Annotated in this window: 58 protein-coding genes (2 of these 58 cut by a window edge); 22 read left to right on the top strand and 36 right to left on the bottom strand. The window is 64.2% G+C overall.

Annotation, left to right across the window (positions count from 1 at the left end):
- The 5 genes from hisF to hisB form a co-directional block, all read right to left on the bottom strand.
- Nucleotides 1-527, bottom strand: partial view of an imidazole glycerol phosphate synthase subunit HisF gene (hisF, locus tag CT676_RS04245; RefSeq protein ID WP_135213975.1) — the 5' portion only. It extends 247 nt beyond the left edge of the window; only the first 527 of its 774 coding nucleotides appear in the window; the start codon lies at nt 525-527; its stop codon lies beyond the left edge, outside the window.
- 10 nt (nt 528-537) lie between these two features.
- Nucleotides 538-1275 (bottom strand): 1-(5-phosphoribosyl)-5-[(5-phosphoribosylamino)methylideneamino]imidazole-4-carboxamide isomerase, encoded by a 738-nt coding sequence (gene hisA, locus CT676_RS04240; protein WP_135214101.1) that lies wholly within the window; start codon nt 1273-1275, stop codon nt 538-540.
- Complete coding sequence (gene hisH, locus CT676_RS04235; RefSeq protein WP_028150156.1) at nt 1272-1922, bottom strand: imidazole glycerol phosphate synthase subunit HisH; 651 nt, start codon at nt 1920-1922, stop codon at nt 1272-1274. Before hisH ends, hisA begins: the two co-directional genes overlap by 4 nt.
- Nucleotides 1919-2449, bottom strand: a complete 531-nt coding sequence (locus tag CT676_RS04230) for a DUF2628 domain-containing protein (protein WP_028150157.1) — start codon at nt 2447-2449, stop codon at nt 1919-1921. The genes hisH and CT676_RS04230 overlap by 4 nt, the downstream gene beginning before the upstream one ends.
- A gap of 65 nt (nt 2450-2514) precedes the next feature.
- Nucleotides 2515-3108 carry an imidazoleglycerol-phosphate dehydratase HisB gene (gene hisB / locus CT676_RS04225; RefSeq protein WP_028150158.1) on the bottom strand — a complete coding sequence of 198 codons (594 nt, stop codon included), beginning with the start codon at nt 3106-3108 and terminating at the stop codon, nt 2515-2517.
- Nucleotides 3109-3298: 190 nt separating this feature from the next.
- Here hisB and hslV point away from each other — a divergent pair, with 190 nt between their 5' ends.
- The 5 genes from hslV to CT676_RS04200 are packed head-to-tail and all read left to right on the top strand — an operon-like array spanning nt 3299 to nt 7483.
- Nucleotides 3299-3859 (top strand): ATP-dependent protease subunit HslV, encoded by a 561-nt coding sequence (hslV, locus tag CT676_RS04220; RefSeq protein ID WP_028150159.1) that lies wholly within the window; start codon nt 3299-3301, stop codon nt 3857-3859.
- 17 nt (nt 3860-3876) lie between these two features.
- The gene (locus tag CT676_RS04215; RefSeq protein ID WP_135213974.1) at nt 3877-4362 is read left to right on the top strand and encodes a GNAT family N-acetyltransferase; all 486 of its coding nucleotides are present in this window, start codon (nt 3877-3879) and stop codon (nt 4360-4362) included.
- The gene (locus CT676_RS04210; protein WP_135213973.1) at nt 4359-4976 is read left to right on the top strand and encodes a DUF2585 domain-containing protein; all 618 of its coding nucleotides are present in this window, start codon (nt 4359-4361) and stop codon (nt 4974-4976) included. The genes CT676_RS04215 and CT676_RS04210 overlap by 4 nt, the downstream gene beginning before the upstream one ends.
- Before the next feature lie 49 nt (nt 4977-5025).
- Entirely contained in the window at nt 5026-6330 is a 1305-nt protein-coding gene (gene hslU, locus CT676_RS04205) for an ATP-dependent protease ATPase subunit HslU (protein WP_063980271.1), read from the top strand.
- A 28-nt stretch (nt 6331-6358) separates the two neighbouring features.
- A complete protein-coding gene (locus CT676_RS04200) occupies nt 6359-7483 on the top strand; it encodes a hypothetical protein (RefSeq protein ID WP_135213972.1) in 1125 nt (374 codons plus the stop codon).
- Here CT676_RS04200 and CT676_RS04195 read toward each other — a convergent pair.
- From CT676_RS04195 to CT676_RS04185, 3 genes are read right to left on the bottom strand one after another with little or no spacing between them, the layout of a single operon-like run.
- Nucleotides 7480-8070 (bottom strand): Smr/MutS family protein, encoded by a 591-nt coding sequence (locus CT676_RS04195; RefSeq protein ID WP_135213971.1) that lies wholly within the window; start codon nt 8068-8070, stop codon nt 7480-7482. The two genes, CT676_RS04200 and CT676_RS04195, sit on opposite strands and share 4 nt — an antisense overlap.
- A complete protein-coding gene (locus CT676_RS04190; RefSeq protein WP_166347141.1) occupies nt 8067-9620 on the bottom strand; it encodes an MltA domain-containing protein in 1554 nt (517 codons plus the stop codon). Before CT676_RS04190 ends, CT676_RS04195 begins: the two co-directional genes overlap by 4 nt.
- Nucleotides 9598-10305: a Tim44/TimA family putative adaptor protein gene (locus tag CT676_RS04185; protein WP_063980275.1), complete on the bottom strand. Its 708-nt coding sequence runs from the start codon at nt 10303-10305 to the stop codon at nt 9598-9600. The genes CT676_RS04190 and CT676_RS04185 overlap by 23 nt, the downstream gene beginning before the upstream one ends.
- A 413-nt stretch (nt 10306-10718) precedes the next feature.
- Between CT676_RS04185 and secB the strand changes: the two genes are divergently transcribed.
- Nucleotides 10719-11204, top strand: a complete 486-nt coding sequence (gene secB, locus CT676_RS04180) for a protein-export chaperone SecB (RefSeq protein ID WP_028150166.1) — start codon at nt 10719-10721, stop codon at nt 11202-11204.
- Here the strand turns inward: secB and dnaQ are convergent.
- From dnaQ to CT676_RS04160, 4 genes are read right to left on the bottom strand one after another with little or no spacing between them, the layout of a single operon-like run.
- On the bottom strand, nt 11201-11917 hold the full coding sequence (dnaQ, locus tag CT676_RS04175) for a DNA polymerase III subunit epsilon (protein WP_063985973.1): 717 nt from the start codon (nt 11915-11917) through the stop codon (nt 11201-11203). The genes secB and dnaQ overlap by 4 nt on opposite strands.
- A 27-nt stretch (nt 11918-11944) precedes the next feature.
- Nucleotides 11945-12544: a dephospho-CoA kinase gene (gene coaE / locus CT676_RS04170; protein WP_028150168.1), complete on the bottom strand. Its 600-nt coding sequence runs from the start codon at nt 12542-12544 to the stop codon at nt 11945-11947.
- A 23-nt stretch (nt 12545-12567) separates the two neighbouring features.
- Nucleotides 12568-13176, bottom strand: coding sequence for a Maf family protein (locus tag CT676_RS04165; protein ID WP_135213970.1), 609 nt, complete (start codon nt 13174-13176; stop codon nt 12568-12570).
- Nucleotides 13177-13184: 8 nt separating this feature from the next.
- Entirely contained in the window at nt 13185-14024 is an 840-nt protein-coding gene (locus CT676_RS04160) for a pyruvate, water dikinase regulatory protein (RefSeq protein ID WP_028150170.1), read from the bottom strand.
- Between the two features lie 459 nt (nt 14025-14483).
- Between CT676_RS04160 and hemJ the strand changes: the two genes are divergently transcribed.
- From hemJ to CT676_RS04120, 7 genes are all read left to right on the top strand, one after another.
- Complete coding sequence (hemJ, locus tag CT676_RS04150; RefSeq protein WP_028150172.1) at nt 14484-14918, top strand: protoporphyrinogen oxidase HemJ; 435 nt, start codon at nt 14484-14486, stop codon at nt 14916-14918.
- A 247-nt stretch (nt 14919-15165) separates the two neighbouring features.
- On the top strand, nt 15166-16431 hold the full coding sequence (gene rho, locus CT676_RS04145; RefSeq protein WP_045004625.1) for a transcription termination factor Rho: 1266 nt from the start codon (nt 15166-15168) through the stop codon (nt 16429-16431).
- 317 nt (nt 16432-16748) lie between these two features.
- On the top strand, nt 16749-18107 hold the full coding sequence (gene mnmE / locus CT676_RS04140) for a tRNA uridine-5-carboxymethylaminomethyl(34) synthesis GTPase MnmE (RefSeq protein ID WP_135213968.1): 1359 nt from the start codon (nt 16749-16751) through the stop codon (nt 18105-18107).
- Nucleotides 18108-18913: 806 nt separating this feature from the next.
- Nucleotides 18914-20794 carry a tRNA uridine-5-carboxymethylaminomethyl(34) synthesis enzyme MnmG gene (gene mnmG / locus CT676_RS04135; protein WP_135213967.1) on the top strand — a complete coding sequence of 627 codons (1881 nt, stop codon included), beginning with the start codon at nt 18914-18916 and terminating at the stop codon, nt 20792-20794.
- 9 nt (nt 20795-20803) lie between these two features.
- Nucleotides 20804-21574: a 16S rRNA (guanine(527)-N(7))-methyltransferase RsmG gene (rsmG, locus tag CT676_RS04130; RefSeq protein WP_135213966.1), complete on the top strand. Its 771-nt coding sequence runs from the start codon at nt 20804-20806 to the stop codon at nt 21572-21574.
- A 30-nt stretch (nt 21575-21604) separates the two neighbouring features.
- The gene (locus CT676_RS04125) at nt 21605-22459 is read left to right on the top strand and encodes a ParA family protein (protein WP_063980282.1); all 855 of its coding nucleotides are present in this window, start codon (nt 21605-21607) and stop codon (nt 22457-22459) included.
- A gap of 137 nt (nt 22460-22596) precedes the next feature.
- Nucleotides 22597-23484: a ParB/RepB/Spo0J family partition protein gene (locus CT676_RS04120; protein ID WP_167767939.1), complete on the top strand. Its 888-nt coding sequence runs from the start codon at nt 22597-22599 to the stop codon at nt 23482-23484.
- A 175-nt stretch (nt 23485-23659) separates the two neighbouring features.
- Here CT676_RS04120 and holA read toward each other — a convergent pair whose 3' ends face one another.
- The 3 genes from holA to leuS form a co-directional block, all read right to left on the bottom strand.
- Nucleotides 23660-24688 carry a DNA polymerase III subunit delta gene (holA, locus tag CT676_RS04115; protein WP_135214099.1) on the bottom strand — a complete coding sequence of 343 codons (1029 nt, stop codon included), beginning with the start codon at nt 24686-24688 and terminating at the stop codon, nt 23660-23662.
- Nucleotides 24689-24798: 110 nt separating this feature from the next.
- Nucleotides 24799-25350, bottom strand: coding sequence for an LPS assembly lipoprotein LptE (gene lptE / locus CT676_RS04110; protein ID WP_135213964.1), 552 nt, complete (start codon nt 25348-25350; stop codon nt 24799-24801).
- The gene (gene leuS, locus CT676_RS04105) at nt 25337-27961 is read right to left on the bottom strand and encodes a leucine--tRNA ligase (protein WP_135213963.1); all 2625 of its coding nucleotides are present in this window, start codon (nt 27959-27961) and stop codon (nt 25337-25339) included. The genes lptE and leuS overlap by 14 nt, the downstream gene beginning before the upstream one ends.
- A 191-nt stretch (nt 27962-28152) precedes the next feature.
- On the opposite strand from leuS, the gene CT676_RS04100 reads away from it, so the two are divergent.
- A complete protein-coding gene (locus CT676_RS04100) occupies nt 28153-29199 on the top strand; it encodes a GGDEF domain-containing protein (protein ID WP_193560870.1) in 1047 nt (348 codons plus the stop codon).
- On the opposite strand, the gene CT676_RS04095 is transcribed toward CT676_RS04100, so the two are convergent.
- Entirely contained in the window at nt 29196-30899 is a 1704-nt protein-coding gene (locus CT676_RS04095) for a diguanylate cyclase (protein ID WP_167767938.1), read from the bottom strand. The genes CT676_RS04100 and CT676_RS04095 overlap by 4 nt on opposite strands.
- 109 nt (nt 30900-31008) lie before the next feature.
- Between CT676_RS04095 and CT676_RS04090 the strand changes: the two genes are divergently transcribed.
- On the top strand, nt 31009-31698 hold the full coding sequence (locus CT676_RS04090; protein ID WP_135213961.1) for a YggS family pyridoxal phosphate-dependent enzyme: 690 nt from the start codon (nt 31009-31011) through the stop codon (nt 31696-31698).
- Nucleotides 31699-31728: 30 nt separating this feature from the next.
- Here CT676_RS04090 and CT676_RS04085 read toward each other — a convergent pair whose 3' ends face one another.
- Complete coding sequence (locus CT676_RS04085; protein ID WP_135213960.1) at nt 31729-32514, bottom strand: hydratase; 786 nt, start codon at nt 32512-32514, stop codon at nt 31729-31731.
- Between the two features lie 6 nt (nt 32515-32520).
- On the bottom strand, nt 32521-33090 hold the full coding sequence (locus tag CT676_RS04080) for a L,D-transpeptidase family protein (protein WP_167767937.1): 570 nt from the start codon (nt 33088-33090) through the stop codon (nt 32521-32523).
- A 204-nt stretch (nt 33091-33294) separates the two neighbouring features.
- Between CT676_RS04080 and CT676_RS04075 the strand changes: the two genes are divergently transcribed.
- Both CT676_RS04075 and CT676_RS04070 read left to right on the top strand, forming a co-directional pair.
- A complete protein-coding gene (locus tag CT676_RS04075) occupies nt 33295-33981 on the top strand; it encodes a response regulator transcription factor (protein WP_007598630.1) in 687 nt (228 codons plus the stop codon).
- A 59-nt stretch (nt 33982-34040) separates the two neighbouring features.
- Complete coding sequence (locus CT676_RS04070) at nt 34041-34487, top strand: cyclic nucleotide-binding domain-containing protein (protein WP_135213958.1); 447 nt, start codon at nt 34041-34043, stop codon at nt 34485-34487.
- A gap of 14 nt (nt 34488-34501) precedes the next feature.
- Here CT676_RS04070 and xth read toward each other — a convergent pair whose 3' ends face one another.
- From xth to CT676_RS04005, 13 genes are all read right to left on the bottom strand, one after another.
- Nucleotides 34502-35317 carry an exodeoxyribonuclease III gene (xth, locus tag CT676_RS04065; RefSeq protein WP_135213957.1) on the bottom strand — a complete coding sequence of 272 codons (816 nt, stop codon included), beginning with the start codon at nt 35315-35317 and terminating at the stop codon, nt 34502-34504.
- Between the two features lie 201 nt (nt 35318-35518).
- Nucleotides 35519-36262 (bottom strand): outer membrane lipoprotein carrier protein LolA, encoded by a 744-nt coding sequence (locus CT676_RS04060; RefSeq protein ID WP_028150187.1) that lies wholly within the window; start codon nt 36260-36262, stop codon nt 35519-35521.
- A gap of 150 nt (nt 36263-36412) precedes the next feature.
- Nucleotides 36413-38896, bottom strand: a complete 2484-nt coding sequence (locus CT676_RS04055) for a DNA translocase FtsK (protein ID WP_085403073.1) — start codon at nt 38894-38896, stop codon at nt 36413-36415.
- Nucleotides 38897-38905: 9 nt separating this feature from the next.
- Nucleotides 38906-40120 carry an aminotransferase class I/II-fold pyridoxal phosphate-dependent enzyme gene (locus CT676_RS04050; protein ID WP_167767936.1) on the bottom strand — a complete coding sequence of 405 codons (1215 nt, stop codon included), beginning with the start codon at nt 40118-40120 and terminating at the stop codon, nt 38906-38908.
- Nucleotides 40121-40441: 321 nt separating this feature from the next.
- Entirely contained in the window at nt 40442-40846 is a 405-nt protein-coding gene (locus tag CT676_RS04045) for a GFA family protein (RefSeq protein ID WP_135213955.1), read from the bottom strand.
- 137 nt (nt 40847-40983) lie between these two features.
- Nucleotides 40984-42582, bottom strand: coding sequence for a caspase family protein (locus tag CT676_RS04040; protein WP_135213954.1), 1599 nt, complete (start codon nt 42580-42582; stop codon nt 40984-40986).
- 217 nt (nt 42583-42799) lie between these two features.
- Entirely contained in the window at nt 42800-44248 is a 1449-nt protein-coding gene (locus tag CT676_RS04035; RefSeq protein WP_085403070.1) for an ammonium transporter, read from the bottom strand.
- A 37-nt stretch (nt 44249-44285) separates the two neighbouring features.
- On the bottom strand, nt 44286-44624 hold the full coding sequence (locus tag CT676_RS04030; protein WP_008142813.1) for a P-II family nitrogen regulator: 339 nt from the start codon (nt 44622-44624) through the stop codon (nt 44286-44288).
- A 392-nt stretch (nt 44625-45016) separates the two neighbouring features.
- Entirely contained in the window at nt 45017-45619 is a 603-nt protein-coding gene (locus tag CT676_RS04025; protein ID WP_135213953.1) for an ATP-dependent Clp protease proteolytic subunit, read from the bottom strand.
- 42 nt (nt 45620-45661) lie between these two features.
- Nucleotides 45662-46018, bottom strand: coding sequence for an SRPBCC domain-containing protein (locus tag CT676_RS04020; RefSeq protein WP_135213952.1), 357 nt, complete (start codon nt 46016-46018; stop codon nt 45662-45664).
- A gap of 12 nt (nt 46019-46030) precedes the next feature.
- Nucleotides 46031-46345 carry a metalloregulator ArsR/SmtB family transcription factor gene (locus CT676_RS04015; RefSeq protein ID WP_014490770.1) on the bottom strand — a complete coding sequence of 105 codons (315 nt, stop codon included), beginning with the start codon at nt 46343-46345 and terminating at the stop codon, nt 46031-46033.
- A 43-nt stretch (nt 46346-46388) separates the two neighbouring features.
- Nucleotides 46389-47690, bottom strand: coding sequence for an ammonium transporter (locus tag CT676_RS04010; protein ID WP_135213951.1), 1302 nt, complete (start codon nt 47688-47690; stop codon nt 46389-46391).
- Nucleotides 47691-47823: 133 nt separating this feature from the next.
- On the bottom strand, nt 47824-48162 hold the full coding sequence (locus CT676_RS04005; protein WP_008142802.1) for a P-II family nitrogen regulator: 339 nt from the start codon (nt 48160-48162) through the stop codon (nt 47824-47826).
- A 239-nt stretch (nt 48163-48401) separates the two neighbouring features.
- Between CT676_RS04005 and CT676_RS04000 the strand changes: the two genes are divergently transcribed.
- Entirely contained in the window at nt 48402-49313 is a 912-nt protein-coding gene (locus CT676_RS04000) for a DUF4339 domain-containing protein (RefSeq protein ID WP_135213950.1), read from the top strand.
- A gap of 37 nt (nt 49314-49350) precedes the next feature.
- Here the strand turns inward: CT676_RS04000 and tesB are convergent, their stop codons facing one another.
- Complete coding sequence (gene tesB, locus CT676_RS03995; protein WP_135213949.1) at nt 49351-50214, bottom strand: acyl-CoA thioesterase II; 864 nt, start codon at nt 50212-50214, stop codon at nt 49351-49353.
- 216 nt (nt 50215-50430) lie between these two features.
- Between tesB and CT676_RS03990 the strand changes: the two genes are divergently transcribed.
- Nucleotides 50431-51651 (top strand): ubiquinone biosynthesis hydroxylase, encoded by a 1221-nt coding sequence (locus CT676_RS03990; RefSeq protein ID WP_063980298.1) that lies wholly within the window; start codon nt 50431-50433, stop codon nt 51649-51651.
- Nucleotides 51652-51682: 31 nt separating this feature from the next.
- Here CT676_RS03990 and CT676_RS03985 read toward each other — a convergent pair whose 3' ends face one another.
- On the bottom strand, nt 51683-51880 hold the full coding sequence (locus CT676_RS03985) for a Trm112 family protein (protein WP_011083431.1): 198 nt from the start codon (nt 51878-51880) through the stop codon (nt 51683-51685).
- Nucleotides 51881-52002: 122 nt separating this feature from the next.
- Complete coding sequence (locus tag CT676_RS03980; protein WP_135213948.1) at nt 52003-52533, bottom strand: TetR/AcrR family transcriptional regulator; 531 nt, start codon at nt 52531-52533, stop codon at nt 52003-52005.
- A gap of 105 nt (nt 52534-52638) precedes the next feature.
- Here CT676_RS03980 and CT676_RS03975 point away from each other — a divergent pair, with 105 nt between their 5' ends.
- The 3 genes from CT676_RS03975 (at nt 52639) to CT676_RS03965 (ending at nt 54126) form a co-directional block, all read left to right on the top strand.
- The gene (locus CT676_RS03975) at nt 52639-52989 is read left to right on the top strand and encodes a hypothetical protein (RefSeq protein WP_135213947.1); all 351 of its coding nucleotides are present in this window, start codon (nt 52639-52641) and stop codon (nt 52987-52989) included.
- A 220-nt stretch (nt 52990-53209) separates the two neighbouring features.
- The gene (locus CT676_RS03970) at nt 53210-53488 is read left to right on the top strand and encodes a PepSY domain-containing protein (protein ID WP_135213946.1); all 279 of its coding nucleotides are present in this window, start codon (nt 53210-53212) and stop codon (nt 53486-53488) included.
- Nucleotides 53489-53532: 44 nt separating this feature from the next.
- Complete coding sequence (locus tag CT676_RS03965; protein WP_193560868.1) at nt 53533-54126, top strand: cytochrome b/b6 domain-containing protein; 594 nt, start codon at nt 53533-53535, stop codon at nt 54124-54126.
- 189 nt (nt 54127-54315) lie between these two features.
- On the opposite strand, the gene CT676_RS03960 is transcribed toward CT676_RS03965, so the two are convergent.
- Nucleotides 54316-54993: an LON peptidase substrate-binding domain-containing protein gene (locus tag CT676_RS03960; RefSeq protein ID WP_135213945.1), complete on the bottom strand. Its 678-nt coding sequence runs from the start codon at nt 54991-54993 to the stop codon at nt 54316-54318.
- A 104-nt stretch (nt 54994-55097) separates the two neighbouring features.
- Nucleotides 55098-55363, bottom strand: partial view of a thioredoxin gene (trxA, locus tag CT676_RS03955; RefSeq protein ID WP_167767935.1) — the 3' end only. It continues 658 nt past the right edge of the window; only the last 266 of its 924 coding nucleotides appear in the window; its start codon lies off the right edge, out of view; the stop codon is at nt 55098-55100.

The raw sequence follows: 55363 nt of genomic DNA, 5'->3' as shown, positions 1-55363 counted from the left end.
GAGGTGAGCAGGATTTCACCAGCACCGAGCGAGACCACTTCCTGGGCATATTCGATGGCATCGATGCCGGTCGAGTTGCGCCCGCCATGGGTGAAGATCTCCCAGCGATCGCCGCCCGGACGCTTGACCCGCTTGGCGTCGATCGCGACCACCACGCATTGTTCGCCGAATTTCTCGGCAGCTTCCTTGACGAACTCGCGCCGCGACACCGCGGCGCTGTTGATCGAGACCTTGTCGGCGCCGGCGCGCAGGAGCGTCTTGATGTCGTCAACCTTGCGCACGCCGCCACCGACGGTCACGGGCATGAAGCAGGCCTCCGCCGTACGCCGGACCACGTTCAGCATGATGCCGCGGTTCTCGTGGGTCGCGGTGATGTCGAGGAAGGTGAGCTCGTCGGCGCCGGCGGCGTCATAGGCGATCGCGGCTTCGACGGGATCGCCGGCATCGCGCAGGTCGACGAAGTTGACGCCCTTGACGACCCGGCCGTCCTTGACGTCGAGGCAGGGGATCACGCGCACCTTGAACATGTGTCAGCTCCTAGGCGGTGCGCGCGTTGCGGATCAAGGTGAGGGCGGCGGCGGGATCGAGCCGGCCGTCGTAAAGCGCGCGGCCGGCGATCGCGCCGGCGAGCTTCCTGGCGCGCGGCGTCAGCATCGCCTTGACGTCCTCGATCGAGGCGAGGCCACCGGAGGCGATCACGGGGATGGAGATGCTGTCTGCCAGCGCAATGGTCGCATCGAGATTCAGGCCCTTCAGAAGACCATCGCGCGCGATGTCGGTGAAGATGATGGCGGCGACGCCGGCGTCCTCGAAACGCTGCGCGATCTCCAGCACCGTCACCTGCGAGGTCTCGGCCCAGCCTTCGACCGCGACCTTGCCGTCACGGGCATCAAGCCCGACCGCGACGCGGCCGGGGAATTTTTTTGCAGCCGCCTTCACCAGTTCAGGGTCGCGCACCGCGGCGGTGCCGATGATGACGCGGGTGATGCCCTTGTCGAGCCAGGCTTCGACGGTCGCGAGATCGCGAATGCCGCCGCCGAGCTGTACCGGGATCTTGATCGTCTTGAGCATCCCCTCGATCGCCTGCGCATTCACCGGCTTGCCGGCAAAGGCGCCGTCGAGATCGACGACGTGGAGATACTCGAAGCCTTGTTCGACAAAGCTCTGCGCCTGGGCTGCGGGATTGAGGTTGAATACGGTCGCGCGCGCCATGTCGCCTTGCTCGAGGCGCACGCACTGGCCGTTCTTGAGGTCAACAGCGGGAAAGAGAATCACGGTTTCCATCGCAAAAAGTTCGAGATCAGGGCCAAGCCGAAACGCTGGCTCTTCTCGGGGTGGAATTGGGTGCCGATGGCGGTGTCCTTCGCGACGATCGCGGTGACGGGTCCACCGTAATCGGCGCGCGCGAGCACGTCCGCCTCGTTGGCGGCGTTGAGGTGGTAGGAGTGCACGAAATAGGCGTGCTGGCCCTTGGGGCCGAGCGGCAGCCTGTCCAGCACCGGATGCTCGCGCAGCAGGTCGAGCGTGTTCCAGCCCATGTGCGGGATCTTCAGGCTCTCGTCGCGCGGCATGATCTTCTCGACGTCGCCGCCGACCCAGTTCAGGCCCTCGGTGATGACGTGTTCCTTGCCGCGGCTCGCCATCAGCTGCATGCCGACGCAAATACCAAAGAAGGGCCGCGCCTTGACACGCACCGCTTCAGTGATCGCCTCGACCATGCCGTTGACGGCATCGAGCCCGCGCCGGCAATCGGCGAAGGCGCCGACGCCCGGCAGCACCAGACGGTCGGCGCCGTAGGCCTGATCCGGATCGCTGGTGACGAAGACCTTTTGCGGAATCTCCAGGCTGCGCGCGGCGCGCTCGAACGCCTTGGCGGCGGAATGCAGATTGCCTGAACCGTAATCGATGATCGCGACGCTCATCTTGACCCTCCCGGTTCTGGAAACAATCCAATGATGCCGCCCGACGGCAGCGGTGGCGGATTCGAGAATTGCTGACCCGGCACATTGCGGGTTGGCGGCGGGCCGCCGCGATCGACGGCCCATTGATCGTTGACGATGCCGCGCTGCTTCTGGCTCCAGCGCTCGAAGAACCGCCGCTCGGCGGTGTCCTCGTCGTCGGAGATGACGACGTCGAGCTGGCGCCACTTGCCGCGCGACAGCGTCCAGCGGCGCAGGCTCGAGGCCTCGAAACCCATCAGCACCGCGATGATCATATTGGCCAAGAAGATCGAGCTGCGGCCAACGCCGAGGCTATGCAGCCCTGCATCGAATGCAGCCAGGAAAATCACCCAGCCGATCAGCGCCAGCCAGAGCCTGTTCCAGAGCAGCCAGAACGGGCCGAGAACCATCGCCCAGAAATGAAAACCGTCGCGCACGAAGACGAACTTGTCAGTCGCGCGCAGATCGGCTCCGGCAGGGGAGGGAGCATGAACTGTGTAGACAGGCATGGTGATGCCCCGTTCCTAGGAATTCAGTGATACCGCAAGCGGCGCGTGCCGCGGGCCGAAAGACGTCAACCGCCGAGCGAGCCCTTGGTGGACGGGATTTCGCCCACAGCCTTCGGATCGATCGCGACGGCAGTGCGCAGCGCCCGCGCCAGGCCCTTGAAGCAGGACTCGGCGATATGGTGGCTGTTATCGCCATATAGGGTCTCGACGTGGAGAGTCACGCCGGCGTTCATGGCGAAGGCCTGGAACCACTCGCGCACCAGCTCGGTATCGAACTCGCCGATCTTGTCGCGGGGGAAGTCGGCCTTGAACACCAGGAACGGACGGCCCGAGATGTCGATGACCACGCGCGACAGCGTCTCGTCCATGGGCATGTGCACGCCGGCATAGCGGGTGATGCCCGCCATGTTGCCGAGCGCCTGCTTGACCGCCTGGCCGAGCGCGATGCCGGTGTCTTCGGTGGTATGGTGATGATCAATGTGCAAATCGCCGACCGCCTTGACCGTGAGGTCGATGCGGGAATGGCGGGCGAGGAGATCGAGCATATGGTCGAAAAAGCCGATGCCGGTCGCGATATTGGACACGCCGGTGCCATCGAGGTTCACGGTGACCTCGATGTCGGTTTCCTTGGTCTTGCGCTTGATCGTCGCGGTGCGCATTGAAAAGCGGTTTCCATTCTGGTTTTGGACCGAAAACGGCGGTCTTTTAACAGTCAAATGACGCCTTCGCTACTGCGGGAACGGCTGGCCGGGCCTCTACTTCTGCCTATGGTGAGCGAAATGGGCCCGGAGCGGCCCGTTGTACGGTCGGTCCCGACCGCCTAAATCAGGTCCGACAACGAGGTATTTGATGCAGGACTCCCAGAACAGCGCGCCGGGCTGGCACGGCACCACGATTTTGACGGTCCGCAAGGGCGGCAAGGTGGTGATCGGCGGCGACGGCCAGGTCTCGATCGGCCAGACCGTGATCAAGTCCAACGCCAAGAAGGTGCGAAAACTCGGCAAGGGCGACGTCATCGGCGGCTTTGCCGGCGCCACGGCTGACGCCTTCACGCTCTTTGAGCGGCTCGAATCCAAGCTCGAGCAGTATCCGGGGCAGCTGACCCGGGCCGCGGTGGAGCTCGCCAAGGACTGGCGGACCGACCGCTATCTGCGCCGCCTGGAGGCCATGATGATCGTGGCCGACAAGGACGTCTCCCTGGTGCTGACAGGCACCGGCGACGTGCTGGAGCCCGAGGCCGGGGTCATGGCGATCGGCTCCGGCGGCAATTACGCCCTGGCCGCCGCGCGGGCCCTGATCGACACCGACAAGGATGCCGAGACCATCGTCCGCCGCTCCCTCGATATCGCCGCCGACATCTGCGTCTACACCAACCGCAATCTGACCATCGAAAGCCTGGCGACCGGCTAGGCCAGACCGAACAGGACATGGCGCCCGCCTACACCTTCCGCCCGATGAGCACGGCCGATTTGCCGCTGATCCGGCGGTGGCTGGGCGAGGCGCATGTGCGGGAATGGTGGGGCGATCCGGACGAGCAGTTTGCGCTCGTGGGCGGCGATCTCGATGAGCCGGCGATGGACCAGTTCATCGTGTTGGCCGGCACCCACCCGTTCGGCTATCTTCAATGCTATCGCCTGACAGCCTGGAATACCGGCTTTGGGCCGCAACCGGAGGGCACCCGTGGGATCGACCAGTTCATCGGCGAAAGCGACATGATCGCGCGCGGCCACGGCTCCGCGTTCATCCGCCAGTTCGTCGACGGCCAGTTGCGGCAGGGCCTGCCACGCATCGTCACCGATCCCGATCCGCTCAACGCACGTGCCGTGCGCGCCTATGAGAAGGCCGGCTTCGTCCGCGACCGCATGGTTGAGACGCCGGACGGGACGGCGCTGCTGATGGTGCGCGAGCCGTGACGCTGATGAGCACGCACGAGAGCAAGGTCGCCGTACCGCCGTTCGCCTGGGTCGGCATCGCACTGCTGCTGCTGGCGCTGCAGGCCTCGATCCTGTTCGCGATGGGACGGGTGCCGATCTGCACCTGCGGCTATGTAAAGCTCTGGCATGGCGTGGTGAACAGCTCCGAAAATTCGCAGCACATCACGGACTGGTACACCTTCTCTCACATCCTGCATGGCTTCCTGTTCTACGGCTTGACCTGGCTGCTGTTCGCGCGCCTGCCCTTCCTACAACTGTCCTGGCCGGCACGGCTGATCGTCGCCATGCTGATCGAAGGCACCTGGGAGATCGTCGAGAACTCGCCCTTCATCATCGAACGCTACCGTGCCGGCACGATCTCGCTGGATTATTTCGGCGACAGCATCGTCAATTCGATTTCTGACAATCTGGCCATGATGATGGGGTTCCTCGCCGCGCGCGTGCTGCCAGTCTCGGTGACCGTCCTGCTCGGGCTCGCCTTCGAGATCATGCTCGCGCTTCACATTCGCGACAATCTGACGCTCAATATCCTGATGCTGATCCATCCGATCGACGCCGTGAAACAGTGGCAATCGGGCCCGCCCATCATCTGACGTAAAATGCGGCTTGTCCCGACCCGCATCTGATCCTAGCTAAGGTCCCATGACAGACTTCTCTCCCCGCGAAATCGTCTCCGAACTCGACCGTTTCATCGTCGGCCAGGCCGATGCCAAGCGCGCGGTCTCGATCGCGCTGCGCAACCGCTGGCGGCGGCAGCAGCTCTCCGGCTCCTTGCGCGAAGAGGTACTCCCGAAGAACATCTTGATGATCGGCCCCACCGGCGTCGGCAAGACGGAGATCGCGCGACGGCTCGCCAAGCTCGCGAACGCGCCGTTCCTGAAGGTGGAAGCGACGAAATTCACCGAGGTCGGCTATGTCGGCCGCGACGTCGAGCAGATCGTGCGCGATCTCGTCGAGGTCGCGATCGCCCAGGTGCGTGAGCGCAAGCGCAAGGACGTGCAGGCACGCGCGCAGCTCGCCGCCGAGGAGCGCGTGCTCGACGCGCTGGTCGGCGCCAATTCCAGCCAGGCAACGCGCGAATCGTTCCGCAAGAAGCTGCGCGCCGGCGAGCTCAACGACAAGGAAATCGAGATCGAGACGCAGTCCTCGGGCGGCGGCATGCCGATGTTCGAGATCCCGGGCATGCCTGGCGCGCAGATGGGCGCGGTGTCGCTCGGCGACATCTTCGGCAAGCTGGGTGGCCGCAGCAAGACGCGGCGCCTGACGGTGGAGAACTCGCACGAGATCCTCGTCAATGAGGAATCCGACAAGCTGCTGGATACCGACCAGCTCACGCTGGAGGCGATCAGCGCGGTCGAGAACAACGGCATCGTGTTCCTGGACGAGATCGACAAGATCTGCGCGCGCGACGGCCGGGTCGGCGGCGACGTCTCGCGCGAGGGCGTGCAGCGTGACCTGTTGCCGCTGATCGAAGGCACCACGGTCTCGACCAAGCACGGCGCGGTGAAGACCGATCACATCCTGTTCATCGCGTCCGGCGCCTTCCACGTCGCGAAGCCGTCCGACCTGTTGCCCGAATTGCAGGGCCGCCTGCCGATCCGCGTCGAACTGCAGGCACTGACCCGCGACGACATGCGGCGCATCCTGACCGAGCCCGAGGCCTCGCTGATCAAGCAATATATCGCGTTGCTGCAGACCGAGGGCGTGACGCTCGACATCACCGCCGACGCCATCGACGCGCTGGCCGACGTCGCGGTCGCCGTCAATTCCACCGTCGAGAACATCGGCGCGCGGCGGCTCCAGACCGTGATGGAACGGGTGCTGGACGAAATCTCCTTCACCGCCCCCGACCGCAGCGGCGAGACCGTCAAGGTCGATGCGGATTTCGTGCAGAAGCACGTCGGCGACCTCGCCAAGAACGCCGATCTGAGCCGGTTCATTTTGTAATTCCGCGCGGCCACGCTATGGATGCGGCGTGACCGCAAATATCCTGCAAAATCCCTGGCGTCTCCTGCTCGCGATCAACGCCGCGGTCATCGTCGGCGTGTTCGTCCACAAGATCCAGCTGCCGCCTTACGTCCCCTACATCCACCTCCTCGTCGACTATCATTTCGGCTTCATCAAGCGCGCACTGATCGGCGCCATCGTCGCGCTGTTCACGGACAAGGTGCCGGTTTGGCTGGTGTTCGCGCTCGGCGGAGCGACGTGGCTGGTGACGCTGGGGCTGTACGCAAGGCTATTCCAGAAAACGTTCGGCTTCACCGCGAGAACGCTGCCGCTGTTCGTCTTCATCGCGGGCTCGCCGTTCTTTCTCAAGAACTTCATGCACACGCTCGGCCATTTCGACATCTATGGCTGCGCACTGGCGATCATCCTGCTGCTGATGCCGGCAGGCTCGTTGCTGTTCGTCGCAACGGCCGCGCTGTTCGCGATCGTCCTCGTGCTGATCCACCACATTCATCTGCTGATGTATGTGCCGACGATCGTCACCATCGTCGTGATCAGGCACTACCTCGCTTACAGCGCCACCAGAGCGAATGTCGCGTTCGGTTTGGTCGCGCTGCTTGGCGTGAGCGCGCTGTTCTTCGCCGCGCAATTCCTGGGAACGATGCCGATCCCGGAAGCGGATTTCGTTGCGTATCTGAAGACCCGGATGGCCGATCCGGCGCGGACCGACCTGCTGCAATTCGCCTACATCTGGTACCAGCCGCTGGCGAAGGAGGTTTCGGATACCTGGGGCCGCCTGCCGCACAACATCCTCGGCGTGCCGGTGTTCGCCCTGCTGATCTGGCTGCACACGCCACTCTGGCGCTATTTCGCCGGCCTGATCGGCGCGCTCGCGGATGACATGCACCGGCGCCTCGTCGTCGCGGCGCTGATCGGCATCAGCCTCGCCTATCTCGTGATGTTCGCGATGGTGTTCGACTATTCGCGCTGGATCTCGAACTGGGCGGTCTGCCTGTTCCTGATCCTGCATGCGGTGAAGATGCTGCCGGCCAAATACAATGCACCGCTGATCGCGTCGGAGGATCAGAAGACAAATATCTTCGGCCTGATCCTCACGCTGATCCCGCGCGTCGGAATCGTCCGGCCGTTCTAATACCTCGCCCGGCGTATCCGCACATAGAGCGCGCCCTCGCCGCCGTGGCCGATATGCGCCTCCTCGAAGCCGACGACGAAGGCGCGGAATTCCGGCAGGCTCAGCCATTCCGGCACCTGGCGGCGGAGCACGCCGCTTTCGCCGCCGCTCCGTCCCTTGCCGGTGATGACGAGCACGAAGGTCAGGCCGTCGTGATGGGCGCGGTGCAGGAAGCCGGTCAGGGCCCGGTGGGCGCGTATCTGGGTCATGCCGTGCAGATCGAGCCGCGCCTCGATCTCACTACGGCCGCGCGACAATTTTGTGCGCTCGCGCTTGCCCAGCGGTGCCAGCGGCGGCATGGCCGGCTTTGCCACCCGCACAGCCGTCGCGGCAGCGATCGGCCGTGGCGATGGCGCAGATCGCGTGGCCGGCGCTGCCGGTGAAGGCTCAGTGCGCGGCGGGGCATGCGCCTTTGCCACGCGATGCTTCCGCAGCGGCTTGACCTGTTTTGCGACCGCATCCCACAGCGCGCGCTCCTCCTCGCTCAGCGCACGGCGGCGCGGCGAGGGACGAGGCTCCAGCACGGGCGGACGGGACGATCGCTTCATTGCTGCCGATGGGGACGATTCTTGACTGGCCGCCGCGGCTCCTGAACGGGCTCTATCACGGGACGCGGCACCGGCAACGGGACCGGATTGGCAACGGCGACGGTCTCACCCTTACCTTGCGCCACGGCTGCGGACGGAGCCGCCGGCTTGGTCTGATCCTTGGCCGAATCCTTGGCAGGATCGGTCTGCGGAAACAGCTTTGCGATCTTCTCCGAGGGACGCGGGTCCGGCACCGGCAACTTCGCGGCGCGCACCGTGGGATCGAGGCCCTTCGGCACCAACATGACGAAGTGCATGGGATGGCGCAGCCGTCCCGAGACGCGGCCGGCATCCGCGCCGGCGCCGAAATAGAGATCGGCGCGCGCGGGACCGATGATGGCCGAGCCGGTGTCCTGCGCGATCATCAGCCGGTGGAACGGCGTCTTGGAGCGTTCGGAATCGATCGGAAGCTCGCCCTCGATGAAGAACGGCGTGCCGTAGACGTGCAGCGCCTTGTCGACCGCGATCGAGCGGCCGGCAGTCAGCGGAATGCCCTGCGCACCCACTGCTTCTTCCTTGTCGGACAGATTGACCTCGCGGAAGAAGATGTAGGAGCGGTTCTGGCGGCGCAGATCCTTGGCGCCATCGGGGTTCTGCGCCATCCACTCCCTGATCTTCTGCATCGACATCTCCTCCTTCGGAATGATGCCGCGCTCGATCAGGACACGACCGACGGCCGTGTAGGGATAGCCGTTATAGGCGTCGTAATTCAGCCGGACCGTGCCGCCGTCGTCGAACTTGATCCGCGCCGAGCCCTGGATCTGGGCGAACAGCAGATCGGTCGGGTCCTTCAGCCAGGCGATCTCCAGCCCGCGGCCGGCGATCTTGCCGTCCTCGATCTCGCCGCGATCGTAATAGGGCACCAGCTTGCGGCGGCCGATCTTGCGATAGACCGGGCCCTTGTTGGGCAGGCTGACCGAGTCCTGCTTGTAGCCGCGCACAAACAGGTTCGACGGGCGACGATAGACCGGCACGTTGAAGGCGTCGGTCTGCGTCCGCGATCCCTCCAGCACCGGTTCGTAATAGCCGGTGACGAAACCGTCGGGTTCGCCGAGGCGCGAGATCCGCAGCGGCGCGAAATTCTCCTCGAAGAAGGTCCTGGCTTTGGCGTCGTCGGTGAGCTCGAGCGACTTGGCGGCCCGGCAGGGCTCGCTCAGCGAGCCGCCAAGCGCCTTCGGTTCGGCCGCACCGGTCTGCGCGTTGATCGTCCGGCAGCTCGCGCGGAACGTCTTGTAGGCGGCCAGATGGTCGTCGTCGCTCCAGCCTTTCACGTCCGTCCAGGTCAGCGGCAGATATTGCGCACCGGGGATTTCGAACGGCAAAGGGAGCTGCGGATAGGGCAAGGCGCGCGGCGGGGCGGCGGCAAGTGCCGGGAGATGATGGTGATGGCTGCGGTAGTGACGCCGCGCCGCTTCGGCGCCGAGCGAAAACGACGACAGCACGACGGCACCTGCGCAAAGCGCCGTCGCGCTGTTCTTCAGGAAATTCTTAATTCGCGCTTCCGGTGCCAACCAGCTTCCAGTTTGGATCGCGAGAGGTGATATCGCGGGCGAAGGTCCAGATGTCGGTGATGTCGGCGACCGTGTCCGCACTACCGTCGACGATATTGCCGCTCTTGTCGCGGGTGGCCGAGATCATCTGCGAGACGAATCGTATGGTGAGCTGAGCCGTGCGGTCCCGCAGCTCGGCGCCGACGAGCTCGGCCTTGTCGATCGAGACGAAACGCGTCTCGGTCTTCTGCTCATACTTCTCGCGTTCCTTGATGGCGGCGTCGAAGCTGTCATAGACCTCCGACGACAGCAGGTCGCGCAACGCGCGGCGGTCGCCATTGGCAAAGGCCAGCACGATCATCTCATAAGCGCCGCGGGCGCCCGAGATGAAATGGCGCGGGTCGAAGGTGGAATCCTTGTCGACGATGGCATCGAGACCCTGGGCGAGCGCGGTGCCCGGCTCGGTCAGGCCCTTCCAGCGGTCGGAGGGCGGAGCCGGCTCGGCGGTCGGCGCCAGCGGGGCCTGGTCGATCACCTTGCCCGGCATGGTCACGACGTTCTTGTCCTGGGCACCCCCCAGCGCATTGCGGGCGGCGGTGCGGTCGAACGGCGGCCGCTCGTTACCCGTCCGCTGTCCCAGCACGCTGCGCAGCCTCAGAAAGATGAAGACCGCCAGCGCCAGGAAGATGATGGTGTAGATGTCCACGTCGTATTCGCTTTCTGGTCTTCGCTGAAAGGGGCCGTCTCGGGTCGTCGCCGGGAAAATCAATCCGGCCAGTAGACCGTTCCATACGGGAACGGCAAGTCTACATCACCATTTTAGGTCCGCGCGTCTGGTCCTCGGGATGTAGGCACGAAATCTTGCCCGGCCAATGGCGCCTTTTGGCACAGCGCCGAGTGTAGCGCGTTTTATGCTTAAGGGGAAACCCGATCCTGCCCGGAAATCGCGCATCTTCAATCGTTTAACGCGCGATTTCGTCAGGAGGGCCGGGTGAACGTCACAATTGCGGGGGCGGCGCGGATACCCGATCCGGGGCCGTTCGTCCTTGTGGAGTGAGGCGGCCCTATGTTAGCCAACCGCCGCGAAATTCAGCCCAAATCGGGTAAGGAGAGACTCTCATGACCAACGGCAACGGCACCCCTCCCGAGGCGGCCCAGGCTGCCCAGCTCAACGTTCTGGCGCAGTATATCAAGGACCTTTCGTTCGAGAATCCGAACGCGCCGACCTCGCTCCAGCAGCAGGGCCAGCCGCCCCAGATCAACATCCAGATCAATGTCAGCGCCATCAATCTCAGCGAAACCGAGTTCGAGGTGACGCTGTCGGTCGAGGGCAAGGCCGAGACCGCCGGTAAGATCATGTTCTCGTTCGAGCTCGCCTATGCCGGCGTGTTCCGCATCACCAACGTGCCGAAGGAGAATTTGCATCCGCTGGTCATGATCGAGTGCCCGCGTCTGCTGTTCCCGTTCGCCCGCGAGATCATCGCGACCGCCGTGCGCGACGGCGGGTTCCCGCCCCTGATGCTGGATCCGGTCGACTTCGTCGGTCTCTATCGTCAGAACATGGAGCGGCAAATGGCCGCTCAGCAGACGAGCGGTCAGGCCTAAACAGCCGGAGGGGCGGCTGGAGCGGGCAGGAACTCGTTCCAGATCGCCTTGTCGCCGAGCGTTGCGATGAAGGCCCGATGGGCCTCGCGCTCGGCATCGGAAATCCGCGGCGCGAGCGGCACGGTCCGCTGCCGCCGCGGCACATCGCCAGCCGCATTGGCGCGAATGTCCTCGCCTTCCGAAGCGAGGAGCAATTGCGATTGCCGCGCCCCGACCAGATCGACATAAACTTCGGCCAAGAGTTCGGCGTCGAGCAGCGCGCCGTGCTTGGTGCGGTGTGAATTGTCGATCGAATAGCGCGAGCAGAGATCGTCGAGCCGGTTCGACACGCCCGGATGCTTGCGCCGCGCCAACAGCAGCGTATCGACAAGCCGCTCGCGCGGGATCGCGACACGTTTGACCTTGTCGAGCTCGGCGTTGATGAAGCCGATGTCGAACGAAGCGTTGTGGATCACCAGCGGCGCATCGCCGATGAACTCCAGAAACGGGTCGACGACCTCGTGGAACAGCGGCTTGGTCGACAGGAACTCGGCCGACAGCCCGTGCACCGCAAAGGCTTCCGCCGGCATGTCCCGTTCGGGATTGATGTAGACGTGATACGTCTGGCCCGTCGGCATGCGGTTGAAAATCTCGACGCAGCCGATTTCGACCAGGCGATCGCCGCGGAGCGGATCGAGGCCAGTGGTTTCGGTGTCGAGAACGATTTCACGCATGATCAAGAGGCCGTGTGAACCGGCGAATCAGGCTCGCCGCTGCGGCATCTTAACGACCTCGGCCAGAATGTGCGTGATTTGGGCGCGCACGGGTTCAAGTCCGTGTGACGTATCCACTACGAAATCGGCCCGCTTGCGCTTCTCGGCATCCGGCGTCTGCTTGGCGATGATCGCATCGAGCTTGGCCTCGTCCATCGTGCCGCGCTCCAGCACACGCTTGCGCTGGAGTTCCGGCGAGGTCGACACCACGACGACCGCGTCGACCCGCTTCTCGCCGCCGGTTTCGAACAGCAGCGGGATATCCAGGACCACGACGGGCGCCTTGGCTGCTTCCGCGTCGGCGAAGAATTTTTGCCGGGAGGCGCCGAGCATCGGATGAACGATCTGCTCGAGCTGCTTGATCGCGGCCGGATCATGCACGACGCGCGCGGACAATTTTGGACGGTCGACCTTGCCGTTCGCGGTGGTGCCGGGAAAGGCGGCCTCGATCGCCGGCGCGGCCTCGCCCTCATAGAGCTGGTGGACGGCGGCATCGGCGTCATAGACGGGAACGCCGGCCTCCGCGAACAATTTCGCGGTGGTGGATTTTCCCATCCCGATCGAGCCGGTCAGTCCAAGGATCCGCATCAGCAGGCAGCCGTTTCTGTCGTTCACACTGCAACTAGCCGTTCGCGCCGCAGGAACGCAAGCAACGGCAGCAGCGGCAGGCCGAGAATGGTGAAATGGTCACCCTCGATGCGCTCGAACAGATGGCTGCCGAGGCCTTCGAGCTGATAGGCGCCGACGCTGGTCGTCACCGCATCGCCGGCGGCGTCGAGATAGGCTGAAAGCTCCGTCTCGGTCATCGGCCGCATGGTCATGCGGGCCACCGAAACATCCTCGAAAACGATCTTGCCATCTCGCGCCACGGCCACCGCGGAATTCAGCGCGTGGCTTTTGCCGGCGAGGTCGAGCAATTGCGTCATCGCCTGTGCGCGGCCTGCGGGCTTGTTGAAGAGACGCTCGCCGAGAGCCAGGGTCTGGTCGGCACCAATCACATAGCTCCCCGGATGACTGGCCGAGACCGCCTTAGCCTTCTCACGCGCCAGCAGCAGGGCGATGTCATGGGGGCCCGAAAGTTTCGAGGCGGCCTGAATGCCGCGCTCGTCGATATCGGCCGTAATCGCCTTGAACTCCAGTCCGGCACTCGCCAGCAGCATCTTTCGCGCGCTGCTCTGCGAGGCCAGTATCAACGGAGTTTCGCCGCGCCAGAGAGACATCGCCGAAACTATCCCGTGGGCCGGTTGCGCTGGCGATCACTGTAGAGCTTCATGATCGCCGCGGCGGTTTCCTCGATCGATCGCCGCGTGACGTCGAGCAGCGGCCAGTCGTGCTTGGCGCTCAGCTTGCGCGCGAACGCGACCTCGTCGGCGACCGCCTGCCTGTCGGTATAGGTGTCGCCGCTGGTATCGGCACCCATCGAGAGCAGGCGGTTCTGGCGCACCTGGATCAAGCGTTCCGGCGTCGCATGCAGGCTCACCACCAGCGGCCGCGTCAGGGTCTCCAATTGTGCCGGCACCGGAATGCCCGGAACCAGCGGCACGTTGGCGGTGCGGATGCCGCGATTGGCCAGATAGATCGACGTCGGTGTCTTGGAGGTGCGTGAGACGCCGACGAGCACCACGTCGGCATCATCGAGGCCTTCAACATGCTGGCCGTCGTCGTGGATCATCGTGTAGTTCAGCGCGTCGATGCGCTTGAAATATTCCGCATTGAGGACGTGCTGCGCGCCGACGCGGCCCGTGGTCGCGGCGCCGAGATAGGCTTCGAACAACTGCATCACCGGCCCGATGATCGACAGGCTCGGAACGTTGATCTGCTTGCACTTGTCCTCGAGCCGGGAGACCAGATCCTTCTCCAGCAGCGTGAACAGCACGATCCCCGGCGCCTCCTCGATCTCGTCGAGCACGCGATCGAGCTGCTTCTGGCTGCGCACCAGGGGATAGACATGCTCGACCGGGGTGACGTTGGCGTACTGCGCCGCGACGGCGCGCGCGACGGTGATCAGCGTCTCTCCGGTGGAGTCGGAGACCAGGTGGAGATGGAAATAATTGTTCGAGGTCGGCACAAAAGCCCTTTGTATGGAGGCGGTGTGGTTTGTGGATTTCTGTGGACCTTAACCCCTCGGAAAGGGTTGCGCGACACCAGGGGCGGGACAAGTGCCAATTTTCTTCACACCACTGCCCATCGGAACAAGTCCGGCGACCCGTTGAGAGGAAAACGGGATTGCGCGGACAACCCCCTTGATAAGCTGCCGACAGAAACGCGCAAGCCTTTGAAGCTGGCCGACTTATCGGAAGCCGCCGGAAGCATCGGGGATATGTTGATGGATGTGAACAAGCGCACGTGAACGTGCGGACGGAATTGTGTGAGTCCTATTCACGGTCACATAGACTCAAACCTTAAGAATCTAAGATTCTAGATTAGAGGAAGGCGCTACGGACGGATAAGTGTGTAGGGTGAGACCTTAACGAGTTCTTACTATCCCCAGCGTTCCCTGCGCTGGACAGAAAGCCGGGCGCAGAAAATGTTCGAAGACGTCTACCTCTGGATCAAGGCGCTGCATGTGATCGCCGTCATCTCCTGGATGGCGGGCATGCTGTATCTGCCGCGGCTGTTCGTTTATCACTCCGAGGCCGAGATCGGCTCGAAGCAGTCGGAAACCTTCAAAGTAATGGAACGCCGGCTGCTCAAGGCGATCATCAACCCCGCCATGATCGTCACATGGCTTGCCGGGCTCTATCTCGCCTGGTCCGGCCACTGGTTCTCTTTCGGCTGGCTGCACGTAAAACTGGCACTGGTCCTGGCGATGTCTGGGGTCCACGGCTTTTTTTCACGCTGGTGCAAGGATTTCGCCGCCGACCGACGTCCGCGTAGCCAGAAATTCTATCGAATTATCAATGAGGTGCCGACTGCTCTGATGATTTTGATCGTCATCATGGTGATCGTGAAGCCGTTCTAGGCAAGGCTTGCGATGAATCGCTCAGCGCTTCGGCTTGCGGAGTGGAAAGCGATTTTCTATATTGGCGATATCCCACCCAACGCAGGCGGATGTGGTTTTGTCTGAGCTTTCCAGAGGCCGGACACCGCATCAGGTTTGAAGCCTCACCGGCGCTCTCCTTGCCAGACCTGCGGACCTTACCTTCTCGCGTCCGCATTTCAGAGCCTCCTCGCACCCCCTCCCAAGGTTACCCCACAGGACCACCCCAATGCGGGAAATTAAACTCCAGGACCTCAAGTCGAAGACGCCGGCCGAGCTTGTCTCGTTCGCGGAAGAGAATGGGGTCGAGAATGCCAGCACCATGCGGAAGCAGGAGCTGCTGTTCGCCATCCTCAAGCAGCTCGCGATTGCTGAAACCGACATCGTTGGCGAGGGCGTCGTCGAGGTGCTCTCCGACGGCTTCGGATTCCTCCGCTCGCCGGACGCCAATTATCTGCCGGGACCGGACGACATCTACGTTTCGCCCTCGCAGATCCGCCGCTTCGGTCTGCGCACCGGCGACACCATCGAAGGCCACATTCGCAGCCCGAAAGAGGGAGAACGCTATTTTGCGCTGCTGAAGGTCAACACGCTCAATTTCGAAGACCCGGAAAAGGCCAAGCACAAGGTCAATTTCGACAACCTCACGCCGCTGTTTCCGAATCAGCGTTTCCGTATGGAAATCGACGACCCGACGCGAAAAGACCTTTCTGCAAGGGTGATCGATATCGTCGCACCGATCGGCAAGGGCCAGCGCGCGCTGATCGTCGCGCCGCCGCGCACGGGTAAAACCGTGCTGATGCAGAACATCGCGCATTCGATCGCGCACAATCACCCCGAATGCTATCTGATCGTGCTGCTGATCGACGAACGTCCGGAAGAAGTCACGGACATGCAGCGCTCGGTGAAGGGCGAGGTCGTTTCGTCGACCTTCGACGAGCCGGCGGTTCGTCACGTTCAGGTCGCCGAGATGGTGATCGAAAAAGCAAAACGTCTGGTCGAGCATGGCCGCGACGTCGTCATCCTGCTCGATTCGATCACGCGCCTGGGCCGCGCCTACAACACCGTGGTGCCGTCATCCGGCAAGGTCTTGACCGGTGGTGTCGACGCCAACGCGCTCCAGCGCCCGAAGCGCTTCTTTGGTGCCGCCCGCAATATCGAGGAGGGCGGCTCGCTGACGATCATTGCAACCGCGCTGGTCGATACTGGCAGCCGCATGGACGAAGTCATCTTCGAAGAGTTCAAGGGCACCGGTAACTCCGAACTGATCCTGGACCGCAAGGTCTCGGACAAGCGCACCTTCCCGGCGATCGACATCTCGCGCTCCGGCACCCGCAAGGAGGAGCTCATCACCGATCCGCAGGTGCTCAAGAAAATGTACGTGCTCCGCCGCATCCTGAACCCGATGGGCACCATGGATGGGATCGACTTCCTGCTCGACAAACTGCGGTCGACCAAGAGCAATTCAGAGTTCTTCGACTCGATGAACACCTGAGCGCGATGCAGCATGAGATCAGAGGGCGCCTTTGGGCGCCCTTTTTCTTTTTGTGCGGCTTTGCTGCGGAAGAAATGCAGCATGGGGACGGGACGAAAGGAAAATCGGCTCTTCCGGAAGTTGTTGATATCTTTACGTAATGCTGGATGCTGGCTGACCATTTGGTGCCCGGGCGAGGCTGCCTCTGCAGCAAAATGCTGCGCCTTATGTTGCATCGCAATAGAGCCGTTGCTGCGGGCCAGACCGCAGCAAAAGGGGGCGTCGGCATCGCGAGAACGGGCCGTTTGCCTTTTCCCCGCCAGCCGGACAAATAGGCCATGCATCCGCGAGACCAGACCATCTTTGCGCTGTCGTCCGGCCGTGCGCCGAGCGCGATCGCCGTGGTGCGGGTCTCCGGATCGCAAGCGGGGCTCGCGCTCACGACGCTGGCGGGGAGGCAGCCGGCGCCGAGACAGGCTAGCCGCCGGCTGCTCCGCGATGGCGCGGGCCAGCCGATCGACGACGCGGTCGTGCTCTGGTTTCCGGGGCCGGCCAGCGCGACCGGCGAGGACGTCGCCGAATTTCACGTCCATGGCGGCCGCGCGGTGCTCGCGGCACTCATCTCCGCTATTTCTTTTATTCCGAATATGCGCGCGGCCGAGCCCGGCGAGTTCACGCGGCGCGCGTTCGAGAACGGCAAGCTCGATCTCACCGAAGCCGAAGGTCTCGACGATCTCATCCATGCCGATACCGATCGTCAGCGCCGCCAGGCGCTGCGCCAGTTGCAGGGCCTGCTCGGCGATCGCGCGCGCGACTGGCGCGAGCGCATCATCGAGGCGTCGGCGCTGATCGAGGCCGGCATCGATTTTTCCGACGAGGGCGATGTGCCGGCCGAGCTGAGGGCGCCGGCGGTGAAAGCGATCAAAGCGCTGCATGACGAGATCACAAAAGTGCTTGCAGCACAGGGACATTCTGAACGCCTGCGCGACGGCCTGGTGGTCGCGATCGCCGGCGAGCCGAATGTCGGCAAGTCGACGCTGATCAATCAGCTCGCGCGCCGCGAGGTCGCGATCGTCTCGCCCTATGCCGGCACCACGCGCGACGTGATCGAGGTGCAGCTCGATCTCGACGGCTACCCGGTCACGGTGATCGACACGGCTGGCATCCGGGAGACCGACGATCCCGTGGAGCAGGAAGGCGTGCGCCGAGCGCGAGCGCGAGCCGACGCCGCCGACCTCGTGCTGTGGCTGGTGGAGGATGGCCGCGCCGTCGATCCGGGCGGGATGCAATCGCTGGTGAAGTCCGGCCCCGGGCGTGATCAATCGAGCGGCTCGGTCTGGATCGTCCGCAACAAGATCGATCTGGGCGAGGCGGGGGAGGTCGGGCCGCGCGGCGAGTTCGGGATCTCGGCGAGCCGGGGAGACGGCGTTCCCGACCTGATCGACGCGCTCGTGAAATTCGCCGCCGAGTTTTTCGGGACCACAGAGGGCGCATTGGTGACCCGGGCCCGCCAGCGAGATCTGCTGCGCCGGGCATCGGACAGCTTGCGCCGGAGCCTGGAGCTTGTAGAAGACGGCGAAGAGCTTGCCGCCGAAGAGCTGCGCGCTGCGGCCTATGCCTTGGGTCGGCTGTTGGGCCGGGTCGACGTCGAGGACGTCCTCGAGGCCATCTTCCAGAAATTTTGCATCGGAAAGTAGGACTAGTTCTTCATTGTAGAACTAGCGCTTGTTCCAGTCCTTGCGTTTCACGTGAAACGGCAGTGGGATGGGTTCCGGTCCGTTTCACGTGGAACGCGTGATTGTAGTTTCGTAGCCCGGATGAAGCGAAGCGCAATCCGGGACGGCTCCGCAGCCGGAACACCTTTCCCGGATTTCGCTGCGCTCCATCCGGGCTACAAGCTTCCCGCTGTTTCACTGAAACAGGTGGTGGGCGGTTCCGGCCTGTTTCACGTGAAACGCGAGCGGCCCTCATTACGGCTTCTGGGCCCGCAGACTTGGGCGGGAGATTCGATTTCACTGCTCAAGCGGTCTTGGCTATGAACGACGCTCGTGCCCCAAACTCGTCATTGCGAGGAGCTCTTGCGACGAAGCAATCCAGACTGCCTCCACGGAAGGATTCTGGACCCTTGATGATGGTTGGCAGGAAGAACGCCACGCCGTAACTTGCAGCATTCAGGCATCGTCGGCAACAAGCACCTTTTCCTGGGCTGCCCCTCTCCCCAACCCTCCCCCCTTCGCTCCGCCCGCAATGACGGAGCAGACCCATCGCTTGTGCCCTCTCTACTCCGCCCAGAGCCGCGCGAGATCTCGCCGGGAGCTCTCTCCCGGTTAGACCCATCTTGTTTCACGTGAAACAGCAGTCCGCTCAGTGCCGGTTCTACTGTGCATGGGGTTGTTTTCGCGAAAATGCACATAGCCTCCCTGGCCGCCCCGTTTCACGTGAAACAACCGCCTCACCCAGTTTCTACTTCCGGCTTCTCCGCCTCTGCGATAGAAGTCCGCCCATGCGAACAGAGCGAGAGAGTTTCGACGTCATCGTGATTGGCGGCGGCCACGCCGGCTGTGAAGCCGCGGCTGCTTCCGCCCGGATGGGTGCGACGACCGCTCTGGTGACGCACCGTTTCTCCACGGTCGGCGCGATGTCCTGCAACCCCGCCATCGGCGGTCTCGGCAAGGGCCATCTGGTCCGCGAGGTCGACGCCCTCGATGGCCTGATGGGCCGGGTCGGCGATGCCGGTGGCATCCAGTTCCGCGTCCTCAATCGCCGCAAGGGTCCGGCTGTTCGTGGTCCACGTGCCCAGGCCGACCGGAAGCTTTATGCCGCAGCCATGCAGGCCGCGATCCGGGACACCGAAGGTCTTTCCGTCATCGAGGGCGAGGCGGACGAGCTGATCGTGGTCGAGGGCCGGGTGACCGGACTACGGTTGGCGGACGGCCGCGAGCTTCGGGCAGGGGCTGTCGTCGTCACCACCGGCACCTTCCTCCGCGGTCTGATCCATCTCGGCGAGAAGAACTGGCCCGCCGGCCGGGTCGGCGAGGCTCCCGCGATGGGCCTTTCCGCCTCCTTTGAGCGCGCTGGTTTCACCCTTGGACGGCTCAAGACCGGTACTCCGCCGCGTCTGGACGGCACCACGATCGACTGGTCAGCGGTCGAGATGCAGCCCGGAGACGAGCCGCCGGAGCCGTTCTCGGTGATGACCGAACGGATCACGACGCCGCAGATCCAGTGTGGGATCACCCGAACGACCTCCGCGACCCACGAGGTGATCCGGGCCAACGTTCATCGCTCTCCGATGTACTCGGGCCAGATCAAGAGCTCCGGACCACGCTACTGTCCCTCGATCGAGGACAAGATCGTCCGCTTCGGCGACCGCGACGGCCATCAGATCTTCCTGGAGCCGGAAGGGCTCGACGATGGCACCGTCTATCCCAACGGCATCTCGACCTCGCTGCCGGAGGAGGTCCAGCTCGCGATCCTCGCCAGCATTCCTGGCCTGGAGCAGGTGAAGATGGTTCGCCCGGGCTACGCCATCGAGTACGACCACATCGACCCCCGCGAGCTCGATCCGACCCTCCAGACCAAGCGTCTGCGTGGTCTCTTCCTGGCTGGGCAGATCAACGGCACCACCGGATACGAGGAAGCTGCCGGGCAGGGTATCGTGGCCGGCCTGAACGCAGCTTTGGCCGCGAGCGGCGCCGCCCTGACCGTGTTCGACCGTGCCGATGGCTATCTCGGTGTGATGATCGACGACCTCGTCACCCGCGGGATCAGCGAACCCTATCGGATGTTCACCTCCCGCGCCGAGTACCGGCTGACCCTGCGCGCCGACAACGCCGATCAGCGCCTCACCGAGAAGGGGATTGCGCTCGGATGCGTCGGGAGCGCCCGGACGCTGCATCACCGCGCCAAGATGGACGCCCTGAATGCGGCCAGGGCGCTGTCGAAGTCCCTGACCATCACTCCGAACGAGGCGATCAAGCACGGCCTGTCCCTGAACCGGGACGGCCAGCGCCGTTCGGCGTTCGAGTTGATGGCCTATCCGGACATCGGCTGGAGCCAGGTCCGGGCCATCTGGCCGGAGCTGTCGGCGATCGACCCGGTCATTGCCACCCATCTGGAGATCGACGCGAAGTACGACGTCTATCTCGAGCGCCAGAGCGCCGACGTCGAAGCTTTCAGGCGAGACGAGGGGATGGTGCTGTCGGACGTCGATTACCAGCAGGTCCCCGGTCTTTCCAATGAAGTGCGGGCCAAGCTTGAGAAGGCGCGGCCGTTCACCGTCGGCCAGGCTGGCAGGATCGACGGCATGACGCCGGCGGCGCTCGGCATCCTCGCGGCCTACCTCCGGCGCGAGGCACGGAAGACCTCAAAGGCGATCGCATAGGCGTTTCACGTGAAACAGCGCGGGCCGGGCGGCAGATCGTCATCAGGGAAACCATCGGCAGGTGAGGGCGCGAGCCGTCAATCCGAGCCGACGCCGATCAAACCGAAGATCGACAAGGCCAGCGCCAACGATCGGTCGCTGGACTCCATCATCGCGGCGGACAAGCTCGCGGCGCTCAGGCTCGCCCCCGTTTCACGTGAAACCGAGGAGCGACTCGACCGCTACATCGCGCTGCTCCGCGAGTGGCAGGCCAAGACCAATCTGGTCGCGCCCTCGACCCTGCCGCAGCTCTGGACCCGGCACATCGCCGACTCGCTCCAGCTCGTCGATCTCGCCCCTTCGGCAAAGCGCTGGGCCGACCTCGGCAGCGGCGGCGGCTTTCCCGGAATTGTCCTCGCCTGTGCCATGGCCGGAACGCCGGGCGCCAGCGTCCATCTCGTCGAGCGAATCGCCAAGAAGGCAGCCTTTTTGCGCGAAGCAGTTCGCGTCACCGCATCTCCGGGGCTCGTACATCTCGCGGAGATCGGGGATAATGTGGATAGAATCACCGGCCCCGTGGATTGCGTCACCGCGCGTGCGCTGGCTCCGCTACATCAACTCATCGGCTTTGCGGAGCCGCTGATGCGCCAGGGTGCAAAAGCGCTGTTTCCGAAGGGTCAAGATGTAGAGGCTGAATTGACCGAAGCCGCTAAATATTGGAATATTCAGCCGCAGCTTCACCAAAGCCGTACCGGCGACGGTTGGATCGTCGAGCTGACGTCCGTCGAGCAGCGCGGCTGACGCGTTCAGGGGTCGAGTGGGGAATTTGCGATGAGCGTGATTGACGAACCGCAGCAGCAACAGACCGGCGAAGTGCCGCAGGGCCACCCGCGCATCCTGGCGCTGGCGAATCAGAAGGGCGGCGTGGGAAAAACAACCACGGCGATCAATCTTGGCACGGCACTCGCTGCGATCGGCGAGCGCGTCCTGATCGTCGATCTCGATCCGCAGGGCAACGCCTCGACCGGCCTCGGCATCGATCGCCGCAACCGCTCCTGCTCGACCTATGACGTGTTGATCGGCGAATCGAGCTTGCGCGAGGCGGTGGTCTCGACCGCGGTGCCGCGGCTGCACATCGCACCCTCGACCATGGATCTCTCCGGCCTCGAGCTCGAGCTCGGCACCACGCCCGGGCGCGCGTTCAAGCTGCGCGATGCCATCGGCGCGCTCAACAACAACGTCTCGCCGGACGCCGATTACACCTATGTGCTGATCGACTGCCCGCCCTCGCTCAACCTGCTCACGGTGAACGCGATGGCGGCCTCCGATGCGATCCTGGTGCCGCTACAGTGCGAGTTCTTCGCGCTCGAAGGTCTGTCGCAATTGCTCCAGACGGTGGAGCAGGTGCGCTCGACGCTCAATCCGAACCTGTCGATCCACGGCATCGTGCTGACCATGTTCGACTCGCGCAACAACCTCTCGAACCAGGTCGTCGCCGACGTCCGTCAGTTCATGGGCGAGAAGGTCTACAAGACCATGATCCCGCGCAACGTGCGCATCTCGGAAGCGCCGTCCTACGGCAAGCCGGTGCTAGTCTACGATCTCAAATGCGTCGGCAGCGAAGCTTACTTGCGGCTCGCCACCGAAGTGATCCAGCGCGAGCGCGAGCTGCGCACCACGCATTGACGCTGCCGTAGGGTGGGCAAAGGCGTCTTCGCCGTGCCCACCATCTTCTGCACACAACTGGTGGGCACGCTTCGCTTTGCCCACCCTACGATAATTCAGTTCTGGAGTGTTGCACCGTGAATCCAAGGGAGCTGGCGATGGCCGACGAAGCGCGTTCGCGACTGGGCCGGGGTCTTGCGAGTCTGATCGGTGACGTCGGCGGCGAGGCTCAGCATGTCGATCGTCCGCGCGCGCAGCGCAAGGTGCCGATCGAATTCATCAAGCCCAATCCGCGCAACCCGCGCCGCGCCTTTTCGGAAACGGAGCTCAAGGAGCTCTCTGATTCGATCAGGCAGCACGGCGTGATCCAGCCGATCGTCGTGCGTCCGGTGAAGGGCGCGCAGGATCGCTTTGAGATCATCGCCGGCGAACGGCGCTGGCGCGCATCGCAAATGGCCGGCCTGCACGAAGTGCCGATCGTGCCGGTCGACATCAGCGACAGCGATGCGCTGGAGTTCGCGATCGTCGAGAACGTGCAGCGCGAAGACCTCAACCCGATGGAAGAGGCGCTCGGCTATCACGCGCTCGCCAACGAGTTCAAACGCAGCCAGGACGACATCGCAAAGGTCGTCGGCAAGAGCCGCAGCCACATCGCCAACATGATGCGGCTGACGAAACTGCCGGCCGAAGTGCAGGCCTTGATCACGAGCGGCGAGCTGACCGCCGGCCACGCCCGCGCGCTGATCGGCGTGCCCGATCCGCTCACATCAGCCAGGCGCATCGTCGCGGAAGGCCTCAACGTGCGCCAGGCCGAAGCGCTCGCGCATGAAGAGGGTGTGCCGGAGCGCAAGCCGCAGAAGGCGCGCAGCACCGGGGGCAAGGAAAAAGACCCTGACACGATCGATCTCGAAAAGCGCGTCAGCGATGCGCTTGGCCTCAAAGTCACGGTCAATCACCGCGACCCCGGCGGCTCCGTCCAGATCAACTACCGCAACCTCGATCAGCTCGACGAGGTGATGAAGCGGCTGGCGAAGGGCGCGCTGTAGACCTAGCCCTCAGTGTCGTCCCCGCGAACGCGGGGACGACACCGGGTATTTGGCGCGCATCTGTTTCCACATCGTCGTTGCGAGCGAAGCGAAGCAATCCAGATTCTTTCCGCGGAGGGACTCTGGATTGCTTCGTCGCTTGCGCTCCTCGCAATGACGCGGAGAGAGTGGGGCCTTACCCCCGCCGCTTCGCGTTCGCGGCGATGGCCATCAGCGTGCGCTGGGCTATGGCGGCGGCTAGCGTCGATTGCTTGCGGGTGTCGAGCGCAGCGGTCGCGAGCTGCTCGATGATTGCGGCGAGCCGCGCCACGCTGAAATTGCGCAGCGCCGTTTCGACCGCCGGCTTTCGCGAAAAATGCAGGCGCGGATAGCCGCCCTCGAGCACGGCGGACGCAGGCTGGCCGTCGGCGATCGCGAGCGCAGATTTGTGCAGCCACGCGGCTTGGCGCTGCGCGGCGGAGATGATCACGCCGGGATAGGTGCCGGCGATCATGGCCTTTGCAAATTCGGTCTCGACGATGTCGGGCCGGCCGGCGAAGGCGCCGTCGACGATGGGATCGAGTTTCAGCTCGGACGCATCGGCAACGACGGACATCACATCATCCAGCGTGATCTCGCCCTTGCCATGCGCATAGAGCGTCAGCTTGCGCAGCTCATTGCGCGAGGCCTGGCGGTCGCCGCCGAGGAATGACATCAGCGCCGCGCGGGCATCCTGCGCGATGCGCAGATTGGCGATGCGGAGCTCGTCGTCCATCAGCTTGGCAAGGTCGCGCTCGGTGTCGGGATAGCAGCCGATCGCCACGGCCGTCTTGGCCTTCTCGCAGGCCTTGCGCAGGGGCGATTCCGGGCGCAGCTCGCCGGCTTCGATCACGATGCGGCAATCCTTCACGCCCATCTCCGCCAGCGTATCGATACCGCTGGCAAAGCTGCGCGAGCCGGCGCGGACGCGGATGGCGCGGCGGCCGCCGAACAACGGCACCGTCATGGCTTCATCAACGAGCCGCGACGGCTCGGCGGAGAGTTCGTCGCCGTCGAGCTTGACGAGGGAGAAGGGATCGTTGGGGTCGTCGACGGCCGAGGCTATAAGTGCATCGGCGCGCTCGCGCACGAGGCCGGCATCGGGACCGTAGAGCAGGATGATCGGTCGGCCCCCGTCGGGACGGGCGAGGAAGGCGTCGATCTCTTTTCCGCGCAGCGCGACCATCGGGCCCAACTGTCATTCCGGGGCGCGCAAAGTGCGAACCCGGAAATCTCGATCAATAATCTCTGGATTCCGGATCCGCCCTGCGGGCGCTCCGGAATGACGGGGATGACTTAAGTGCCGGCGATGAAGAACGAGGCGAGGCGAGTGTTGATGTTCTCGGCGATCTCGTTGGCGGCACGATCCTCGGCATCGCGAAGGGCCCGGTTGCGGGCAAAGCGCTGGTAGGAGCCGGGCATGTCATAGGACACGCGCGCGAACGTCGTGCCGGTCATGACCGACTTGCCGCTGACGACCTCGATCAAATTGTACTGGGCGTCGATGCCGTAGTTTTCACTGTTCGGCAGGCCGGTATTGGGATCGACGATCAGCGACGTTTTGCTGCTCGCGAAGCGAATCTCCAGGCGATGGGTCGGCGGCATGCCCGTGGCCGTGCCGTAGAGCTTGAAGGCCAGGGCGTTGCGGACCTCGACGCCGACGCGGGCCTCGCGGGAGGCATTGGCCTTGTTGATCGGCGGAAGGTCGATCCCCATCAGCTTCTCGCGCAGGCCGGGGGTGCCGTCACCACGCTCGGCATACATCGGCTGGAAGCAGCCAGCCGTCAGCGCCGCCAATGCGGCGACCGCCAGCAAGCGGGCAGCGATCCGGATCCTAGCCGACAACATTCACGATCCTCTTGGGGACGATGATCACCTTGCGGACGGGCTTGCCGTCCAGGGCCAGTTTTACCGCATCGAGGGCCAAAACGGCAGCCTCGATTTCCGGATTCTGGGCCACTGTTGCAACTGTGACCTCACCCCGCTTCTTGCCATTGACCTGGACCACCAGGGTCACGGCGTCTTCAACCAGCAAATCGCGTTCGATTTGGGGCCAATCGGCCTCGGAAACCAGCCCGCTATGGCCCAGAACCTGCCAACACTCCTCGGCCAGATGCGGCATCATCGGGGAGAACAGCTGAACCAGGATCTGGCTGGCCTCCCGGACCGCCCAGGCGAGGTCAGGAGTGGGCTGGCCGGGGCGCTGGAGCACCTCGGAGAACGCATTGGCGAATTCACGGATATGGGCAAGGCAGACGTTGAAGTGCAGCCGCTCGATCCCGGTGGTGACCTTGTCCAGCGCGCCATGGGCGGCCTTGCGCAAGGCGGTCGCATCCGGGCCAAACGAGCCCGGACGGTCCGCCGGCGCGGCCTGGCTGAGCTCCACTGCATCGTCCACCAGCCGCCACAGCCGCTGCACGAAGCGCGAGGCGCCTTGGACGCGCTCGTCGCTCCAGATCACGTCGCGGTCGGGCGGGGAGTCCGACAGCATGAACCAGCGGGCGACGTCGGCGCCGTAGGTCTCGATGATGTCGTCGGGGTCGACCGTGTTCTTCTTCGACTTCGACATCTTCTCGATCGGACCGATCTGGACGTCTTCGCCTGACGTCAGCAGCGTCGCGCGCCGGCCGTTGCCGCCGACCTCGATCTTCACCTCGGCCGGCTGCACATAGGTGCCGTCGGCCTTCTGGTACGTCTCGTGCACCACCATGCCCTGCGTGAACATGCCGGCGAACGGCTCGTCCAGCGCAATGTGCCCGGTCGCCTTCATCGCGCGGGTGAAGAAGCGGCTGTAGAGCAGATGCAGGATCGCGTGCTCGACGCCGCCGATATACTGGTCGACCGGCAGCATCCGGTTGGCGACGGCTGGCGTCGTCGGCGCGTTCTCGTTCCAGGGATCGGTGAAACGCGCAAAATACCAGGACGAATCCACGAAGGTGTCCATGGTGTCGGTTTCGCGCTGGGCCTTGCCGCCGCATTTCGGGCAGGTGACGTGCTTCCAGGTCGGGTGATGATCGAGCGCGTTGCCCGGTCTGTCGAAGGTCGCGTCATCAGGCAGCGTCACCGGCAGGTCGGCGTCCGGCACCGGCACCACATCGCACTTTGGACAATGGATGACGGGAATCGGGCAGCCCCAATAGCGCTGCCGTGAAATACCCCAGTCGCGCAGGCGGAAATTGACCTGGCGCTCGCCGACCGGCGCGTTGCCGCGCAGTTCGCCTTCCAGGCGCTTTGCGACCTCGTCCTTGGCCTGCTCGATGGTCATGCCGTCGAGGAAGCGCGAATTGATCATGCGGCCATCACCGTCATAGGCGGTGTCGGTGATGACGAAGGTCTTCGGGTCCTGGCCCTCGGGGCAAACGACCGGCGTGTTGCCGAGATTGTACTTGTTGACGAAGTCCAGGTCGCGCTGGTCGTGCGCGGGGCAGCCGAAGATCGCGCCCGTGCCGTATTCCATCAGCACGAAGTTGGCGACATAGACCGGCAGCTTCCAGCTCGGATCGAACGGGTGCACCGCGCGGATGCCGGTGTCAAAACCCTGCTTTTCCGCGGTGTCGATGATCTCTTGCGCGGTGCCGATCTTCTTGATGTCGGCGATGAACTGGGCAAGCTTCGGGTTCTTCGCGGCTGCTGCCTGCGCCAGCGGATGATCCGACGAAATCGCCATGAACTTGGCGCCGAACAGGGTGTCCGGGCGCGTCGTAAAGATCTTCAGCTCGCTCTCGCCGGCGGGCGTCGTCGCCTGATCCAGTGCGAAGCGGACCAGCAGGCCCTCGGAGCGGCCGATCCAGTTGCGCTGCATCAGCCGTACCTTGTCGGGCCAGCGGTCGAGCCCATCCAGCGCGGACAGCAGTTCCTGCGAGTACTTCGTGATCTTGAAGACCCACTGGCTCATTTCCCGTTGTTCGACAACGGCACCCGAGCGCCAGCCGCGGCCGTCGATCACCTGCTCGTTGGCGAGCACGGTCATGTCGACCGGATCCCAGTTGAGCTTGCGCTTCTCACGCTCGGCGAGGCCGGCGGCGAGCATGTCCAAAAACATCTTCTGCTGATGCTTGTAGTAGCTGGGGTCGCAGGTCGCGAATTCGCGCGACCAGTCCAGCGACAGCCCGATCGAGCGGAGCTGTTTCTTCATCGCGGCGATGTTGTCGTAGGTCCAGGCCTTCGGCGCGACCTTGCGCTCGATGGCGGCGTTCTCGGCCGGCAGGCCGAACGCGTCCCAGCCCATCGGGTGCAGCACGTTGAACCCCTTGGCGCGCATGAAGCGGGCCAGCACGTCGCCGAGCGTGTAATTGCGGACATGGCCGATATGGATGCGCCCGGACGGGTAGGGGAACATCTCCAGCACGTAGTATTTCGGCCGCGAGTCGTCGTTCTTGGAGACGAAGATCGCCTGCTGGTCCCAGGCGGCTTGCCAGCGCGGTTCGGCGTCGCGGGCGTTGTAGCGTTCGGAGGTCATGGAATCGTTGGGTTTTCGTGGATTCGGCCGTCTAAAGACGGCGGACTAGGCCATAGAAGTCCTTAGGGGGTCAATGGGTTGCCGCTGGCGGCGGCCCCCCGCAAGGCTGCTCCGCTAAAGTACGGACGGCCCATTGGGATCGGATTAAGGGGTCGGTGCGAGGTTGGCAGCTGACAGCACCCCGCCAGGCGATGGAATCAGGCTTCGACGATCTCGATTACGACTATGCCGCGTCCGTCGCCGGACGGGCGGTGCGGAGCATGGCCGAGCAGCGGATTCCGCCGACGCCGACCAATTTTGCCGTCTGGTTCCACTATTTCGCAGGCAGCCATGACGACCTGCGCAATGCCATCGATCTCCTGATCGACCACAACCGTCCCTTCGACGCCAGGACCAACCAGGAACTGTTCGAGACCTATGTCGCGCCCCGGGCGGGCGCCGTCGCCTCCGAGACGTCCGATCGGCTGCATGCCCTCATGGGGACGGCGAAGGAGTTTCTGGCGACGGCCATGGCCGACAATCGTTCCCAGATGCAGGCGATCAGCGAGGTCGCTGATCGGGGCAGGGCCGGTGTCGATCCGAAGGCGCTGGTCGCCCAGCTCATGAATGAGCTGGCGCGGGCCGCCACCAGGGCGACCCGGCTCGAGGCCGGCTTCGCGGAAAAGACCCGCGAGCTCGACGTGATCCGCGACTCGCTCTCCAAGTCCGAAGAGCGCGCCCGGACCGATACGCTGACGGGGCTGGCAAACCGGCGCGCGCTCGATGAATTCCTGCGCAAGGCACAGACCACCGCGGATTGGGGCGAGCCGCTCGGCGTGCTGATGCTCGACATCGACCACTTCAAGACCTTCAACGACAATTTCGGCCACGGTGTCGGCGACCAGGTGCTGCGCCTGATTGCGAAAGTGCTGCGCGAAAAAGTTCGCGAGCAGGATCTGTCGGCCCGCTATGGCGGCGAGGAGCTGATTGCCGTGCTGCCGGATGCCGATCTCGCCACTTGCGCCGAGATCGCCGAGCGCATCAGGCGCGCGATCGCCGAATGCACGATCACGCGCCGTTCGACCGGGGAGACCCTGCCCGGCATCAGCGTGTCGATCGGCGTGGCGCAGTACCGGACCGGCGAGGCGATCACCGATCTCATCGAGCGCTGCGACCGCGCGCTCTATCTCGCCAAGGGCGGCGGCCGCAATCGCGTGGTGACGGAGGTCGAGCTCGATCGCGCCGCGGCTGCAGGCTAGGCGCTCGCCGCGAGCATCATGGCGGCCGCGCCGTTCTCGATCACCTGGATGCCGTGCTCCATGACATTGTTGCGACCGCGGTGTTTTGCGGCGTAGAGCGCGGCGTCGGCGGCTTCGATGAGATCGCCGGGGCGCAGCGTCTCGTTCGGCTTCGTTGCGGCAACGCCGATCGAGACGGTGACGATCATGTGGGCGGAGGTGATGTGCGGCAGGCACAGCTTCAGCACGGCCGCGCGCACCTGTTCGCCGATCTCGACGGCGCGGTTCACATCGGTGTTCGGCAGCAGCAGGCAGAACTCCTCGCCGCCATAGCGGGCCGCAAAGCCCATCGTGTCGGCGGCGATGCCGGACAAGGATTCGCCGAGCCGGGTCAGGCAGGAATCGCCTTCGAGATGGCCATAGGTGTCGTTGAACAGCTTGAAGTGATCGACGTCGATCATCAGCAGCGCGAGCTCGCTGCAATATTGCTGCGCGCGCATCCATTCGAAGTCGAGCCGGCTCTGGAAGCCGCGGCGATTGGCCAGCCCCGACAGCATGTCGATCGAGGCCATCACGGTCAGGCGGTCGTTGCTCGCGATCAGCTCGCGCTCGCGCTGGCTGAGCTGCGCGGCCATCGCGTTGAAGGCGCGGGCCAGCGGCACGAACTCGGCCGGCAGCCGGTTGCGCGCGGCGCGGGCCGAGAGATCGCCTTCGCCGAGGCGTTTGGCCATGTCGGCCAGCATCTCAATCGGCTTGATCACGAGCTTCTCGGCGGCGATCAGCGCGCCGAGCAGCACGAACAGGACGACGAACGCGAGCTGCAGATAGGCAGTGCGGATGTCGCGGCTGACCGCCGCGGACACCTTGTCCTCGTCGATGCTGGCAATCAGGCGGGCATTGGTGCCGGCGATGCGGATATAGCTCACCGCGCGGCGGGAGCCGTCGGCGGCGAGGAAAGAGAGTGAGCCCTCGTCCTGGTCCGAACGCAGCGCCCTGTCGGCGATCGCCGACATCAGCGGCATGTTGTCGAGCGGACGGCCGATCGCGCTGTGCTGGTCAGCCGGCGCGGCGAGCACCGTGCCGGCGCTGTCGACCAGCACGGCGGTGATGCCGGCGCGGCCGCCGAGATTGCTCATGACCTTCGACATCCAGTCGAGGTTCACGGTGGCGAGCACGACGGCATCCGCGACACCGCTGAAGGCCGACACCGGATAAACCGCCATGACGGTCGGCGACGGCACGGGCCGCGACAGGATGAAGTCGCTCAGCACGAAGCGGCCGGTTTCCTGCGCCTGCTGGAAGTATGGCCGGTCGCTGAGGTCGAGGCCGACATACATGTTGTTGGTGGCGCACTGGATGCGTCCGTCCTGGCCGGCGATCAACAGCGTGCGGATCCAGGGAAGGTTCGACGGCAGGCTCGCGCGCAGCACGTCGCAGCTCTTGCTGATGCCGCCGGCGGAGGCGCGGATGAAGGCTTCAGATTTCAGGATGGTTTCGACCGACGAGATCACTTCGCGCTGCGCAACGGCGCTGTGTCTTGCAATGGTGGTGAATTCAGTCGCGGCCTGCGCGATCTGCCGCGCGCGCGTGTCCTCGAGCGAACGGATGCGCTCGAACATCAAAGGCGTCACCAGAATCACCGCGAGCAACGCAAGCCGTGCCCGGATTCCGAGAACCTGCTTGAGTTTCACTCGTTTGCGGTTGAAACTGACGTTTGCCATCTTCGCTGCCCACCCCATCGGCCAAGGTAAAGCGAAGGGTTCAAAAACTCTTTCTTGAACTCGGTAAAATTAGAACTAGCTCCGCAACAATCCAGTCCGAACCGACGTCATGACCGAAACCAACGCCGCGCCGGTAACCGGCCATTCACCAAACGCGCTCGCCGCGGTCGAAGCCGAAATTGTCCGCGCCTGCAAGGAAGCGCGGCGCGATCGCGCCTCCGTGACGCTGATCGCGGTGTCCAAGACGTTCGCCGCGGATGCAATTATCCCGGTCATCGACGCCGGACAGCGCGTATTCGGCGAAAATCGGGTGCAGGAGGCCAAAGGCAAGTGGCCGGCGTTAACGTCCGCTTATTCCGGCATCGCGCTGCATCTGATCGGGCCGCTGCAGTCCAACAAGGCGAAGGAGGCGGTGGCGCTGTTCGATGCCATCCATTCGGTCGACCGCCCGAGCATTTGCCAGGCGTTAGCCAAGGAAATCGAATCCCAGAACAGGCACCCGGAGCTGTTCGTCCAGATCAACATCGGCGAGGAGCCGCAGAAGGCCGGCATCGCTCCCGGCGAGGCCGATGCCTTCATCGCGAGCTGCCGCGACAGCTATGGGCTGACGATCTCCGGCCTGATGTGCATCCCGCCGGTCGACGAGCCGGCGGCGGCACATTTCGCGCTGACCGCCAAGATCGCCGCGCGCAATGGCTTGAAGAATCTCTCGATGGGCATGAGCGCGGACTTCGCCACCGCAATCATGCTCGGCGCCACCCATGTGCGCGTCGGGAGCGCGATCTTCGGGCACCGGTGACTCCGGCAGCGCTCGCAACGACGGCGGTGGTTACGCAAACCCCACCGACACCTGCCCCAGCACACCAAAATCCACCGCGAAATGATCGCCGGCCTGGATCGGCAGCGGCGGATGGCACGTGCCTGTCGTCACCGCCTCCCCTGCCCTCAAGGTGATGCCGAGCCCGCGCAGCTCGTTGGCAAGCCAGGCCAAGGCAACACGGGGATCGCCGAGCACGTTCTTGCCGTGGCCGAGATAGCGCTGGCCGCGCAGCGTGATCTGCGGCCGCTCCTCGACGAGATCCATGGCGCGCCAGTTCGCAGTCGTCGCTGCGCCCAGCACGAACAGATGCGCGCAGGCATTGTCGGCGATGAGCTGTGCCTCGCCGGCGCTGGCGAAATCGCCAAAGCGCGAGTCGGGAATCTCGATCGCGGGATGCAAGGTGTCCACGGCGGCGAGCACGTCGTCGACACTGTACGGCGTCGCGCGCGGCGGCAGATCGCGGCGCATGACGAAGGCGAACTCCGGCTCGCCGACGCGCATCTCGTTGCCCTTCATCGACGCCGAGCCGCCGTCGGCGATCACGGTGTCGCTCATGATGCGGCCGGCCAGCGGTCCCGCGACGTTGATGTGCTTCTGTCCGGCCTCGCTTGTCGCCGCGATCTTCCAACCGAACAGCTTTCCAAGCGATTGGTTTTCGAGGACGGCCTGGATGGCATAGCCATCGGCGCGGCTCTGCGGCCGCAACCGCGGCTCCAGCGCGTCAAACTTGGTGCCGTCGCGCCAATGTTTGACCAGGACCTGCGATGCGGCGGCGATCTGATCCTTGTCGAGCATGTGCCCTCACCCGATGATGATTCTTGTTCTTGGTCCCAGGCGCCGCAGCAATTGCAGCATCGCCGCTTTGGTCATCGAGACGCAGCCCGCGGTCGGCCCGAAATTGTCGCGCGCCAGATGCAAAAACACCGCACTGCCGCGGCCGGCGATACGCGGTCTGGTGTTGTGGTCGATTTCGATGATGAAGTCATAGAGATGGTCGGTCCGCTTGAGACGGTCACCGCCCTGCTCCGGTCCGAGCCGGATCGCCTGATTGTAGTGGCGATCTCCGGCGTCCTCGCACCAGGCGTCCGTGTCGCCGATGGTCCGGGCCGGAAGAAAGGTCCGCGGACGGCTGTGGCGGTCGCCCCGCCACCATAATTGCCTGGGACGGAAGCTGCCCCTCGGGGTGCCGCCATCGCCCTCGCGCTTGTTTGCCAGGATTCCGCCCCGCCCCAGCGCCACCGGGATCGTCAGCGCGCCGGCCGTCAGCCAGCCCCGGCGCGGATTCCCGGCAGCAGGTTTAACGCGGATCGCTCGAAGCGGTCCGGAGCTTCGATTCCTTGGGTAACTAGCTGAATCCGCTTTGCTTTTCATGTGAACGTGCGATGTCGAATTCATTACAGGACATTCATCAAAACGGCCTGAGATTCTGAGTTAGAGTGCTTCTGGCTTGTGAATCGGTAACAGCCCACTACTTCAACACGAACAACAATAATAACGGCGACCCCCCTAACTTTCCCTCGCGGCTGGGTGCAGCATGCATGCGCGCCGAGCCGGACTCCAAAAGGATGACCCCCTATGGCCAATGCCCGCAAGATCCTCATCGTGGATGACGATACCGATCTGCGCGATACGTTGGTGGAGCAATTATCGCTGCACGAAGAATTTGAGGCCTCCGCCGTCGATACCGGCGCCAAGGGTGCGAGCGCCGCGAAGGCCAATGCCCCCGATCTGGTCCTGATGGATGTCGGCCTGCCCGACACCGATGGCCGCGAGGTGGTTCGTTCCTTGCGCAAGGGCGGCTTCAAGGCCCCGATCATCATGCTCACCGGGCATGACACCGATTCCGACACGATTTTGGGGCTGGAATCCGGCGCCAACGACTACGTCGCAAAACCCTTCCGTTTCGCCGTGCTGCTGGCCCGCATCCGCGCCCAGCTCCGCCAGCACGAGGCGAGCGAGGACGCGGTGTTCTCGGTCGGCCCCTACTCCTTCCGCCCGGGCTCGAAGATGCTGACCGCGGCCAATGCCCGCAAGGTCCGGCTCACCGAGAAGGAAACCGCCATCCTCCGCTTCCTCTACCGGGCCGGCCAGATGCCGGTCTCGCGCGAGACCCTGCTCCAGGAGGTCTGGGGCTATAATTCCGGCGTCACCACCCACACGCTGGAAACCCACATCTACCGCCTCCGCCAGAAGATCGAGAAGGACGCCGCCAATCCGGAGATCCTGGTCACGGAAGCCGGTGGCTACAAGCTGGTGCCGTGATACGCTTTAGGGGCGTGCGAATCGTTTTAGATCGCATGCCCTTTGAGCCCCGGACCTGAATGTCAATCGACGACGACGTAGCGCTTCTTGAGCGTGTCCCGACACTGCGCTTGTTGGGAGAGGCGTCGTTGCGCATGCTGGCGATCGGCTCCGAGCAGCGTAATTTCGTCCGCGGCGACGTCCTGTTCAATCTCGGCGACGAAGCCGATGCCGGATACGTGGTTCAACGCGGCGCCTTTCGGGTCGACGACGGCGCCGGCGCGGAGATGATCGCAGGTCCCGGCGCGCTGATCGGCGAGCTCGCGCTGGTGGTGCCGATGAAGCGGCCGTCGAGCGCGGTCGCGCTGGAGCACGCCTCCGTCATCCGCGTCGCGCGCAGCTTGTTTCAACGCGTGCTCGAGAGTGACCCCGCGGCTGCGGTGCGCCTGCGTGACGAATTCGCGGTGCGCTCCAGCCAGATCGCGAGCGATATCCTGATGGCGGGCGCGAAGCTGACGTCGTCGTAGCCCGGACGGCGCCGTCAAAGCTCCAGCGTCACCGTCACCGGCACGTGGTCCGACGGGCGCTCCCAGCTCCGCGCGTCGCGCAGGATCTTGAAATCGCTGACCGCGTCCTTCAATGCGCGCGAGACCCAGATGTGGTCGAGCCTGCGGCCGCGATCACCGACGGTCCAGTCGGCGGAGCGATAGCTCCACCACGTATAGACCTTCTCCGACATCGGAAAACGCTCGCGCGCGACGTCGACCCACTCACCGGCTGCCAGCGCGGCTTGCAGCTTCTCGGTCTCCACAGGTGTATGCGAAACCACTTTCAGAAGCTGCTTGTGCGACCAGACGTCGTTCTCGTGCGGCGCGACGTTGAGGTCGCCGACCAGGATGTGGCGATCCTGCCCGCGCGGATGCAGCGGCTCGCAGGCCTTCATCTCGTCGAGGAAGCGAAGCTTGTGGTCGAATTTCTCGTTCAGCGCGGGATCGGGAATGTCGCCGCCGGCGGGCACGTAGAAATTATGCAGCACCAGCGGCTTTGCGATGCTGGCCTTCTCGCCGAACGAGACCGAGATGTGGCGCGAATCCACCTTGTCGCAGAAGGTGCGGATGTCTTTCGATTCGAACGGAATCTTCGAGACGATGGCGACGCCGTGATAACCCTTCTGCCCGTTCAGCGCGACATGCTCATAGCCGAGCCGCTTGAAGCGCTTCAGCGGAAAGGCATCGTCGATGCACTTGGTCTCCTGGAGGCACAGCACGTCCGGCCGCGCGCTCTTGAGAAACTTCGCGACCAGGTCGATGCGCAGCCGCACCGAGTTGATGTTCCAGGTTGTCAGGGAAAGACGCATGAGGGATGCGTCTTAGCAAGCTCTCGTAGGGCGGGCAAAGGCGCAAAGCGCCGTGCCCACGTCTTTTAGGGGATGGGTGCAAGGTTCGTAGCAAGCCCTCGTAGGGTGGGCAAAGCGAAGCGTGCCCACCATGCCTGCCGCAAGGAGAGATGGTGGGCACGGCGCTAATGCGCCTTTGCCCACCCTACGGCAGTAGAGCTTTCAACCCGGCGATGGGCCGTAATTGGTGAAATCGATCTTGAACATGGCAGGATCGAGCTTCTTGCCCGCATCGAGATTGTAGACCGCGATCGTGGTGTCGTAGCCCTGCGGGTCGGTGACGGTCCACTGCTTCAACTGACCGTCCTTGGCGCCGAACATCAGCAGCAGGCGGCTGGTGCCGACCAGCGCCTGCTTCTCCTCGATGGTGACGCTGACGAAGACGTCGTCGGCGGAGACGTTGACGACATTCGTGTCCTTCATCAGGTCGATGCGATCGGACAGCAGGAAGCGCAGCGGCGTCTGCGACAGCGGATAGACATCCTGGGTCGCGAGCTTGCGGTCGCGTACCACCAGCGACGATCCGTCGGCGACGATGTCGATCGGGCTTGGCGCGTCATATTCGAAGCGCACCTTGCCGGGCTTCTGGATGTAGAAGTCGCCCTGCGTCTTGCTGCCGTCGGGGCCGACCTGGACGAAATTTCCAACCAGCGTCGACAGCGAGGACAGATAGGCGCTGACCTTGGCCGCCTGCGCCTTCTGGTTGGCGTCGAAGGTCTGGAAGATGCTGGTCGGCACGTTGCGGCGCGGATCCGGGATGACCGGGTTCGGCGGCGTCTGGGTCGCGCCGGTGACGGCGGGGCCTCCGCCATCGCGGCCCTTCGGCGCGGGCTTCGGCACAGGCACGGTCTGCGCGAACGACGCCGCGGTCACCATCGCGGCGGTGACGAGAAGCACGCCGGCCATGCGCGCGCTTCGCGCAGCGATGGTGGCAGCGAATCGAATGTCCGGATGTCTGATCAACGCGTCGTCCTGTGTGGCTGGGCGCCCTTTTAGCGTGATTTCGCTACTGCAGATATCGATTTTGCGTGAAATTATGTTCAGAGGCGGCTCGCCTCACATGTGGCTGTCTTCTTCCTCGACCAGAATCTCGCGCTTTCCGGCGTGGTTGGCGGGTCCGACGATGCCTTCCAGTTCCATGCGCTCCATCAAGGAGGCGGCACGGTTATAGCCGATCTGGAGCCGGCGCTGGATATAGCTGGTCGAGGCCTTGCGGTCGCGTTTGACGATGGCCACGGCCTGTTGGAAGAGATCGCCGCCGCCATCCGCGCCCATGCCGCTGGCGTCGAACACGGCGCCACCGTCCTCGTCCTCGGTCGGCTCTTCGGCCGTGACGGCCTCGAGGTATTCGGGCTGGCCCTGCGTCTTGAGGTGACGCACCACCTTCTCGACTTCCTCGTCCGACGCGAAAGGTCCGTGCACGCGGCTGATGCGGCCGCCGCCCGCCATGTAGAGCATGTCGCCCTGCCCGAGCAGCTGCTCGGCGCCCATCTCGCCCAGGATGGTGCGGCTGTCGATCTTGGACGTCACCTGGAAGGCGATCCGGGTCGGGAAGTTCGCCTTGATGGTGCCGGTGATGACGTCCACGGACGGACGCTGCGTCGCGAGGATCACATGCAGGCCGGCGGCGCGCGCCATCTGCGCGAGGCGCTGCACCGCGCCTTCGATGTCCTTGCCGGCGACCATCATCAGGTCGGCCATTTCGTCGACGATGATGACGATGTAGGGCAGCGGGTCGAGCGAGAGCTTCTCTTCCTCGTAGATCGCCTTGCCGGTTTCCTTGTCGAAGCCGGTGTGCACCGTGCGCGTCGGTTCCTCGCCCTTGGCCTTCAATTCGAGCAGGCGCGTATTGTAGCCGTCGATGTTGCGCACACCGAGCTTGGCCATGTTCTTGTAGCGCTCTTCCATCTCGCGCACGGCCCATTTCAGCGCGACCACCGCCTTCTTCGGATCGGTCACGACGGGCGTCAGCAGATGGGGAATGCCGTCATAGACGGAGAGTTCGAGCATCTTCGGATCGACCATGATCAGGCGGCACTGGTCCGGGCGCAGCCGGTAGACCAGGCTGAGGATCATGGTGTTGATGGCGACCGACTTGCCGGACCCGGTGGTGCCGGCGATCAGCATGTGCGGCGTGCGCGCGAGGTCGATGATCACGGGGTCGCCGCCGATGGTCTTGCCGAGGCAGAGCGGCAGCTTCGCAACCGAATCGACAGTCTCCTTGGCGACCAGCAGCTCGCGCAGATAGACCTTTTCGCGATGTGCATTCGGTAGCTCGATGCCGATGGCGTTACGGCCGGGTACGACGGCGACGCGTGCCGACAGCGCGCTCATCGAACGGGCGATATCGTCGGCGAGACCGATCACGCGCGATGACTTGATGCCGGGCGCCGGCTCGAGCTCGTACAGTGTGACCACGGGACCCGGATTGGCTTTCACGATCTCGCCGCGCACGCCGAAATCCTGCAGCACGCCTTCGAGCGAACGCGAATTGGCTTCCAGCTCAGCCTTGCTGAGCGGCTGGCGATCGCCCGCCTTGGGCGCGGCCAGCACGGACACGGACGGAAGCTCGAACTTGTCGGAGGATTTCTTGGAAGCGGCCTTCGGTGCAGCCTTCTTGCGCGGGGCGCGCGCGGCGGGCTCCTGCTCTTCCTCCTCCTCCTCGTCTTCCTCTTCTTCGTGCTCGTCCTCGTCAATTTCGTCTTCGGACTGCGGCGAGATCGACGGCGCGGCGCGGCCGGCGCCGAGATTCGGCTCCTGGCGGCTGAACGCAACGGCTTTGGTCTTCGGTCCGCTCGAGACCAGCGAGCGGTAAGCGGTGCCGAGCAGCCAGATCAGCCGCGCCTTCGTGCTCATCAATGCGTGGAACAGCCACCCCAGCGACACCGAGCCGCGATCGCTCTCCTCGTCTTCGTCGAGCGGCTTGTCGTCGTCCTCGATCTCCGCGAACTCGTCGTCATGCGCGCGCGCGCCGAGGCCGCAGGCGATCAGGAAGGTCGCGCCCATCGCGGCGAACAGGATCGTGCCCAGCACCATGCGATAGATCGTGCCCGCCGGTCCGAAAATCACCGCGGGCGCGCGTACGAGCGCATCGCCGACCACGCCGCCGAGGCCGGTCGGCAGCGGCCAGGCGCCGCCATGCGGCCAGCAGCTGGCAAAGCCCGCAGCGATCACGGTGCAGAGAATCCAGGAACCGAGCCGCAGCGCCTCGCGGTCGAACGGGCGATGGGTCATCATGCGCCAGCCCCAGACCGCGACCGTCAGGACCAGCATGATCGCGCCGAGCCCGAGGATCTGCATCGCAAGGTCGGCGCCAATCGCGCCGGCATAGCCGAGAATGTTGCGGATCGGCCGTGAGGTCGCGTGGCTGAGGCTTGGATCCTGCACCGACCAGGTCATCAGCGCGGCCGAGGCGACGCCGGACAATGCAATCAGGCCGAAACCGGTGAGCTCGCGCATACGCCGCGCCAGCCCCTCGCGGATCGACGGTGGCAGATGGCCGACTAGTGGAATGACACGTTCGATTGCCGACATGCTCATGGGCCCCGCCTAACCCAGAGTCTCGACCAGGCGGTGCAGCGCCTGCGCCGTGGTCTCGCCATCCTGCACCAGCGCAAGGCGAATGAAACCTGCGCCCGGATTGAAGCCGTCGGGCTGGAGCCGCGCCAGATAGCTGCCGGGCACCACGCGTACGCCTGCTTCCTTGAAGAGCTTGAGTGTGATCGACACGTCGTCGCCGAGCGCGGACGTGTTGAGCCAGACGCAGAAGCCTGCGTCAGGTCGGCGATAGCCGTAACGATCGCCGATGATCTGGTCGGCGAGATCGAACTTGATCCGGTAGAGCCTGCGGTTCTCCTCGACATGCGCCTCGTCGCCATAGGCAACGGTCGCGACATGCTGGAGCGGTACCGGCACCTGCGGCGCTGCGATGTTGCGCAGCTCGAGGAACATGCCGATGAATCGCTTGTCGCCGGCGGCGAAACCGACGCGCAGGCCCGGCAGGTTGGAGCGCTTCGACAGCGACTGGAACGCAACCACGCGGGTGAAATCAGGACCGGCGCATTCGAGCGCGCTGCCCGGGGCCTCGCGGGTGTAGATCTCGGAATAGCACTCGTCGCTGAGGATCACGAAGCCGTAGCGGTCGGCGAGCTGCTTCAACCGCCTGAAATAGTCGGGCTTGGCGACCGAGCCCTGCGGATTGGCGGGCGAGGCCAGATAGAACGCCACCGTGCGCGCCAGCGTCGCTTCGTCGATGGCATCGAGATCGGGCAGAAAGCCGTTTTCCACGGTGGTCGGCAGGTAGACCGGCTCGCAGGCCGCGGCTCGGGCGCCGGCGCCATAGACCGGATAGAACGGGTTCGGCATCAGGATGGCGGGCTTGCCGGGGCGCGGGCCGACATAGCGCGCGGCCGCGATCGCGGCGAGGAACAGCCCCTCGCGGCTGCCATTGAGGACGAGAATCTCGTTCTCGGGGTCGAGCGGCCGCGGCAGCTTGAAGCGCGACGACAGCCAGGCGCCGGCGGCGTTCCGGAACGGGTCGGTGCCCTTGTTCGCGGGGTAACGGCCGAAATCGGCGATGTGCTTGGCCAGCACCGGGCCGACGAAGTCAGGCACGGGATGCTGGGGCTCGCCGACTGCAAGCGTAATCAAGGGTTTACCCGGCTGATGGGGTGCCAGCAGCTCGTTCAGCCGGACGAAGGGCGAGCGTTCGCTATCGGAGCTTCCACTGTCCTGCGGCGCACGGGATGAAGCGGTTATAGCCATTCTGGACGCCAGCACTCTTGGAACAGCCGGTCGCACCAAGGCGCCGGCGGGAAGCGGTTCACTTCACCATAGATAGGGCGAGGTTAAGACGCGATTAACCATCGGCTTTCCGCGCCATCAAGAGTCATTTCCGTGACCTGGATTTGAGGTCCGGCCCGTTCAGAGCGGGAATAATGAGGCCGCGTACAATGGATGCGGGGTGGGCCTGGGTCTCGTCATGGCCGGGCTTGTCCCGGCCATCCACGGCCTTCCTGCCACGCCCCAGGAACGTTCATGCCCAGGGCAAGCCCGGGCATGACGAGTTTCCGGATATGGGCGCGCCTAGTGCCCCGGCAATTTCTCGAACGTCGCCATCCCCGCAGGGATCGCATGGAACTCCTGCTTGTCGCAGGTGTAGATCGCCATCTGCGGATGGAACTGCTTTGGCTCGTCCAGGGTGCCGACCTTCAGGATCGCCGCTGGCAGTCCCGGAACCTTGGTCACCAGATGGGTGCCGCATTCGGCGCAGAATTCGCGCGTGACGGCGCGTTCGAGATCGTTGCGCGTGAATTGCTTGGGCTGCCCGGTGATGTAGCTGAAGCCGGCCGCCGGCATCGCGATGAAGGTGTTGGGCGCGCCGCCCGAGATGTACTGGCACTCGCGGCAATGACACTGGGCCTGCATCATCGGATCGCCTTCGGCCACGTAGCGCACTTCGCCGCAATAGCATCCGCCTTCCAAACGCATGACGACCTCCCGATTTGTTTTTCGTTGTGGTCGATATTTCTGCGCCGGCAATCTGAAATGGCAATCTATTTCTTTTGCGCAACGGTCAAAAAGAACATGGCGTTCTCAATGGGAAGGCTGCGGAGAATGCCTTACGCCTATCGCTTGGCGATGCCGCAGCCGTTGAAAGCTCGACTTCTCCAGCATCCGCTGCTCATGCATTCCGCTTCCTGCCGCACGCAGAAGGTTGAGCCACAATTGGGCTGGCCGCCAAAACTGACGCAAGCCACCGCGCAATTTCTGCGCATCGTGGAGCAGCTCATCCCGTTGCCGCCCGGCGCGGCCTGTCCGCCGTCGCGCCGATCGGAAGGCGCAGCAGCCGCATTGTCATTGCGCTTTGCGGCGCGCTTCGGGTCGGGCTGCCTCCGCTCGGATTCTCCGCTTGGCGCTGATACCTTTGAAAAGTCGTAGCGACACGGCCAATAGGTTTCCGTGCGGACCCCAGCCCCTTTGGAAGCCTTCAGTTCGAGCACGATCTTGTATCGATAGGACGAGCCCGCGGCGCGATTCAGCGGATCCTTGTCGCCAATGATACCGTTGACGGAGATAGTGCTGTTGCCGTCCGCTTCGATCTTGCCGTCATAACTCACAGAGCCGGGCTTGCCCTCGTCCCCGAGCACCGTGTGCAGCACTCCTTCCTTGATGCGAAAGACATATTGGCGATGGGCTTCCGGAAAAGGCGGTTTGCTCTCGCAGCTTTCGTTGGCGATCCAGGTTCCGTCGAAAGTCGTCGGGCGCTTTGCGCTGTCGATGGATTTCGACAGCAGCTCGATGCGGTATTTCGCCAGGTCTGCAAAGGCGCAGGACGGGAAGCGAAGCAGATGATCCTTGAAGGCCGTGATGGTCCCGAGCGCGTCCGCACCGCGCCAATGGTCGGCGGCCTCTGCGCAAGGGTCAGTCCGAGGTGAAGATGGTGTCAGCGCCGCGGGTTCGGCTTTGCCATTGAGGTAAAACTCGCCGAAGAACGACAACGACAGCTCCGGGACCTGTGATCCCTTGGTGCGCTTGTAGACGCCGGCGCCGATGGTCTGGAACACTGTATTGATGTTGTCCCTGTCGCTGATGTGCTCCAGGAACGAGCTGGTATAGGGACTGTTGCGGCCGTTGCCGTCGTCGGCCGTGCGACCGGCCTGGGTCGCATAGGAGATGATGGTGCCCTCCGGGCTCTCCATCTTGGCCAGCCCGCGGCTGACGGTTACGCCGCGCCCCTGCCCGATGTTTCGCCGGAGCTCGTCCGCGAAGGGATTGTCGCGGCAGGCGTCGAGCACAAGGATGCGCAGGTTCTTGGCCTGCTGCAAATCCGCCAGGATCTCGTCGGCGCGCACCAGGCGCCGCAGATCAACCTCGTCGCGCACGACGGCATCGACGGGCACCAGATAGTTGACGCCTGCGAATTGCAGCGCGTGTCCGCTGTAATAGAACAGGGCGACGTCGGCGCCGCGGGCCTCGCGCGCAAAGCGAAGAACGGTGTCCTGCATGGCGGCCTGATCAAGATCGGTCGCGACCAGGGGCTCGAATCCCGATCGCTTCAGCGCCGCGCCGATGTCGGCCGCATCATTGGTCGGATTGGCGAGCGTGGGAACGTTCCGGTAGGCGCCGTTGCCAATCACCAGCGCAACGCGCTTGTCGGCCTTGGCGTCGAGGGCAGACAGGGCAAGCGACAGCAAACACAAAGCCACGAAACGCAACAGGCTCATGAGACCGTGCTCCGGACGGGAGCATGATATTCACCAGTTTCGGGACAATGCAATTTGGGCTTGGTGCAGGCGTGGCCGCTGCGACGATGCGGCGCGCCAAAAAGAAAGGGGCTCCAGCTTGCGCTGGAGCCCCTCAACGGTCGGGACATTGCCGGGTATGTGCCCCAAACCGTAGTTGTGGGCACGGCCCCCGCGGAGGCCGCGCCCGGGAGGAGAGTTACATGTTGTAGGCGCGCTCGGTGTGCTCGGTGATATCGAGGCCTTCACGCTCGGTCTCGACATTGGCGCGGAGGCCAACGATCACATCGACGACCTTGTAGAGGATCGCCGAACCGATGCCCGACCACACCAGCGTGGTGCAGACGCCCCAGAGCTGGGAGATCATCTGCGCCGCGAAGTCGTAATCGGCAACCTTCGGCGGGATCGCGGTGTAGTCGATGATGCCCGCACCACCCAGCGCCGGATTGACGAGGATGCCGGTGCCGAGGGCGCCGACGATGCCGCCGACGCAGTGCACGCCGAACACATCGAGGCTGTCATCGTAGCCGAGCGCGTTCTTCACGACGGTGCAGAAGAACAGGCAGACCACGCCGACCACGAGGCCGAGGACGATCGCACCCATCACGCCGGCGAAGCCGGCGGCAGGCGTGACGGCCACGAGGCCCGCGACAGCGCCGGAGATGACGCCGAGCACCGACGGGTGACCCTTCACGATCCACTCCGCGAACATCCACGACAGCGCGGCGGCCGCTGTGGCGACGAAGGAGTTGGTCATGGCGAGGGCTGCGCCGCCGTTGGCCTCGAGGTTGGAGCCGGCGTTGAAGCCGAACCAGCCGACCCAGAGCAGCGAGGCGCCGATCATCGACATGGTCAGCGAATGCGGAGCCATCAGCTCCTTGCCGTAGCCGACGCGCTTGCCGATCAGCAGAGCGCCGACGAGACCTGCGATGCCGGCGTTGATGTGCACCACGGTGCCGCCAGCGAAGTCGATCGCGCCCTTCTTGAAGATCCAGCCGGCGTCGGCGTTGATCTCGTCGAGCTTGGCCTGCGCCGCGGTCTTCGCAGCCGCATCAGTGGCAGCAGCGAGTGCCTTGGCAGCGTCCTGGATCATGTCCGGGCCGGGCCAGTACCAGACCATGTGCGCGATCGGGAAGTAGATCAGCGTGACCCAGAGCGGGATGAAGAGCGCGATTGCCGCGAACTTCATGCGCTCGGCGAAGGCGCCGACGATGAGGGCCGGCGTGATCGCCGCGAAGGTCATCTGGAAGCACATATAGATGAGCTCCGAGATGTTGGCGTCGACCGAGAAGGTCGCGGCCTTCGAGTCGGTGGTGACGCCCATCATGAAGGCCTTGGAGAAGCCGCCGATGAAGTCGGAGCCGCCGGTGAAGGTGAGGCTGTAGCCGTACACGGCCCAGATCACGGTGACGACGCAGACGGTGTAGAACACCTGCATCAGCACGGAGAGCATGTTCTTGGAACGGACGAGGCCGCCGTAGAACAGCGCGAGGCCGGGGATCGTCATCAACAGCACGAGCACTGTCGATGTCAGCATCCAGGCGTTGTCTCCCTTGTTGACCGTTGGCTCGGCATAGGCCGCGGTCGCAGCGAACATGCCGACTGCGAGAGCCGCCAATCCCGCGCCATAGGGACGCTTAAACGTCATTTTATTCACTCCTGATTGGTAAAGGTTGAGCGCGAAATCAAAGGGCCGCGGCATCGGCCTCGCCGGTGCGGATGCGAACCGCATGGTCGAGGTTGATGACGAAGATCTTGCCGTCGCCGATCTGCCCGGTTTTCGCGGCGGACGTGATGGCGTCGATGGTCTTGTCGACCTGGTCGGAGGCGACAGCGACCTCGATCTTGATCTTGGGCAGGAAGCTCACGGCGTATTCAGCACCGCGATAGATTTCCGTATGGCCTTTCTGGCGGCCATATCCCTTGACTTCCGTCACCGTGAGACCGTGAACGCCGATGGCGGTCAGGGCGTCACGGACTTCTTCCAGCTTGAATGGCTTGATAATCGCCATAACAATTTTCATGGGTCCTATCCCCGCTTGGCCCGGTCCGGACGTGGCCGGGCGTTTCTCGACTGGTTCGCCACGAGGGAGAAGTTCACTACGCGGGCACAGCCAGCACCCTTAGAATCAAATGCCGTGCCAGATCGGGCGCGTTGCCTAACGGACTATGAAAACGGGTGTTTTCGCGTTTGACGCGTGCTGCGGTGCAGTGCGCTATTACGTCGCGCTCAAAACGTGGTCACGCCTGATCAAAAAGCGGGCACGACAGGCTGTCGACACAATTGCTGCTCACGTGTCGGGCAGCACGAAGGTATTTAATTACAGAAGGGGACTGACAAAGGACCCCGCCGCCCTGCGAAATATCGAACCGGCCCTCGGCCTGCTCACTGGATGCGCGAAACCGGCCTGAATCGTCAGGCGGCCTCGCGCTCCGCAAAGACCCGGTCGATCAATCCCCATTCGACCCCTTGCTGCGCGGTCATGAAGTGGTCGCGGTCCAGGGTCCGTTCCACCTCCGCGTCGGTGCGCCCGCAATGCTGCGCGTAGAGCCGGGTGATGCGCCGCTTGGTCTCCTGCATTTCGTTGGCATGGATCAGGATGTCGGACGCCTGGCCCTGGAAGCCGCCGAGCGGCTGATGCACGTGAAGGCTCGCATTGGGCAGCGCGGCGCGGTGACCCGGCTCGCCGGCCATCAGCAGGAACGAGGCCATCGAGCGCGCGGTGCCCATGCACAGCGTATGAACCGGCGCCTTGATGAACTGCATGGTGTCGTACATGGCGAGACCAGAGGTGACCACGCCGCCATAGGAGTTGATGTAGAGATTGATAGGCCTGTTCGGATTCTCCGCCTCCAGGAACAACAATTGCGCGCACACCAGTCCGGACATCGCATCATTGACCTCGCCGTTGAGGAAGATGATGCGTTCGCGCAGGAGTCGCGAATAGATGTCGAAGGATCGCTCGCCGCGGGCGGATTGTTCGACGACCATAGGGACGAGCTGAAGCATGTCGCGCATTGGCGACCTCCATGTTTGCAGGTGACGAAGTCTTGTTGGTGTTTAAGCCGCCGCGCGCATCAGGCAGCAATTGCTGTTGGCCGGCTGCGGCAGCTTTGTTTGCTCTTCGCAGGCTTGCTGGATGATGCGGAAGCGTGTGCCGCCGTCCTCGTTCGGCTCGATCCGGAAGATGACGTGGCTCTCGCGAAACGGCGGCTCTGAATCGCGAAGTCGGTAGCGCACCTCTTCGCCTGCGATCGTTGATTCAGGCTCGGCGCCTGCAAGGTCGCAATCCGGCAACCAGCGCTCGCGCAAGGCCGGAATGGTCACGGCGCGCCAGACCTTTGCTGGCGGCGCATCGAAATCAAATTCAAGTACCAGGGCTTCGTCGGGACGATCAGGCTTCGCGGCGTCGCTCATTGATCCCAGTCCTTATTGATCCATGTCCTTGAGGAGATCGGCGAGTGCTTCCATGCGCTTCGGCCAGTAGGCACGGTAGCGCGCAAGCCATGTGCCGATGGCCACGATTCCGTCCGGGTCGACTTCGTAATTCACGAAGCGGCCCTGTCGCTGTTCGCGCACGAGGCCTGCCGCGCGCAGCACCGAAAGATGCTGCGACATCGCCGGCTGGCTGATCTCCAAACCGTCGCGCAAAGCGCTGGCATTCAGGCTTCCGCCGGCGAGCTTCTCAAAGACTTTTCGGCGCGTCGGGTCGGCCAGTGCCTTGAAGATGTCGGCTTCGATCATGCCAACACATAAGCATTTACTTATGTGTCGCGCAAGCCCCCGATTACTGAAGCGCTTCTCCGTGCTGCGAGATATCCAGTCCCTCCAGCTCGTGCTCACGGGATACGCGCAGGGGCACGAACAGGGAGACCAGCTTGAGCAGGACGAAACTCACGCCGGCCGCCCAGACGAAGGTGACGGCGACCCCGTAGAGCTGGATCAGCAATTGCTGCGGATGGCCCTCGATCAGGCCGGCGGTGCCGCCGATCGCGCTGGTCGCGAACACGCCGGCCAGCAGCGTGCCGGTCAGGCCGCCGATGCCGTGGACGCCGAACACGTCGAGGGAATCGTCATAGTTGAAGCGGTGCTTGAGCCAGGTGCAGGCCCAGTAACAGACCGCGCCGGCGACGATGCCGATGACGATGCCATGCCAGGGCGCGACGAAGCCCGAAGCCGGCGTGATCGTGCCGAGCCCGGCGACCGCGCCGGAGATCATGCCGAGCACCGAAGGCTTGCGCCGGGTCGACCATTCGATCGCGCCCCAGGTCAGCGCGCCGGAGCAGGCCGCAAGATGCGTCGCGATGATCGCCAGCACCGCGCGCGAATTGGCTGCGCCCGCCGAGCCGCCGTTGAAGCCGAACCAGCCGACCCACAACAGGCCGGTGCCCATCACCGCGAGCGACAGATCGAACGGCGACAGATTTTCGGTGCCGTAGCCGTGGCGGCGGCCCATCACCTTGGCGGCGACGAGGCCGGCGGTGCCGGCCGACAGATGCACGACGAGGCCGCCGGCGAAATCCAGCACGCCCATGCTGGCGAGGAAGCCGCCGCCCCACACCCAATGCGCCAGCGGAATGTAGACGAAGATGAACCAGGCGACCGAGAACACCAGATAGGCGGAGAATCGCATCCGGTCGGCGACCGAGCCCGCGACCAGCGCCACGGTGATGATGGCAAAGGTCATCTGGTACAGCATGAACAGCGCTTCCGGGATCGTCTTCGCCGCCGGGTTGACGCTGTCCATCGTCATGCCCGCGAGGAACCAGCGGTCGAGCGTTCCGATCCACGGCCCGTCGCCGACGAAGCAGAGCGAATAGCCGAACGCCACCCAGAGGATCGAGATCATCGTCACCGCGGCGAGGCTCTGCGCCATGGTGGCGAGCACGTTCTTCTTGCGCACCATGCCGGAATAGAACAGCGCCAAGCCGGGGATCGTCATCATCAGCACCAGCGCGGTGGCGACGATCATCCAGGCGGTGTCGGCGGTGTTGATCTCGGAATTCGCGGCCTGCGCAGGCGCGGCAATGATCGACATAAATCCGGCCGGCGCAGCCATAGCAGCTGCGCGGCGCAACAATCCCGCCATGTCATTCCCCCCGGCATCAATTGGCGTCGCACGCTGTGGCGTCGTTGCCCGGTGCGATCGAAGAAGGATCAAAGCGTTTTCGAGCGAAGTGGATACCGGTTCGCGTGAAGAAAACGCGTCAAAACAAAAAGCTTTAAAGCGCGTCGCTGTCGGTTTCGCCGGTGCGGATGCGCAGCGCGTGGTCGATCGGCGTGACGAAGATCTTGCCGTCGCCGATCTGCCCGGTGCGCGCCGTCGCGGTGATCACGGCGACCGCCTTGTCGGCGACGTCGGAGGCGACCGCGATCTCGATCCGCAGCTTCGGCAGGAAGTTCACGACATATTCCGCGCCACGATAGATCTCGGTATGGCCCTTCTGGCGGCCGTAGCCTTTCACCTCGGTCACGGTCATGCCGTGGACGCCGATCGCGGTCAGCGCCTGGCGGACTTCATCGAGCTTGAAGGGTTTGATGATCGCGACGACGAGTTTCATGGTCAGGCCTATTCCCCGGGGATGCGCCACGCCGTATGTCCCCGGCGCAGCGTCAATCTGGCATCTTTCCGGGCAAATGGCATAAAAAACTTGCAGACTGAAGCGGAAAAACGTTTGGCCATGTGAACCGCCGCCTCTGTACAGGGCATCCGTTCATCCTTCACAATGCGTTTTTGGCATGGATGCGGTGAACCGAAGCGTCCCGGCCGGTACAAAAGTATGTTTGAGGGGGACGCTTCATGGCGAGTTGGTTCTACGCATCCGAGGGCAAGCAACAGGGACCCTATCCGGAAGGGCAATTCCGCGACCTGGTCGCGCAGGGAGTTGTGCGCCCGGATACGCTGGTGTGGTCCGAGGGCATGGCCGGCTGGCAGAAGGCCGCCGAAATCCCCGGCCTGATCGGCGGCGGCGGTGCGCCCCCGATGATGCCGGCCGGCGGTCCGCCGATGATGGGCTCCGGTGGCTACGCTGGCGCCGGCTACGCTGGTGGCGGCAGCGGCAGCGGCGGAGCGCTGGCGGTCGATTTCGGCATCCTCGAGTTCACCTGGCGCAGCATCGTGATGCTGATCGGCATGTGCCTCATCATTCCGGTGCCGTGGGTGTTCGTCTGGTACACGAAATGGATCGTGTCCTGCGTGAAGGTGCCCGGCCGGCCCAATCTCAGCTTCACCGGCAATGCGATGACGCTGGTGCCCTGGTTCTTCGGCTTCATCGTTCTGGCGATCGCGATCGGCGTCATCGGCAGTGCGCTGCTCAGCAATCTGCTGTTCATCGCGCAGATCGTGCTCTACTGGCTGCTGATCAAATGGATGGTCGCGAACCTCGCCTCCAACGGGCAGCCGCTCGGGCTCAGCTTCTCCGGCTCAGCTTGGGCCTATATCGGCTGGAATCTGTTGTTCGCGATCTCGATCATCACGATCATCGGCTGGGCCTGGGTCGCCGCGGCGCAGATGCGCTGGTTCTGCCGCAGCATCGAAGGCACGCGCCGCGAGATCGTGTTCAAGGGCAGCGGTCTCGGCATTCTCTGGCGCGGCATCGTCGCCGCGATCCTGTCCAGCCTCATCATCCCGATCCCGTGGGTGTATCGCTGGATCATGAACTGGTTTGCATCGCAGACCGAGCTCGCGCCGCGCGGGTCGCTCGGAGCTTGATCGCAAATCCCAGGCGCGACGAACTCGCGCCTGGGCTCTAGGACTTGCGCTCGCGCACAGAACCTTCTTGCGCGACGGAGGCGACCAGCGTGCCGTCGGGCTTGAAGATCGAGCCGCGGGTCAAGCCGCGGCCGCCGCGTGCGTTCGGCGAATCCTGCGCGTAGAGCAGCCATTCGTCGGCGCGGAACGGGCGGTGAAACCACATCGCGTGGTCGAGGCTCGCGGGCATCATGCGCTTGTCGAACAGCGTGCGGCCGTAGCGCGCCATGATCGCGTCGAGCAGCGAAAAGTCCGAGGCATAGGCCAGCGCGCACATGTGCAGCGCCGGATCGTCGGGCAACTTCGCCGCGGTCCTGATCCAGACGTGAATGCGGCCGTCCTCGATCTTCTCGCCGAAATAACGGCCGAGCTCGACCGGGCGCAGCTCGATCGGACGATCGGACTCGTAGTAGCGGCGGATGAACTCCGGCATCTCCTTGAACATCGGCTGCTTCGCCACCTCCTCCGCCGTGAGCTTTTCCGGCGGCGGCACGTCGGGCATCTTGTCCTGATGATCGAACGCGCTCTCCTCGTCGGCGTGGAACGACACCATGATCGAGAAGATCGCGTTGCCGTGCTGGATCGCGGTGACGCGACGGGTCGAATAGCTCTTGCCGTCGCGCAGGCGCTCGACCTGGTAGATGATCGGGATCTGCGGATCGCCCGGCAGGATGAAATAGCAATGCAGCGAATGCGGCAGCCGGCCCTCGACCGTGCGGCAGGCCGCAACCATCGCCTGCCCGATCACCTGGCCGCCGAACACCCGCTGCCAGCTCGTCTTCGGGCTGTTGCCGCGGAACAGATTCACCTCGAGCTGTTCGAGGTCGAGAATCGAGATCAGGTCGATCAGGCCTTTGGACATGATGGTGCTTTCGAAGCATCTCGTCATTCCCGGGCATCGCGACAGCGATGACCCCGGAATCCCGAGCCGATAACCTCTGGATTCCGGGTTCGCGCTTGTGCGCGGCCCGGAACGACGGAATGAGGCAGTTCCGCCCTTGTTTCACCGCACTGTTTCGCCCACCTCAAGTCTGCTAGCAAGGCCTGGAAAAGCCGAAGTGTGAGCCAGGAATTTGGTATGCCGGTACAGGGTAGCATTGTCATTGGTGGCGGCGCGTTTGCCGGCCTCGCGCTGGCCCTGGCGTTGCGCCAGGGGCTCGGGCCCGAGATTCCCGTCATCGTCGCCGATCCCGCGCTCGCGACCCGTCCGAGCCGCGACCCGCGCGCGACCGCGATCGTAGCCGCCTGCCGCCGCCTGTTCGAGGCCATCGGTGCCTGGGACGCCGTCAGGGGCGAGGCGCAGCCGATCCTCGACATGGTCGTCACCGATTCAAAGCTGGAAGACGCCACCCGTCCGGTTTTTCTGAACTTTGCCGGCGATGTCGCGCCGGGCGAACCGTTTGCGCATATGGTCGAGAACCGCCGTTTGATCGACGCGCTGGTGGTGCGGGCCGAGGCCGAGGGCATCGATCTCCGCGCCACGACGGTCGCGTCCTATGACGCGCGCCCGGAAGGCGTCGACGTGACGCTTGGCGACGGCAGCGTGATTGCGGCAAGCCTGCTGGTCGCCGCCGATGGCGCGCGGTCGAAACTGCGCGAGCGCGCCGGCATCGTCACCCATGGCTGGGAGTACGATCAATCCGGCATCGTCGTCACCGTCGGCCATGAGCGCGATCACGACGGCCGCGCCGAGGAGCACTTCCTGCCCGCGGGTCCCTTCGCGATTCTGCCGCTCTCCGGAAAACGATCCTCGCTGGTGTGGACCGAGCGCCGCAGCGAGGCCGCGCGCATCATCGCGTTGAGCGACGAGGAGTTCCACGGCGAGCTCGAGCGCCGGTTCGGCCTGCATCTCGGCGAGGTCAAGGCGCTCGACAAGCCGCGTGCGTTCCCGCTGTCCTATTTCGTGGCGCGCTCCTTCATCGCCGAGCGTCTCGCGCTGGTCGGCGATTCCGCGCATGTCATCCATCCGATCGCGGGCCAGGGCCTCAACATGGGGCTGAAGGATGTCGCAGCACTGGCCGAAGTCGTGGTCGATGCCGCGCGGCTCGGCATGGATCTCGGCGGCGTCGACGTGCTCGAACGTTATCAGCGCTGGCGCCGCTTCGACACCATGGCGATGGGCGTTGCCACCAACTCGCTGAACTTCCTGTTCTCCAACCAGTCGACGCTGCTGCGCACGGTGCGCGACATCGGCCTCGGCCTCGTCGACCGCGCCCCGCCGCTGAAGAACCTCTTCATCCGCCAGGCCGCCGGTTTGACCGGTGAGATCCCGCGGTTGCTGAAGGGTGAGGCGTTGTAGGAGTTCGCGCTCCATCCGGGCTACAAGAACCTCAATCGATCTTGCGCGCCTCTTCCGGCAGCATGATCGGGATGCCGTCGCGGATCGGGTAGGCCAGCTTGGCGCTGCGCGAGATCAGCTCCTGCTTTGCGGAATCGAACTCCAGCGGACCCTTGGTCAGCGGGCAGACCAGGATCTCCAGCAATTTGGGATCGACGCTGGTTTCGGGGCGTTCGGTGGGCGCGTTCATTGGAGTCTCCGAAGATCGCTTGCCTCTAGCACAGAAAATCGCGGCCGCCCATTGCGCCACCAGAGCGTTTTCGAGCGAAGTGGGTACCGGCTCGCATAAAGAAAACGCGTCAAAACAAGAATCTAGGCAGAGACCATCCGCATGATCTCGTCGACCAGGCCCGGGAGCCGTGCCGCCGGCACCGGCGTGCCCGACAAGGCAAAGCCCAGGAATGTCCAGTACAGGATCTGCGCGCGCGCCTGCGCCTTCGCCGGCTCAAGCCCCCGCATCGCAAGCAGCGTCTCGATATAGTCGATCCTGCGGCGGTCGATCGCGCGGACCGCGCCTTGCGCGGCCGTATCGAACGCCGCCCAGCTGCGCACGGCGCGCTCCAGGTCGAGCCGGGCGCCAAAGGATCTCCGCAGCAGCGCCTTCAGCGGCTCGTCGCCGGCGGCCTCGACATCGGCGATGATCTGTTCGGCCGCGATCTCGCGCCAGCGCTTCAGGACTTCAGCGTGGAACGCGCCGAGATCGGCGAAATGCCAATAGAAGCTGCCGCGCGAGACGCCCATGGCCCTTGCGAGCGGGTCGGCTTTCAGGGCCGTGAAGCCGTTCTTGGCCAGCGCCTTCAGGCCCTGTTTGATCCAGTCGTCGGCGGAGAGTTGTTCGGTCATGACCGGTTCCGGAATTGGCCATACACTAGTGTATTGACAGGCGGCGGGCCAGCGCCTATCTCACCATACACAACTGTATGGACGAAGCTTCAGGGAGCTGTGCCGATGCGTGATCTCTTGCTCCAGTGCTCCGGCGTCGTGGCCATTGCCGTAGCCCTCATCCATGGCGTTCTCGGCGAGACCAAGGTCTTTGCCCGCGCCCGCATCGAGCCGGAACGGCTCCGCACCCTGATTCGCCTGGTCTGGCAGGCCTCGACCGTCGCCTGGATCGGCGGCGGCGTGCTCCTGATCGCGGCGCCCTGGATGGAATCGGAGCTGGCGCGCCGCTGGATCGTCGTCACCATGGTCTGTGTGTTCGGCTTCTCGGCTGTCGCCAACGCGTGGGCCACGCGCGGCCGGCATTTCGGCTGGATGGCGCTCATTGCCGTCGTTGCGATGGCGGTTGCCGGCTATTGAGGTGCCGCGCACAGAATGCCGGCCGTCAAACCGTGAGGCGTAAGGCCGCAGCGGCCGTTCAAATGCGTGCTGCCTACGGAGCCAACTGATCTTTTCCGGATCGTTAGAATAACTCTAAAGCCATCTGCGTCCAAACCGGATTGACTTCATCATCTCCTTTGCTTCCTTCGGTCCCGCTTCGCGGCTCCGCGCAGCGCCCACGACAGAGGAGGAGACGTTCGTGAAGGTCATTCGTGTAGTTGCCATTGCACTGACGATCGGAATTGGCATGGGATCGGCGGCCATGGCCGACGGGTTCAAGGACTGCACCAAGCTCGACAAGGCGTCGTGGAAGCCGGCCGCCGAAGCCGAAGCCAAGGCCAAGGCGCTGGGTTACGAAGTGCGGCGCTCCAAGATCGAAGGCTCGTGCTATGAGGTCTACGGCGTCAAGGAAGGCAAGCTCTACGAGCTGTTCTACAGCCCGGAAGATCTTAGCCTGAAGAAGACGGTTGCCAAGTAGGGTTTCAAGCAAGGTATTGAGCAAGGCTTGAGGATAGTCACGGCTTGATCGAAGAAGCGGTGCCAGAAACGCGCGGGGGGGCCGACAGGACCCCCGCGGATCGAACCGCCTCGCGGACGATCTCGGTCTGGGACCTCCCGCTACGCCTCTGGCACTGGGCCCTCGCGGCTTGCGTTCTGGCCGCCTGGTTCACCCCGACCGTCTATGACGGGCTTCACCGCATCCTCGGCTATACGGTGCTCGGGCTCCTGGCCTTCCGCCTCGCCTGGGGTTTCCTGGGAAGCCGCTATTCACGCTTCCGCATGGTCGGCGTCAGGCTTCGTGCCGCGCCAGGTTATCTCTGGAACCTGCGCCGCGGCATGACGGGCCGCTACATCGGTCTCAACCCCGCCGGGACGTTGATGCTGGTGGCGCTGCTGTTGTCGCTCGCCGTCTCGACCATCACCGGCGCGATGTCGGTGACCGTGACCTTCTTCGGCGTCTGGTGGGTCGAGGACACCCACCATTATTCATCGGATGCGGTCATTGTCCTGGTCGTGCTGCACGTCGCGGGCGTGGTGATGATGGGGATCCTCCAGCGCGAGAACCTGATCCGCGCGATGATCACGGGACGCAAGCGCATCCGCAGTCACCTCTGAACGTTCGTTGCCGGTCACAGCACAAATTGTTCACGATCGGCAGCCGGCAATCCGACGTCCTCTCCCGCAAATGCTCGGCAATTCGAATTGCGCAGGCAGCGTTACCAGCCGATGCCTGCCTCTGACGTCGCCAGAATGCTGCGGCGAGGTGCCGGAGCAGCCGTCCGCGCTGCCTGAGCATTCAGCCCCTCACTGCAACGGCGGATCGCCGCTGGTGCGCTTCTTGGCGAGATCCATCTCGGTCACCGCGATCAGGATTTCGGCGCGGGTCTTCAAATCCGGCGCCTCCAGCATGGCCTGCTTTTCCGCGGGGCCATAGGGCGACATCATCGCCAGTGCGTTGACGAGCGCCTCATTGGGCGCGCTCTCGACGCCTTCCCAGTCGACCTTGAGATTGTTGGCCTTCAGGAAATCCGCCAGCACGGTCAACAGCGCCTCGCGATCGACCTCGTCCTCGCCCATGCGCGCGGTGAAGTCGTCGACGAAGGTGAAGAAGTCCACCTTGCACTGGCGGTAGGCGGTCAGCACTTCAAGCTCCTTGACCACCTTGAAGCGCGAGACGCCGGTGAGCTCGAGGAGGTAGCGGCCGTCGCCGGATTCGGCCAGCTGGGTGATGCGGCCGACGCAGCCGACGCGGAACAGCGCCGGCCTGTCGGAATTCTTCGGCGAGTGCGCGACGTCGGGCTGGATCATGCCGATCAGGCGATGGCCGTCGCGCAAGGAATCGTCGACCATCGAAAGGTAACGCGGCTCGAAGATGTTGAGCGGCATCTGGCCGCGCGGCAGCAAAAGCGCGCCCGGCAGCGGAAATACCGGAATGATCTCCGGCAGGTCGGCGGGGCCGCGATATTCGATGTTGATCGGCATCTGGACCCCGCTAGACTCGCTAGAGCATGATCCGGACCCGGAGGGCCGCGTTAGCGCAAAGTGTGAAGCGGCTTTCCGACAAGATCATGCTCCAACAATAACCCTTACGAAAACAGGATCGTCGACAAGCGCTTTCGTCCCTCGATGGTAGCATCATCCGTGCCACCCCAGGCCTCGAAGAATTGCACGAGCTGCTTGCGGGCGCCGTCGTCGTTCCACTTGCGGTCGCGCTTGATGATCGCCAGCAACTGCTCGGTGGCCGCCGCCCGGTTGCCTTGCGCATTCAGCGCGGTCGCAAGGTCGAAGCGAGCCTGATGATCGAGCGGGTTTGCGGCGACTTTCTGTTCCAGCTCGGCCACCGGCCCCAGCT

This window comes from Bradyrhizobium sp. MOS001 (assembly GCF_004634465.1).
Taxonomy (GTDB): Bacteria; Pseudomonadota; Alphaproteobacteria; order Rhizobiales; family Xanthobacteraceae; genus Bradyrhizobium; species Bradyrhizobium barranii.
This window is presented reverse-complemented; position numbering and strand designations above follow the sequence as displayed.

What these genes read in the sequence shown, in the direction of transcription:
- hisH (WP_028150156.1), bottom strand. Translation starts at nt 1,922, where the DNA reads ATGAGCGTCGCGATCATCGATTACGGTTCAGGCAATCTGCATTCCGCC.
- CT676_RS04230 (WP_028150157.1), bottom strand. Translation starts at nt 2,449, where the DNA reads ATGCCTGTCTACACAGTTCATGCTCCCTCCCCTGCCGGAGCCGATCTG.
- hisB (WP_028150158.1), bottom strand. Translation starts at nt 3,108, where the DNA reads ATGCGCACCGCGACGATCAAGCGCAAGACCAAGGAAACCGACATCGAG.
- hslV (WP_028150159.1), top strand. Translation starts at nt 3,299, where the DNA reads ATGCAGGACTCCCAGAACAGCGCGCCGGGCTGGCACGGCACCACGATT.
- CT676_RS04215 (WP_135213974.1), top strand. Translation starts at nt 3,877, where the DNA reads ATGGCGCCCGCCTACACCTTCCGCCCGATGAGCACGGCCGATTTGCCG.
- hslU (WP_063980271.1), top strand. Translation starts at nt 5,026, where the DNA reads ATGACAGACTTCTCTCCCCGCGAAATCGTCTCCGAACTCGACCGTTTC.
- CT676_RS04195 (WP_135213971.1), bottom strand. Translation starts at nt 8,070, where the DNA reads ATGAAGCGATCGTCCCGTCCGCCCGTGCTGGAGCCTCGTCCCTCGCCG.
- secB (WP_028150166.1), top strand. Translation starts at nt 10,719, where the DNA reads ATGACCAACGGCAACGGCACCCCTCCCGAGGCGGCCCAGGCTGCCCAG.
- dnaQ (WP_063985973.1), bottom strand. Translation starts at nt 11,917, where the DNA reads ATGCGTGAAATCGTTCTCGACACCGAAACCACTGGCCTCGATCCGCTC.
- coaE (WP_028150168.1), bottom strand. Translation starts at nt 12,544, where the DNA reads ATGCGGATCCTTGGACTGACCGGCTCGATCGGGATGGGAAAATCCACC.
- CT676_RS04165 (WP_135213970.1), bottom strand. Translation starts at nt 13,176, where the DNA reads ATGTCTCTCTGGCGCGGCGAAACTCCGTTGATACTGGCCTCGCAGAGC.
- hemJ (WP_028150172.1), top strand. Translation starts at nt 14,484, where the DNA reads ATGTTCGAAGACGTCTACCTCTGGATCAAGGCGCTGCATGTGATCGCC.
- rho (WP_045004625.1), top strand. Translation starts at nt 15,166, where the DNA reads ATGCGGGAAATTAAACTCCAGGACCTCAAGTCGAAGACGCCGGCCGAG.
- mnmE (WP_135213968.1), top strand. Translation starts at nt 16,749, where the DNA reads ATGCATCCGCGAGACCAGACCATCTTTGCGCTGTCGTCCGGCCGTGCG.
- mnmG (WP_135213967.1), top strand. Translation starts at nt 18,914, where the DNA reads ATGCGAACAGAGCGAGAGAGTTTCGACGTCATCGTGATTGGCGGCGGC.
- CT676_RS04125 (WP_063980282.1), top strand. Translation starts at nt 21,605, where the DNA reads ATGAGCGTGATTGACGAACCGCAGCAGCAACAGACCGGCGAAGTGCCG.
- CT676_RS04120 (WP_167767939.1), top strand. Translation starts at nt 22,597, where the DNA reads ATGGCCGACGAAGCGCGTTCGCGACTGGGCCGGGGTCTTGCGAGTCTG.
- holA (WP_135214099.1), bottom strand. Translation starts at nt 24,688, where the DNA reads ATGGTCGCGCTGCGCGGAAAAGAGATCGACGCCTTCCTCGCCCGTCCC.
- lptE (WP_135213964.1), bottom strand. Translation starts at nt 25,350, where the DNA reads ATGTTGTCGGCTAGGATCCGGATCGCTGCCCGCTTGCTGGCGGTCGCC.
- leuS (WP_135213963.1), bottom strand. Translation starts at nt 27,961, where the DNA reads ATGACCTCCGAACGCTACAACGCCCGCGACGCCGAACCGCGCTGGCAA.
- CT676_RS04100 (WP_193560870.1), top strand. Translation starts at nt 28,153, where the DNA reads ATGGAATCAGGCTTCGACGATCTCGATTACGACTATGCCGCGTCCGTC.
- CT676_RS04095 (WP_167767938.1), bottom strand. Translation starts at nt 30,899, where the DNA reads ATGGCAAACGTCAGTTTCAACCGCAAACGAGTGAAACTCAAGCAGGTT.
- CT676_RS04090 (WP_135213961.1), top strand. Translation starts at nt 31,009, where the DNA reads ATGACCGAAACCAACGCCGCGCCGGTAACCGGCCATTCACCAAACGCG.
- CT676_RS04085 (WP_135213960.1), bottom strand. Translation starts at nt 32,514, where the DNA reads ATGCTCGACAAGGATCAGATCGCCGCCGCATCGCAGGTCCTGGTCAAA.
- CT676_RS04080 (WP_167767937.1), bottom strand. Translation starts at nt 33,090, where the DNA reads ATGAAAAGCAAAGCGGATTCAGCTAGTTACCCAAGGAATCGAAGCTCC.
- CT676_RS04075 (WP_007598630.1), top strand. Translation starts at nt 33,295, where the DNA reads ATGGCCAATGCCCGCAAGATCCTCATCGTGGATGACGATACCGATCTG.
- CT676_RS04070 (WP_135213958.1), top strand. Translation starts at nt 34,041, where the DNA reads ATGTCAATCGACGACGACGTAGCGCTTCTTGAGCGTGTCCCGACACTG.
- xth (WP_135213957.1), bottom strand. Translation starts at nt 35,317, where the DNA reads ATGCGTCTTTCCCTGACAACCTGGAACATCAACTCGGTGCGGCTGCGC.
- CT676_RS04060 (WP_028150187.1), bottom strand. Translation starts at nt 36,262, where the DNA reads ATGGCCGGCGTGCTTCTCGTCACCGCCGCGATGGTGACCGCGGCGTCG.
- CT676_RS04055 (WP_085403073.1), bottom strand. Translation starts at nt 38,896, where the DNA reads ATGAGCATGTCGGCAATCGAACGTGTCATTCCACTAGTCGGCCATCTG.
- CT676_RS04050 (WP_167767936.1), bottom strand. Translation starts at nt 40,120, where the DNA reads ATGGCTATAACCGCTTCATCCCGTGCGCCGCAGGACAGTGGAAGCTCC.
- CT676_RS04045 (WP_135213955.1), bottom strand. Translation starts at nt 40,846, where the DNA reads ATGCGTTTGGAAGGCGGATGCTATTGCGGCGAAGTGCGCTACGTGGCC.
- CT676_RS04040 (WP_135213954.1), bottom strand. Translation starts at nt 42,582, where the DNA reads ATGAGCCTGTTGCGTTTCGTGGCTTTGTGTTTGCTGTCGCTTGCCCTG.
- CT676_RS04035 (WP_085403070.1), bottom strand. Translation starts at nt 44,248, where the DNA reads ATGACGTTTAAGCGTCCCTATGGCGCGGGATTGGCGGCTCTCGCAGTC.
- CT676_RS04030 (WP_008142813.1), bottom strand. Translation starts at nt 44,624, where the DNA reads ATGAAAATTGTTATGGCGATTATCAAGCCATTCAAGCTGGAAGAAGTC.
- CT676_RS04025 (WP_135213953.1), bottom strand. Translation starts at nt 45,619, where the DNA reads ATGCGCGACATGCTTCAGCTCGTCCCTATGGTCGTCGAACAATCCGCC.
- CT676_RS04020 (WP_135213952.1), bottom strand. Translation starts at nt 46,018, where the DNA reads ATGAGCGACGCCGCGAAGCCTGATCGTCCCGACGAAGCCCTGGTACTT.
- CT676_RS04015 (WP_014490770.1), bottom strand. Translation starts at nt 46,345, where the DNA reads ATGATCGAAGCCGACATCTTCAAGGCACTGGCCGACCCGACGCGCCGA.
- CT676_RS04010 (WP_135213951.1), bottom strand. Translation starts at nt 47,690, where the DNA reads ATGGCGGGATTGTTGCGCCGCGCAGCTGCTATGGCTGCGCCGGCCGGA.
- CT676_RS04005 (WP_008142802.1), bottom strand. Translation starts at nt 48,162, where the DNA reads ATGAAACTCGTCGTCGCGATCATCAAACCCTTCAAGCTCGATGAAGTC.
- CT676_RS04000 (WP_135213950.1), top strand. Translation starts at nt 48,402, where the DNA reads ATGGCGAGTTGGTTCTACGCATCCGAGGGCAAGCAACAGGGACCCTAT.
- tesB (WP_135213949.1), bottom strand. Translation starts at nt 50,214, where the DNA reads ATGTCCAAAGGCCTGATCGACCTGATCTCGATTCTCGACCTCGAACAG.
- CT676_RS03990 (WP_063980298.1), top strand. Translation starts at nt 50,431, where the DNA reads ATGCCGGTACAGGGTAGCATTGTCATTGGTGGCGGCGCGTTTGCCGGC.
- CT676_RS03985 (WP_011083431.1), bottom strand. Translation starts at nt 51,880, where the DNA reads ATGAACGCGCCCACCGAACGCCCCGAAACCAGCGTCGATCCCAAATTG.
- CT676_RS03980 (WP_135213948.1), bottom strand. Translation starts at nt 52,533, where the DNA reads ATGACCGAACAACTCTCCGCCGACGACTGGATCAAACAGGGCCTGAAG.
- CT676_RS03975 (WP_135213947.1), top strand. Translation starts at nt 52,639, where the DNA reads ATGCGTGATCTCTTGCTCCAGTGCTCCGGCGTCGTGGCCATTGCCGTA.
- CT676_RS03960 (WP_135213945.1), bottom strand. Translation starts at nt 54,993, where the DNA reads ATGCCGATCAACATCGAATATCGCGGCCCCGCCGACCTGCCGGAGATC.